This window comes from Paraburkholderia ferrariae NBRC 106233 (assembly GCF_000685035.1).
GTDB classification, from domain to species: domain Bacteria; phylum Pseudomonadota; class Gammaproteobacteria; order Burkholderiales; family Burkholderiaceae; genus Paraburkholderia; species Paraburkholderia ferrariae.
In genome coordinates this window covers 511,248-568,594 of sequence record NZ_BAYB01000002.1, presented here as the reverse complement: position 1 = coordinate 568,594, position 57,347 = coordinate 511,248, and the positions used below count along the sequence as shown (strand labels likewise).

At 64.3% G+C, this 57,347-nt stretch carries 51 protein-coding genes and 1 pseudogene (2 of these 52 cut by a window edge); 18 read left to right on the top strand and 34 right to left on the bottom strand.

Features of this window, described 5'->3' with window-relative positions; translation table 11 throughout:
• The 6 genes from ggt to BFE01S_RS02850 form a co-directional block, all read right to left on the bottom strand.
• On the bottom strand, positions 1-1,411 hold the 5' portion of the coding sequence (gene ggt / locus BFE01S_RS02875; RefSeq protein WP_028224304.1) for a gamma-glutamyltransferase. The gene continues 317 nt to the left of window position 1, outside the view; only the first 1,411 of its 1,728 coding nucleotides appear in the window; its start codon is at positions 1,409-1,411; the stop codon falls past the left edge of the window.
• 124 nt (positions 1,412-1,535) lie between these two features.
• The gene (locus BFE01S_RS02870; RefSeq protein WP_028224303.1) at positions 1,536-2,939 is read right to left on the bottom strand and encodes an MFS transporter; all 1,404 of its coding nucleotides are present in this window, start codon (positions 2,937-2,939) and stop codon (positions 1,536-1,538) included.
• Positions 2,940-3,061: 122 nt separating this feature from the next.
• Complete coding sequence (locus BFE01S_RS02865; RefSeq protein ID WP_028224302.1) at positions 3,062-3,841, bottom strand: phosphocholine cytidylyltransferase family protein; 780 nt, start codon at positions 3,839-3,841, stop codon at positions 3,062-3,064.
• A 65-nt stretch (positions 3,842-3,906) separates the two neighbouring features.
• On the bottom strand, positions 3,907-4,917 hold the full coding sequence (locus BFE01S_RS02860) for a flippase-like domain-containing protein (protein WP_028224301.1): 1,011 nt from the start codon (positions 4,915-4,917) through the stop codon (positions 3,907-3,909).
• Entirely contained in the window at positions 4,914-5,765 is an 852-nt protein-coding gene (locus BFE01S_RS02855) for a HalD/BesD family halogenase (protein ID WP_028224300.1), read from the bottom strand. The genes BFE01S_RS02860 and BFE01S_RS02855 overlap by 4 nt, the downstream gene beginning before the upstream one ends.
• The gene (locus BFE01S_RS02850) at positions 5,762-6,469 is read right to left on the bottom strand and encodes a CDP-alcohol phosphatidyltransferase family protein (protein ID WP_042337015.1); all 708 of its coding nucleotides are present in this window, start codon (positions 6,467-6,469) and stop codon (positions 5,762-5,764) included. The genes BFE01S_RS02855 and BFE01S_RS02850 overlap by 4 nt, the downstream gene beginning before the upstream one ends.
• 236 nt (positions 6,470-6,705) lie before the next feature.
• Here BFE01S_RS02850 and BFE01S_RS02845 point away from each other — a divergent pair, with 236 nt between their 5' ends.
• A complete protein-coding gene (locus tag BFE01S_RS02845) occupies positions 6,706-7,131 on the top strand; it encodes a hypothetical protein (protein ID WP_028224298.1) in 426 nt (141 codons plus the stop codon).
• A 24-nt stretch (positions 7,132-7,155) separates the two neighbouring features.
• On the opposite strand, the gene BFE01S_RS02840 is transcribed toward BFE01S_RS02845, so the two are convergent.
• Positions 7,156-7,665 carry a hypothetical protein gene (locus BFE01S_RS02840; protein ID WP_028224297.1) on the bottom strand — a complete coding sequence of 170 codons (510 nt, stop codon included), beginning with the start codon at positions 7,663-7,665 and terminating at the stop codon, positions 7,156-7,158.
• Between the two features lie 178 nt (positions 7,666-7,843).
• On the opposite strand from BFE01S_RS02840, the gene BFE01S_RS43875 reads away from it, so the two are divergent.
• The 4 genes from BFE01S_RS43875 to BFE01S_RS02825 all read left to right on the top strand — a co-directional run bounded on the left by BFE01S_RS43875 (position 7,844) and on the right by BFE01S_RS02825 (position 10,774).
• Entirely contained in the window at positions 7,844-8,071 is a 228-nt protein-coding gene (locus BFE01S_RS43875; protein ID WP_156966879.1) for a hypothetical protein, read from the top strand.
• Between the two features lie 313 nt (positions 8,072-8,384).
• Positions 8,385-9,548: a porin gene (locus BFE01S_RS02835; protein ID WP_028224296.1), complete on the top strand. Its 1,164-nt coding sequence runs from the start codon at positions 8,385-8,387 to the stop codon at positions 9,546-9,548.
• A gap of 338 nt (positions 9,549-9,886) precedes the next feature.
• Complete coding sequence (locus tag BFE01S_RS45530) at positions 9,887-10,141, top strand: sugar ABC transporter ATPase (protein WP_245621011.1); 255 nt, start codon at positions 9,887-9,889, stop codon at positions 10,139-10,141.
• Positions 10,142-10,264: 123 nt separating this feature from the next.
• On the top strand, positions 10,265-10,774 hold the full coding sequence (locus tag BFE01S_RS02825) for a metal-dependent hydrolase (RefSeq protein WP_028224295.1): 510 nt from the start codon (positions 10,265-10,267) through the stop codon (positions 10,772-10,774).
• Between the two features lie 64 nt (positions 10,775-10,838).
• On the opposite strand, the gene amaB is transcribed toward BFE01S_RS02825, so the two are convergent.
• Together amaB and BFE01S_RS02815 are read right to left on the bottom strand one after the other, a co-directional pair.
• The gene (gene amaB, locus BFE01S_RS02820) at positions 10,839-12,338 is read right to left on the bottom strand and encodes an L-piperidine-6-carboxylate dehydrogenase (RefSeq protein WP_028224294.1); all 1,500 of its coding nucleotides are present in this window, start codon (positions 12,336-12,338) and stop codon (positions 10,839-10,841) included.
• A 318-nt stretch (positions 12,339-12,656) separates the two neighbouring features.
• A complete protein-coding gene (locus tag BFE01S_RS02815) occupies positions 12,657-12,860 on the bottom strand; it encodes a DUF6900 domain-containing protein (protein ID WP_042337010.1) in 204 nt (67 codons plus the stop codon).
• Between the two features lie 349 nt (positions 12,861-13,209).
• Between BFE01S_RS02815 and BFE01S_RS37135 the strand changes: the two genes are divergently transcribed.
• Entirely contained in the window at positions 13,210-13,884 is a 675-nt protein-coding gene (locus tag BFE01S_RS37135; RefSeq protein ID WP_042337009.1) for a helix-turn-helix domain-containing protein, read from the top strand.
• A gap of 22 nt (positions 13,885-13,906) precedes the next feature.
• Here the strand turns inward: BFE01S_RS37135 and pcaQ are convergent, their stop codons facing one another.
• Positions 13,907-14,935, bottom strand: a complete 1,029-nt coding sequence (pcaQ, locus tag BFE01S_RS02805) for a pca operon transcription factor PcaQ (RefSeq protein WP_028224292.1) — start codon at positions 14,933-14,935, stop codon at positions 13,907-13,909.
• A gap of 126 nt (positions 14,936-15,061) precedes the next feature.
• On the opposite strand from pcaQ, the gene pcaH reads away from it, so the two are divergent.
• Both pcaH and pcaG read left to right on the top strand, forming a co-directional pair.
• On the top strand, positions 15,062-15,766 hold the full coding sequence (gene pcaH / locus BFE01S_RS02800; RefSeq protein WP_028224291.1) for a protocatechuate 3,4-dioxygenase subunit beta: 705 nt from the start codon (positions 15,062-15,064) through the stop codon (positions 15,764-15,766).
• Positions 15,767-16,357, top strand: a complete 591-nt coding sequence (pcaG, locus tag BFE01S_RS02795; RefSeq protein WP_028224290.1) for a protocatechuate 3,4-dioxygenase subunit alpha — start codon at positions 15,767-15,769, stop codon at positions 16,355-16,357.
• Positions 16,358-16,547: 190 nt separating this feature from the next.
• On the opposite strand, the gene BFE01S_RS02790 is transcribed toward pcaG, so the two are convergent.
• The 3 genes from BFE01S_RS02790 to uvrA form a co-directional block, all read right to left on the bottom strand.
• Positions 16,548-17,126, bottom strand: coding sequence for an NnrU family protein (locus BFE01S_RS02790; RefSeq protein ID WP_028224289.1), 579 nt, complete (start codon positions 17,124-17,126; stop codon positions 16,548-16,550).
• Positions 17,127-17,490: 364 nt separating this feature from the next.
• Positions 17,491-17,721: an H-NS histone family protein gene (locus BFE01S_RS02785; protein ID WP_028224288.1), complete on the bottom strand. Its 231-nt coding sequence runs from the start codon at positions 17,719-17,721 to the stop codon at positions 17,491-17,493.
• Between the two features lie 307 nt (positions 17,722-18,028).
• Entirely contained in the window at positions 18,029-23,947 is a 5,919-nt protein-coding gene (gene uvrA, locus BFE01S_RS37130; RefSeq protein WP_084169468.1) for an excinuclease ABC subunit UvrA, read from the bottom strand.
• Positions 23,948-24,302: 355 nt separating this feature from the next.
• Between uvrA and BFE01S_RS02775 the strand changes: the two genes are divergently transcribed.
• Together BFE01S_RS02775 and BFE01S_RS02770 are read left to right on the top strand one after the other, a co-directional pair.
• Positions 24,303-24,716: a hypothetical protein gene (locus tag BFE01S_RS02775; protein ID WP_028224287.1), complete on the top strand. Its 414-nt coding sequence runs from the start codon at positions 24,303-24,305 to the stop codon at positions 24,714-24,716.
• Positions 24,717-24,731: 15 nt separating this feature from the next.
• Positions 24,732-25,124, top strand: coding sequence for a hypothetical protein (locus tag BFE01S_RS02770; protein WP_028224286.1), 393 nt, complete (start codon positions 24,732-24,734; stop codon positions 25,122-25,124).
• Positions 25,125-25,579: 455 nt separating this feature from the next.
• Here BFE01S_RS02770 and BFE01S_RS02765 read toward each other — a convergent pair whose 3' ends face one another.
• A complete protein-coding gene (locus tag BFE01S_RS02765) occupies positions 25,580-26,698 on the bottom strand; it encodes a polyamine ABC transporter substrate-binding protein (protein ID WP_028224285.1) in 1,119 nt (372 codons plus the stop codon).
• A gap of 56 nt (positions 26,699-26,754) precedes the next feature.
• Positions 26,755-27,864, bottom strand: coding sequence for a DmpA family aminopeptidase (locus tag BFE01S_RS02760; protein ID WP_028224284.1), 1,110 nt, complete (start codon positions 27,862-27,864; stop codon positions 26,755-26,757).
• A 161-nt stretch (positions 27,865-28,025) separates the two neighbouring features.
• Here BFE01S_RS02760 and BFE01S_RS02755 point away from each other — a divergent pair, with 161 nt between their 5' ends.
• Complete coding sequence (locus BFE01S_RS02755) at positions 28,026-28,829, top strand: helix-turn-helix domain-containing protein (protein ID WP_028224283.1); 804 nt, start codon at positions 28,026-28,028, stop codon at positions 28,827-28,829.
• A gap of 74 nt (positions 28,830-28,903) precedes the next feature.
• Here BFE01S_RS02755 and BFE01S_RS02750 read toward each other — a convergent pair whose 3' ends face one another.
• Complete coding sequence (locus tag BFE01S_RS02750; RefSeq protein WP_245621010.1) at positions 28,904-31,300, bottom strand: tetratricopeptide repeat protein; 2,397 nt, start codon at positions 31,298-31,300, stop codon at positions 28,904-28,906.
• A gap of 309 nt (positions 31,301-31,609) precedes the next feature.
• Between BFE01S_RS02750 and adhP the strand changes: the two genes are divergently transcribed.
• Entirely contained in the window at positions 31,610-32,638 is a 1,029-nt protein-coding gene (gene adhP / locus BFE01S_RS02745; RefSeq protein WP_028224281.1) for an alcohol dehydrogenase AdhP, read from the top strand.
• 109 nt (positions 32,639-32,747) lie between these two features.
• Here the strand turns inward: adhP and BFE01S_RS02740 are convergent, their stop codons facing one another.
• From BFE01S_RS02740 to BFE01S_RS02725, 4 genes are all read right to left on the bottom strand, one after another.
• On the bottom strand, positions 32,748-33,053 hold the full coding sequence (locus tag BFE01S_RS02740) for a putative quinol monooxygenase (RefSeq protein ID WP_028224280.1): 306 nt from the start codon (positions 33,051-33,053) through the stop codon (positions 32,748-32,750).
• Positions 33,054-33,094: 41 nt separating this feature from the next.
• Positions 33,095-34,192, bottom strand: coding sequence for an NADH:flavin oxidoreductase/NADH oxidase (locus tag BFE01S_RS02735; protein ID WP_028224279.1), 1,098 nt, complete (start codon positions 34,190-34,192; stop codon positions 33,095-33,097).
• Positions 34,193-34,448: 256 nt separating this feature from the next.
• Positions 34,449-35,132, bottom strand: coding sequence for a type 1 glutamine amidotransferase domain-containing protein (locus BFE01S_RS02730; RefSeq protein ID WP_028224278.1), 684 nt, complete (start codon positions 35,130-35,132; stop codon positions 34,449-34,451).
• Between the two features lie 193 nt (positions 35,133-35,325).
• The gene (locus BFE01S_RS02725; RefSeq protein WP_028224277.1) at positions 35,326-35,928 is read right to left on the bottom strand and encodes a TetR/AcrR family transcriptional regulator; all 603 of its coding nucleotides are present in this window, start codon (positions 35,926-35,928) and stop codon (positions 35,326-35,328) included.
• A 138-nt stretch (positions 35,929-36,066) separates the two neighbouring features.
• On the opposite strand from BFE01S_RS02725, the gene BFE01S_RS02720 reads away from it, so the two are divergent.
• The 3 genes and pseudogenes from BFE01S_RS02720 to BFE01S_RS43865 all read left to right on the top strand — a co-directional run bounded on the left by BFE01S_RS02720 (position 36,067) and on the right by BFE01S_RS43865 (position 37,230).
• A complete protein-coding gene (locus BFE01S_RS02720) occupies positions 36,067-36,717 on the top strand; it encodes an SGNH/GDSL hydrolase family protein (protein WP_028224276.1) in 651 nt (216 codons plus the stop codon).
• 70 nt (positions 36,718-36,787) lie between these two features.
• Positions 36,788-36,916 (top strand): annotated as a pseudogene (locus BFE01S_RS43870) (IS3 family transposase); the annotation flags it as partial.
• Between the two features lie 110 nt (positions 36,917-37,026).
• On the top strand, positions 37,027-37,230 hold the full coding sequence (locus tag BFE01S_RS43865; RefSeq protein WP_156966878.1) for a hypothetical protein: 204 nt from the start codon (positions 37,027-37,029) through the stop codon (positions 37,228-37,230).
• Here the strand turns inward: BFE01S_RS43865 and BFE01S_RS02710 are convergent.
• The 9 genes from BFE01S_RS02710 to BFE01S_RS02670 form a co-directional block, all read right to left on the bottom strand.
• Positions 37,223-38,509 carry an MFS transporter gene (locus BFE01S_RS02710; RefSeq protein ID WP_042337005.1) on the bottom strand — a complete coding sequence of 429 codons (1,287 nt, stop codon included), beginning with the start codon at positions 38,507-38,509 and terminating at the stop codon, positions 37,223-37,225. The two genes, BFE01S_RS43865 and BFE01S_RS02710, sit on opposite strands and share 8 nt — an antisense overlap.
• A gap of 341 nt (positions 38,510-38,850) precedes the next feature.
• Complete coding sequence (locus BFE01S_RS02705) at positions 38,851-41,016, bottom strand: acetate--CoA ligase family protein (RefSeq protein WP_028224274.1); 2,166 nt, start codon at positions 41,014-41,016, stop codon at positions 38,851-38,853.
• 19 nt (positions 41,017-41,035) lie between these two features.
• Positions 41,036-41,872 (bottom strand): p-hydroxycinnamoyl CoA hydratase/lyase, encoded by an 837-nt coding sequence (locus BFE01S_RS02700; protein WP_028224273.1) that lies wholly within the window; start codon positions 41,870-41,872, stop codon positions 41,036-41,038.
• 244 nt (positions 41,873-42,116) lie between these two features.
• Positions 42,117-43,136: a branched-chain amino acid ABC transporter permease gene (locus tag BFE01S_RS37120; protein ID WP_052420771.1), complete on the bottom strand. Its 1,020-nt coding sequence runs from the start codon at positions 43,134-43,136 to the stop codon at positions 42,117-42,119.
• Positions 43,133-44,008, bottom strand: coding sequence for a branched-chain amino acid ABC transporter permease (locus tag BFE01S_RS02690; RefSeq protein ID WP_028224272.1), 876 nt, complete (start codon positions 44,006-44,008; stop codon positions 43,133-43,135). Before BFE01S_RS02690 ends, BFE01S_RS37120 begins: the two co-directional genes overlap by 4 nt.
• Entirely contained in the window at positions 44,005-44,712 is a 708-nt protein-coding gene (locus BFE01S_RS02685) for an ABC transporter ATP-binding protein (protein WP_028224271.1), read from the bottom strand. The genes BFE01S_RS02690 and BFE01S_RS02685 overlap by 4 nt, the downstream gene beginning before the upstream one ends.
• Entirely contained in the window at positions 44,699-45,430 is a 732-nt protein-coding gene (locus tag BFE01S_RS02680) for an ABC transporter ATP-binding protein (protein ID WP_042337003.1), read from the bottom strand. Before BFE01S_RS02680 ends, BFE01S_RS02685 begins: the two co-directional genes overlap by 14 nt.
• Positions 45,431-45,497: 67 nt before the next feature.
• Entirely contained in the window at positions 45,498-46,835 is a 1,338-nt protein-coding gene (locus BFE01S_RS02675; RefSeq protein ID WP_042337001.1) for an ABC transporter substrate-binding protein, read from the bottom strand.
• 208 nt (positions 46,836-47,043) lie between these two features.
• Complete coding sequence (locus BFE01S_RS02670) at positions 47,044-48,132, bottom strand: porin (RefSeq protein ID WP_042336998.1); 1,089 nt, start codon at positions 48,130-48,132, stop codon at positions 47,044-47,046.
• A gap of 332 nt (positions 48,133-48,464) precedes the next feature.
• On the opposite strand from BFE01S_RS02670, the gene BFE01S_RS02665 reads away from it, so the two are divergent.
• A complete protein-coding gene (locus BFE01S_RS02665; protein ID WP_042336996.1) occupies positions 48,465-49,886 on the top strand; it encodes an amidase in 1,422 nt (473 codons plus the stop codon).
• Complete coding sequence (locus tag BFE01S_RS02660) at positions 49,883-50,569, top strand: TetR/AcrR family transcriptional regulator (RefSeq protein ID WP_156966877.1); 687 nt, start codon at positions 49,883-49,885, stop codon at positions 50,567-50,569. The genes BFE01S_RS02665 and BFE01S_RS02660 overlap by 4 nt, the downstream gene beginning before the upstream one ends.
• 85 nt (positions 50,570-50,654) lie before the next feature.
• On the opposite strand, the gene BFE01S_RS02655 is transcribed toward BFE01S_RS02660, so the two are convergent.
• The gene (locus BFE01S_RS02655) at positions 50,655-51,827 is read right to left on the bottom strand and encodes an L-rhamnonate dehydratase (protein WP_028224265.1); all 1,173 of its coding nucleotides are present in this window, start codon (positions 51,825-51,827) and stop codon (positions 50,655-50,657) included.
• Between the two features lie 38 nt (positions 51,828-51,865).
• Complete coding sequence (locus BFE01S_RS02650) at positions 51,866-53,185, bottom strand: MFS transporter (RefSeq protein WP_042336994.1); 1,320 nt, start codon at positions 53,183-53,185, stop codon at positions 51,866-51,868.
• Positions 53,186-53,438: 253 nt separating this feature from the next.
• Between BFE01S_RS02650 and BFE01S_RS02645 the strand changes: the two genes are divergently transcribed.
• Positions 53,439-54,377 carry a LysR family transcriptional regulator gene (locus tag BFE01S_RS02645; RefSeq protein ID WP_028224263.1) on the top strand — a complete coding sequence of 313 codons (939 nt, stop codon included), beginning with the start codon at positions 53,439-53,441 and terminating at the stop codon, positions 54,375-54,377.
• A 180-nt stretch (positions 54,378-54,557) separates the two neighbouring features.
• On the opposite strand, the gene BFE01S_RS02640 is transcribed toward BFE01S_RS02645, so the two are convergent.
• From BFE01S_RS02640 to BFE01S_RS02630, 3 genes are all read right to left on the bottom strand, one after another.
• Entirely contained in the window at positions 54,558-56,030 is a 1,473-nt protein-coding gene (locus BFE01S_RS02640) for an NAD-dependent succinate-semialdehyde dehydrogenase (protein ID WP_028224262.1), read from the bottom strand.
• Positions 56,031-56,129: 99 nt separating this feature from the next.
• Positions 56,130-57,194: a cyclase family protein gene (locus BFE01S_RS02635; RefSeq protein WP_028224261.1), complete on the bottom strand. Its 1,065-nt coding sequence runs from the start codon at positions 57,192-57,194 to the stop codon at positions 56,130-56,132.
• Positions 57,195-57,241: 47 nt separating this feature from the next.
• Positions 57,242-57,347: the 3' end of an MFS transporter gene (locus tag BFE01S_RS02630; RefSeq protein WP_028224260.1), read on the bottom strand. 1,202 nt of this gene lie beyond the right edge of the window; the window shows 106 of its 1,308 coding nt (coding positions 1,203-1,308); its start codon lies off the right edge, out of view — the gene reads right to left on this strand; its stop codon occupies positions 57,242-57,244.

Below are 57,347 nucleotides of genomic sequence, written 5' to 3'. Positions count from 1 at the left end.
CCAGCGCCACCTTGCCGTCCTTCGTGAGGATGGTCGGCGTCATCGAGGAAAGCGGGCGCTTCTTCGGTGCGATTGCGTTCGCGTCGCTGCCCACCACGCCGAACATGTTCGGCACGCCCGGCTTCGAAGAGAAGTCGTCCATCTCGTCGTTGAGTACGATGCCCGCGCCCGGCACGACCTCGCCCGACCCGAAGTAGCCGTTGATCGTGTACGTGTTCGACACGGCGTTACCCCACTTGTCCACCACCGAGAAGTGCGTGGTCTCGGCCTTCTCGGGCATCGAGGTGCCGAGTCCCGGCTGCACGCTCTTCGTGTCCGAGGGCTTGTCGGGATCGACTTCGGCAACGCGCTTCGCAAGGTAGGCGTCGTCGGTCAGCTGCGCGACCGGGACCTTGTAGAAGTCGGGGTCGCCGAGATACTGCGCGCGATCCGCGAACACGCGCTTCTCGATTTCGGCGATCAGGTGAATGTACTGCGGCGAATTGAGCGGCACGTCCTTGAACTGCGGCGCGAGCATCGCTTTCATCTTGAGCAGTTGCACGAGGCCCACGCCGCCCGAGCTCGGGGGCGGTGCCGTGATGATCTCGTAGCCGTTCCAGCTCGCCTCCACGGGCTGGCGCCACACTGCCTTGTACTCCTGAAGATCGCGCTTCGTGATGAGGGCGCCGCCCTGCTTCATCGCGGCGGCAATCAGGTCGGCCGTCTTGCCGTCGTAGAAGTCCTTCGCGCCGTCGTTCGCAATGCGCGTGAGGACAGCCGCGAGGTCGGGCTGCCTGAACGTCGTGCCCGCCTTCATCTCGCTGAAGTACTGGTCGAAATTGGTTTTGCCGCCGAATTCCTTCGATGCCTCTTCGCCGCGCTTCGCCAGTTGTTCGTCGACGACGAAACCGTCGCGCGCATACTGGATGGCCGGCGCGAGCACCTGTTTCCACTTGAGCTTGCCGAAGCGGCGCTGCGCTTCCCACATGCCCTCCACGGTGCCCGGCACGCCCACGGCGTCCCAGCCGTACAGGCTCTTGCCCGGGATCACGTTGCCCTTGTCGTCCTGGTACATCGTGCGCGTGGCGGCGAGCGGCGCGCGCTCGCGATAGTCGAGGAAATACGGCTTGCCCTTCACGTACAGCGTCATGAAGCCGCCGCCGCCGATATTGCCCGCTTCCGGATAGGTGACGGCCAGCGAGAACGCGATCGCCACGGCCGCGTCCACGGCGTTGCCGCCTTCCTTGAAGATCTGCTCGGCCGCGTCGGCGGCGTACTTGTCCGCCACCGCCACCGCCGAAGCGGTCAGCACCGGCTGCTGGGCGTCCCTGGCAAAGGCGGGAGACGCTTCGAGAAAACCTGCCGAAAGCGTGCTCAGCGAGAGAAGCGCCACCGCGGCGGCGGAGTTTTTCGTTCTGTCGACCAACTTCATTGAGTGTCCTCCATGATGCGGTTCATCAACGTTCAGTCTGTCTTGACCTGCTCTGGCCTTATAACATGCTGACAAAACGATTGCGATCCGGCCATCCACCACCCGGCGCGCGGCGCACCGCCGCTCAGGCCCTGCCGCGGCGCCCGCGCGCGATTTCGTCGCCCGCATTGGCCGGCAGGCGCATGGTCACGGGAATCGACGCCACCGAGAACAGCCCCACCACGAGGAACGCGGGCCAGAAGTCGGACCAGACGATCGTGGGATGGCCTTGCAGCTTGTGCGAAATCTGCAGCACGATACCCGCGATCGTCACGCCGAGTCCGAGCGAAACCTGCTGGATGACACTCGCCACGCTCGTCGCGCGGCCGATGTCGCGCGTGGGAATATCCGCGTACGCGAGCGAGTTGAGGCCCGTGAACTGCAACGAAGGAAAGAGGCCGCCGAACAGCACGACGAGCCAGATGACCCAGTGCGGCATGCCGGGGAAAAAGAGCCCGCACACGGCAATCGAGGTACCCGCCAGCACCGCGTTGACGATCAGCGTTCGGCGAAAGCCGAAGCGGCCCAGCACGCGCGAGACGATGGTCTTCATGAAGATCGAGCCGAACGCCGAAGCGCAGGTGATCGACCCCGAGAGGAACGCGGTCATGCCGAGCCCCTCCTGCAGCGTGAGCGGCAAGAGAAACGGCACGGCCCCAAGCCCGATGCGAAAGAGCGAACCGCCTGCCACGCTCGCATTGAACGAGGGAATGCGCAGGAAGCGCAGATCGAGCACGGGCCGCTCGACACGCTGCGCATAGAACCAGTAAGCTGCCAGCAGCAGCGCGCCGATCGCGCACATCGCGAGCGCCGTTCCCGACGAAACGAGTTCGCTGCCCACGAGCGAAAGCCCGAGCATGAAGAGCGACGCACCGCCCGCCGAGAGGATGAAACCGAACCAGTCGAGCCGGCCCGGATCGTCTTCGTGCATGTTCGCGATGTGCCGGTTCGCGAGCCAGATGCCGAGCACGCCGATAGGAATATTGACGAAGAAAATCAGGCGCCAGTGCAAATAGGTCGTGATGAAGCCGCCGAGAGGCGGCCCCACCACGGGCCCGAGCAGCGCGGGCACGGTGAGGTAATTGACGGCGCGAATGAAATCGGACTTCGGCAGCGAACGGAAGATGATGATGCGCCCCACGGGCACCATCATCGCGCCGCCTATGCCCTGCACGAAGCGCGCGGCCACGAACATTCCGAGCGAGGTGGACGCGGCGCACAGCAGCGAGCCCGCCATGAAGATGCCGATGGCCGTGCGAAACACGTTGCGCGAGCCGAAGCGGTCGGCCACCCAGCCGCAGATCGGAATGAACACGCCGAGGCCGATCACGTAACTCGTGACGGCCAGCTTCAGTGTGATGGGGTCCTGGCCGAGATCGCGGGCCAGTGCGGGAAGCGAGGTGACGATGACCGTGCCGTCCACATTCTCCATGAACATCGCGCATGCGACGATGAGCGGGACAATGAAGGCACCGAGAGCAAGGGGCATGGGCAGAAACGACAGTCAGCGCGGCTGATGGCGACAAGCCCCCATTATGTCACCGTGTTGCGAAAAACGGTTGGGTTTGCAACAGATGAAGCGGCGCCCCCGAGGAGCGCCCCACCCCGAATTCAGACGGCGGCCTGCTTCATCCGGCTCACCACGGGACGCAATTGCGGCAGCACTTCTTCGGCCGCGCGCGTCACGTCGTTGGGGAAATCGATTTCGATCCAGGGCGCGCCCGTGACGTCGGCCGTTTCGAATTCGCTGCCGCGCTCCAGCAGCAGATCGCGCAGCGCTTCTTCGTGCGGCAGGTTTGCGCGGCCCGTATCCACGTAGCCTTCCACGATCTGCGCGAAGCGGCGCGCCGTGGCCTCGTTCAGGCGGAAGAAGCCCACCGATTCGCCGATGGTGTCGTACTGCAGGCCCACCGCCAGTTGCTTGCGCAACTCGACCGGCACGCCGTCGCGCAGACACAGCTTCACGGGCTCGTCGCCGGCCTCGAAATCGCGGTCGATCAGGAGACGGTTGGCGGGCGCCTCGCCGGCGACGAGCGGTGCGAACACGCGTTCGTCGTACAGCACGTCGGCATCCATCAGCAGCACGTCGCCGCCGCGCGCGAGCGCCTCGGCCGTGCGATGCACGGTCAGCACGCTGCCCAGATCGAAACGCGGGTTCAGCACGATCTCGATGTCGTGCGGCCAGCCGATGCGCTTCAGTTCGGCCTCGACCAGTTCGGGCTGAAAGCCCAGCGCGAGCACGACTTCGGTAATGCCCGCGCTTTCGAGCAGTTGCAGATGGCGCTCGAGCAGCGTCACGCCCTCGAACTGCAGCAGGCATTTCGGAAACTGTTCTCCAGCGCGTTGCTGAAGGCGCAGGCCGAGGCCTGCCGCGAGAATGATGGCGCGCATGCGCGACGTTCCTTGGGAGAAGAGAGTCAAACTGCGGAGTCTAATTGCGGAGTCAAACAGCGGGATCAGTCGGCGATTTCGACGGCGGGCACGCTCACGGCGCGCCGGCGTTGCCAGCTTCTCTCGCTGAAGTGCAGATACAGCAGGCCCGGCAGGCCGAGCAGGATTTCGCGCGCGCGCTTGGCGAGCGAGAGCGCGAGCGCGGCTTCGGGCGGCAGCCCGACGAGCGGTGCCAGCAGCAGATAGCCACCTTCCTGCACGCCGAGCGAGCCCGGAATCGCGAAGGCCGCACCGCGAATGGCCTGGCCGATGCTTTCGAGCAGCAGCGCGTCGATCCAGCCGACGGGATGCCCGAGAAAGCGCAACGCGAGCCACACTTCGACCGTGCCGACGAGCCAGCCGACGAGGCTGATCGCAAAGCTCGCCACCACCCGGCCGCGCTGGTTGTAGAGCGACTTGACGGCGGCATCGACCGCGTCCGCACGCGTGGCGAGCGACGACCAGTCGCGCTTGCCGAACACCTTCGAGGCGAGACGCAGAACGCGGCCGAACAGCCCGCGCCGCTGCGCGAGATAGAACAGGCCGATGAGACCCGCCAGCACGGCGGTCGCGATGAGCGCCGCCACGCCGAGATCGCCGGGCGCGCCATTCGCCGCATACGCGGAAAAGAGCACGATGCCGAACACGGCGAAGACGATCTGCGCGACCGCCTGCAGCGTGGTGCTGACCGTGATGGCCGCCGCGGCGTCGCGCATGGCCATGCCGCGCTGACTGAGCTGGCGCACCATCGCCACCGGACCGCCGATCTGGCCGGCCGGCAGCAGGCTGTTCACCGACTCGCCGCTCCAGCGCGTGAGCAGCGCGTCGCGCTGATCGACGCTTTCGCCCTTGCGGAACAGCACGGCAATCGCCGCGGCATCGAGTGCGAGCGGCACGACGTGGAACGCGGCCACCAGCACGAGCCCCCACCCAGCGGCCGCCAGCGCGCCCGTAACCGAACCGAGGCCCTGCCACGCGAGCAGCGCGATGAAGAGTGCCGTGCCGATCGACAGCAGCAGGATGGCGGCACGATTCACGCCGATTCTCCCGCTTTGCCGCCGGCGGCGCCCGCGCCCAGGAAGGCCTTGCGGAACACCTGGCGGAAACCGAAGTACGCAATCGCGTCCTTCATGTTCGAAATGAAGCGCCGCCACGGGCGCATGTTCGGGTTCGTCACGTATTCGAACGTGAGCGAGACGCGGAACTCGCCTTCGGCGCTCGGCGTGACGCGGTGGCGCAGCTTGTCGCCGTCGAACAGCACGAGCGAGCCCGGCGGGTATTGCACCGAGCCGGGCTGATCGGGTTTGCTCTCGTCGCGCGTGTGCAGTTCGTAGTCGAGGCGGCAGGACGAATCGTCGATCACGCCGAGCAGCATGGTGTAGCGGCGGCCGTCGTAATACGAGGTGTCGTAATGCCAGCCGATATGGTCGCCCGCGCGCATGTAGTAGTACAGCGCGTAAGCGTGCGGATCGTCTTCGGGCGAAAGCTGCAGGCGGTCGCCCGTGATCTTTTCGAGCCACGCGATCAGCTTCGGCGAACGGTAGAGCTCGGCGATGTACGGCGCGAGGCGGTCGATCGTGTGGCGGCTCACGCTGCCGCCGGCCTTGTGGCCCGGCAGGTAATTGCGGTTGACTTCGGGAATCAGCGCGTTGGCCGCGTCGATGAGCCGCTGCGTGGCGTCCGCAGGCAGAAACTCGGAGAGATAGAGGAAGGAGCCCTGCTGCACGTAGTCGTCGCGCAACCGGGCGTTGCTCAACGGACGCAAGGCGCGAGCGATCGCACCATCCGCATTGTCCGACGAGCCCGACACCGACGCCCCCCGGCCGTCCCCCGCGTCGCGCGCGGATGCCGCGACGGCCAGATCCTGTTCTGCCTGCTCACTCATCGACTGATCCCGAACTCACTTGTCTCTTTTGCGGGCCGGTTGCGGCGCGAAACGCGCCAGTAGTCGAGCACGACCCAAACCGCAAACAGCGGCGCACCGATGGAAGCCGCCAGCACGAACGGCGCGGTCACACCCGTGAGCGTGACGAGCGGCAACAGATAGAGAACATCCTCGGTCTCGAAGCCGCCGACGAACGCCTGCTGCGTGCCCGCCTTGCCGGCCATCTCCTCGATGCGCATGCGCAGGAAGAAAATCACGGCCACGGCGATGCCGGCGATGCCGCCCAGCACGGCCGGCGGCACGCGCCACCCGGCGCCCGCCCCTGCCGCCGCCGCTTCGACCCCGAGGCCCCAGCCCATGCCGAGAAACAACAGGACCGTGACGAGGGCGTCGGCCGCGAGATCGTAGAAATGGCCGATCCGGCTGGTTTTACCGCTGATTCGCGCTAGCTCGCCATCGGTATGATCAACAAAATTCGACAAAACAATCAGAAATGCGCCAAGATTGGCGTGCAGAAAGTCCCCGCGCGCCAGATAGAAGGCGCCGGCAAGGCCGATCACGAGGCGCAGCGTGGTGAGATGGTTCGGGGTGACGCGGGTGGGGACGAGCGGCGTCACGAGCCAGCGCGCAGCTCGCGCGTCCCAGGTGCGCGGCAACGGCACCGCCCGTGGGACCTTTTTTTCAGGTTGGTCTTTTCCAGTCATAACAGCGCAATATATACGTCTTCCAAAAAACTTGCAGCGATTCGGGCGGTCGAAAGCCGGCTTTGGCCGCAGGAATGCGCGTTTTTCGCAACAATCGGGCGGGACCGCAAGGGCAAGCCTTGACGCGGTGCCGCAAGCGGGATCGCGCGAACCCGCGTACAGTGCAACCCTTTGCCGCACCGCGCCCGGTGCGGCCGGCGCCGCCCTCGCCGCGCCGCCCATTCGCCAGAATTCCAATGAAACGGTTCCTGTCCTTCGCCCTTCTGCTTGCGGCCTTGCCGCTCACCAGCCACGCGGCCGCACTCGACGAATCGCTGACCTGCAACGAGTCGGCGCACGACTTCGTGTCGGGCCTGATCGACCAGAAGCTGATCCAGCCCACGCCTTCGCGGGTTGAAAGCAATTCGATCAACGCGTTCTGGCCGGCGCGCGGCCAGCACATGACGGCTTACGGGTTCACGGTGTTCGCGATCGTCGGCTACCAGCAGGACGATCCGCTCTTTCGTACCGGCGACGGCAAGCCGATCGCGCGTTCGGCTTACGGCGCTGTGGTGTTCGGCAGCCAGGCCAAGGTCCAGGCCGCGCTCACCGAGGCGGGCAACGCGGCCATCGTCCACCATGCGGGGCCGATGCTCACGGCCATCTTCTGCCAGCAGGACTGAGCCGGAGCGCGCGCATCCATATCGTCAATCGATTCGCCCGAAGCCGCCGCCGGCCCAGGCCTGCGCACGCTCGCGCGTGAGCTTGAAATTGGGGGCAACGCGCTGCTGACCCAGTTGCTCGCCGAATGCGTCGAGCGCGGTCAGCACGGCATACGGCTCGTACTCGTCGGGCATGATCGCAAGCGTCACCTCGACATCGCCCTCCTCCGCGCTGATGTTCACGCGCTTGTGCAGCATGGCGTGCAACTGCTGCTCGTGACGGCGCAGCACCTCCGAAGCGGTCTTGACCAGCGTGTTGAACGCGCCCGCATCGAGCGGCTTCGGATTCTTCTTGTCGCGGCCCATGGTCCAGGGCCCGACCAGCGCCGGCTCCGGCTCGCCGTCCTTGATCATCTGCACGGCCCAGCCTTCGTCGTCTTCGTTCTTGATCACGCGCGCAGTCCAGCCGTCCCGGCGCCACAGGCGCGGGTCCTCGCACGTTTCGGTGCCGTCGGGAAGAGCGTCGGAGTGGGCTGCTGCGGGGGAATCGGTCATGGCGGGTCCAGTCGGGTTCTTGCACGCTACCCCATAGGGGCAGGCGGAGGATTTTACCCGCAAGTTTTACCCACGGAGTTTCGCCATCCGGCGCGCGGCGCGGACGCCCGGCTCCACGCCGTACTCCATGGCGCCGGATTTCAAACGCAATTCACCGAGGCTATCAAGATAGTTTCAGGTGAACTGCGACAACCCGCCGCATTTCGATTTTCGCAATACTGAATTTCACGATTCGATTGAACTAAAAATGGTTCAATATCGACACGCAAAAAAAATGCGGCCCGAGGGCCGCATAAAACAGATGAAAAAAGACCACCCTTGGTCAAGGGGCAAACGGATTGTAACGCCGGAGCTGGCGGCCGTTGGCGCCATAATCTGGAAGAGTACCTTGCACGAAATGGGGTGAATCTCCGGGGAAAAACATGGCATTACCGCGTGAGGCTTTCTGGGTAAGGCTCTCCGGTTCGTGGCACTCGCGCAACAAAACAGCGGTTGACACAGGATTTTACCGATTATTTCGCCGCGAAAAATCCCTTTATATGCAGCGGTTTACGCGCATTAATGCGACTACTACAATATTAAGAAGATATTGTTGTGCCATTTGGCGCGAATGTTCGGGAATACCAGAATACACTCCACTCCGAATCGTCAGATCACGAACCGCAGCCGTTTTTATTTGCGGTCGTGAGATTCCCAAGTACTGTTCGGAGTTAGAAACCATGAAAAAAACCCTTATCCTCGCTGGCGTTCTCGGTGCATTCGCAATGAGCGCACATGCGCAAAGCAGCGTCACGCTGTACGGCTCGCTCGACGCAGGTATCCTGTACGCCAACAACGCCGGCGGCCACAGCACGTGGAATCAGAGCAGCAACGGCCTCTCGTACAACTACTTCGGCCTGAAGGGTGCTGAAGACCTGGGTGGCGGCCTGAAGGCGATCTTCAAGTTGGAGAGCGGCTTCAACCTGAACAACGGCGGCTTCAACAACAACCAGGGCATCTTCAACCGTCAGGCTTACGTCGGTCTGCAGAGCGACCAGTACGGCACGGTGACCCTCGGCCGTCAATACGACTCCGTGGTGGACTACCTCTCGCCGCTGTCGGCAGCAGGCGCAGGCTACGGCAACAACCTCGCCGGCCACCCGTTCGACAACGACAACCTCGCACAGTCGTTCTCGATCAACAACGCGGTCAAGTACCAGAGCGCGAACTACTCGGGCTTCCAGTTCGGCGGCCAGTACGGCTTCAGCAACCAGGCCGGCAACTTCTCGAACGGCCGCGCATGGAGCGTCGGCGCTTCGTACGGCAATGGCCCGCTGAACGTCGCGGCAGGCTACTCGCAGCTCAACAACTCGGGTGGCATCAACAACTCGACGGGCGCCGCCGCTGCGAACGACCAGAACATCGCAGCCGCCCTGCAGCGCACCTACGGCGTGGGCGCGAACTACACGTACGGCCCGGCACAGGTCGGCCTCGTGTGGACGCACTCGCAGATCGACGGCATCTCGAGCCTCTCGAGCGGCGGCACGGCACTCGGCGGCCTCGGCGGCATGAACCTGCACATGGACAACTACGAGATCAACGGCAAGTACAGCCTGACGCCGGCTCTCGCGCTCATGGGCTCGTACACGTTCACGAACGGCACGGTCACGGGCACGGGCGACAACAACTCGCCGAAGTGGCACACGTTCATGCTGGGCACGGACTACTCGCTCAGCAAGCGTACCGACGTGTACCTGGCCGGCGTGTACCAGCACGCTTCGGGTTCGCTCGGCTACAACAACAACGGCACGTCGGTCGCGAACGTCGCGTCGATCAACATGCTGTCGCCGTCGTCGACCAACAACCAGGTCGCCGCAACGGTCGGCCTGCGTCACCGCTTCTAATCGCCCCGGCGAACAGGACAGACGGCGCGAACCGCCGTCTGTCCTGGCTTCACGCAACGCACATGCGGCACAACCGCATGTGCGTTTTTTTTCGCGTGTTTCCTTTCCGATGCGCTGTTGCATCTTTTTACGGGTTCCGTCACGCAGCCTGCTTATACTGCTCTGCATACGCCGCCGCTTGCGCTCTCGACCCGCTGCCCATGAATACACTTCTTCGCCCGCTTTTTGGTCCGTTTTTTGGTCCGCTTCTTGGTCCCCTCGTCGCCGCTGTACCGCTCGCACTTCTCGCCGCCTGTGGATCGACGCCGCCGCGGGGCGCCACGGCGAACGGAGAGGCGATGATCTACCTCTCCTCCCCGCGGCCGCCTTCATCGATTGCCACGTGCCTGGAGGACAAGCTGCCGAACGCGCGCGAATCGACGAATGCCGGCGCGACCGAACTCGCCGTCGGTTCGGGATCGGACGCGTCGTACTTCGTGACGCTCACGCCTTCCGGCTACGGTTCGGTCGTGCGGGTGACGCATGGCGCTTCGTCCTCCAACGATCCGCCGGAACCCGAACTGCGCTTCGACGTGGCACGCTGCGCAACCTGATACCCAAACGCGGGCGCGCAGCGGCACGCGAACGCGCGTGATTGAGCACCGCATCGAATACCCCTGTCACGACACGGTCACATCTGCGAAGATTGCGCCCTTTCGACTTCGCGCATCCGCTTCATGGCATCAGGCACCGCACATCACGCGACCGGCTGGGCAGCCGGCGTCATCGCCGCGGCCATCATCACGCATCAGCACACGGACGGCCCGTGGCATCTCTACGCTGCGCTCGCGTTTATCGCGGGTGTTGCGGGGGGATCGGCACCCGACTGGCTGGAGGTCGCCTGGTGGCGCAAGAAGCGCAAGCTGTGGATCACGCATCGCACGCTCACGCATTGGGGCGTGGGGTGGATCGCGTTGCTCGTGTGGTCTTATCAGAAACTGGGGCACCTGCCGCTCGCTGCCCCTGCGTTCGGCTTTGCGTGCGGCGGCGTGATCCATCTGCTCGCGGACTGGCCGAATCCGCTCGGCGTGCCCTGGGTCATCCAGCGCCATTCGTTGAACTGGTGGAAGAGCGGCCGCTGCGACCTGATCGTCGTCGCAGCGTCGTGGGTCGCGGCGTGGTTCTTTGCCGTGCATGGCATGCCGCACGGCTGGCCGATGGCGCCGTTGCGCAGGCTGGTGTCGTGATGGGCCGCGGGCGCCGCGCAGGAACGCGGCGCCGTTTCCGATACGAAACTAGCGGTCAATCGAGTCAGTCGAGCTTGAAGTCGATGCCCTGCGCGAGCGGAAGCGCCGACGAATAGTTGACCGTGTTCGTCGCGCGCCGCATATAGCCCTTCCACGCATCCGAACCCGACTCGCGGCCGCCGCCGGTTTCCTTCTCGCCGCCGAATGCACCGCCAATCTCCGCGCCGCTCGGCCCGATATTGACGTTCGCGATCCCGCAATCGCTGCCGGACGCCGAAACGAAACGCTCCGCTTCCCGCAGGTCGGTCGTGAACACGCACGACGAAAGGCCGTGCGACGCACGATTGTTTGCCGCAATGGCTTCGTCGAAGTCGCGGTACTTCATCACATAGAGAATCGGCGCGAACGTTTCCTCGAGAACGATATCGGTCTGCGCGGGCATCTCGACGAGAGCGGGCTCGACGTAGTAGCCGTTCGCAAGACCCGCCGCGTCGACGCGGGCGCCGCCCGTTACCGTGCCGCCTTCGGCACGGGCACGCTGCAGCGCTTCCTGCATGCGGTCGAATGCCTGGCGGTCGATCAGCGGGCCCATGAGCGTGCGCGGTTCGAGCGGGTTTCCAATCGGAACCTTGGCGTAGAGCTGCTTAAGCCGGCTCACGGTGTCGTCGTACACGCTTTCGTGCACGAAGAGGCGCCGCAGCGAAGTGCAGCGTTGCCCGGCCGTACCCACGGCCGAAAACAGGATCGCGCGCAGGGCGAGTTCGCGGTCTGCACTCGGCGTCACGATGCCGGCGTTGTTGCCGCCCAGTTCGAGAATCGCACGGCCAAAACGCTGAGCGACACCGAGGCCCACCGCGCGCCCCATGCCCGTGCTGCCGGTCGCGCTCACGATTGCGGCGCGCGGATCGGCCACCAGCTGCGCACCCACTTCGCGCCCACCGATAACGAGAGCAACGAGACCTTCTGGAGCATCGCCGAACTCGCGCAGCGTGTCCTCCATCAGACGATGCACGGCAAGCGCCGTGAGCGGCGTCTTTTCGGACGGCTTCCAGATCACGGGATCGCCGCAGACGAGCGCCAGCGCAGCGTTCCACGACCACACGGCGACCGGGAAATTGAACGCGGAGATGACGGCGCACACGCCCATCGGATGCCAGCTTTCCGCCATGCGGTGACCGGGGCGTTCGGAGGCGATCGTCAGGCCGTAGAGTTGCCGCGAGAGACCGACCGCGAAATCGCAGATATCGATCATCTCCTGCACTTCGCCCAGGCCCTCCTGCAAAATCTTGCCGGCCTCCAGCGACACCAGGCTGCCGAGCGCCTGCTTGTGCGCCCGCAGACGTTCGCCGAGCAGCCGCACCAGTTCGCCGCGGCGCGGCGCCGGCACGTTGCGCCACGCGAGAAATGCACTCTGCGCGCGGGTCAGCGCCGCGTCGACGTCGGAGGCCGTGTGGCTCGCAACCCGGCCAATCACCTCTCCTGAAATCGGCGAGCGGACTTCGATGTCGCCCTTGCCAGCGTGTTCGAGAATGCCGAGATCGGCGAGAATTCGTGATGCGTCCATGGCGAGCCCTTAATTTCCGATAAGAAACATACTCAGGTTCGCCGACTATACACGCGGCCTGCCGGAGCGACAAGCTGGGGAACGCCCATCTGCGGGCAGCATGCGGATTGCGTGGATCGTGCCGGCATCGCGACAGACCGTTGCCGAAGGGCGATTGGCGGGGAAAAGTTTCCTTTCAGAAATTCCCGGAGGAAGAATGGGCGCCGTACCGGTGCGGCAGGGCCCGAACGAGTTTCGGCGTAAAGCCAGCCCATGGATAGCTGCCGAATGAATAGGCCATGCAGCCTGAATCGGCTGCCTCAGGCATGCGCCAGGAGATCAGGCATTTTCGACGCGCTCTGCGCGCCCCATCCGGTGCCCCACAAGCAGCCCGGCGTCGTAGGCCGACTCGAGCGCCGACCCGATATCCTCGGCGTTGACGATATGAAGATCCAGTGTGTGCTTGCCGGTCAATACGAAACTTTCAATGCCCAGCGTTTTACGCGAGATTGCCAGCAGTAATTCGAGGCGTTCGTCATACATGATTCGCTCCTCTGATGAGCCATATCCATTGATACAAATCATACGGAAAGCTTACACCCCTACCCCGTGACGCTCCGACGCATATTGAAGGTCTATTCAAAAATCGAAAATTAATGGAACTTGCAGGGAGACATTTAAAGGTCCAGAGCAATATTTAAATAGTGTTAATTCGATGGTTAATCATTGAAAAATTGCCCTGAAAATCGCATCGATATTGTCTGGTGAAACCGGCTGCCCGGAATTCTCAGCCGTTAGCCGAACGGACGAGGTTTCTGAAAGTCACTGGTTTGGTAAGATCGGAAACACTCGCGCCGCCAGGCGTTTCCGATGTGCTCCCGAAGTGCCCCTCATGGATACCACGATCAGCCAACCCGCCGGATCCACCGCTGCCGACCTTGGCCGCCGCGTGCGCGCCGCGCGCCTCGCTCACGACCTCACGCTCGATACCGCAAGCCGGCTGTGCGGCGTCTCGCGCTCTACACTGTCGAAGATCGAGAACGGCATCATGTCGCCCACCTTCGACGTGCTGCAGAAAATCGTCGTGGGTCTCAAGATCGATCTGGGCGAGCTCTTCGGCTCCGTGCCCAGGCTCAACGCCGGGGGGCGCCGGGCGCTCACGCGCCGGGGGGCCGGGCAGCGGCACGCCTATCGCGGCTACCAGATGGAACTGCTCGCCACGGATCTGGCCCACAAGACCATGCTGCCGTTTCGTATCCGCATCACGGCGCATTCGCTCGATGCGTTCGACGACTGGGGGCGCCACGAGGGCGAAGAGTTTCTCTATGTGATCAGCGGCAGCGTCTGCCTTTACTCGGAGCTGTACGCGCCCACGCATCTGGAAGCCGGGGACAGCCTCTACTTCGACAGCCGCACGGGCCACGCAGCCATCTCCACGAGCACGGAAGACGCCGAAGTGCTATGGATGGCCACCAGCGCCACCGCACCGGGCGCGGTGCCGGACCCGGCGCCGCCCGCCACGTCTGCGAAGCCGCCGCGCGGCAAGTCCAAACCCTCCGCCACCTGAGCGCGAACGCGAAGCCCGCCCGCTAGCGTTTGCGGGCGCGGCGCGACGTCTGCCCCTCGGCGGCCACCGCGGTAGCACTGCGCCTGCGGCGCGTGCGCGGCGCATCCTGCTCCCCTGCCATCCTCGCGGCACGCTCGCGCGCCGCGCCCTTCACGGCGTCGATCAACGCGCGGCCGACTGGAGAAGGTTGCGTGTCGGTGCGCAGAACAAGGCCCACCGGCTCCTCCCCGCCACCGGAAGGCAACGGCAGACGCACGAGCGTGCCTTGCCGCAGATCGTATTCGACGGCACCCGCCGGAACGAACCAGACCGCGTCGTTTTCGAGCGCGAGCGCACGCCCCATCGACACCGAAAGCATTTCCACGAACGCCGCCAGTGTGGGCGTTCCCCATGCGGCAAGCAGGCTGTCCGCCGCCTGCCGGATCAGCGTGCCGAAAGGCGGCAGCACGAGCGGGAAGCGGGCAAGCTCCGCAGGCAGCACGGCGCCGCGCGCGAGCGGGTGGCCCGCACGCACCACCACCGCGAGCGGCTCGTTGTAGAGCAGTTCGAAGCTCAACCCCACCATGCGCTCGGGGTCCGCAAGGCGGCCAATCGCGAAGCTGATCGCACCGGATTTCAGCCGGTCCAGCAATTCGGCATTGGCCGCCGTCATGAGCCGCACGCTCACGCGCGGCCACTGTTGCGCAAAGCGCCGCAGCGCGCCCGACAGCACGTCGGTGGCCACGGTCGGCAGCACGCCCACGTCGAGCGTCGCCGCCATGGCGCCCTCGTCGCGCGCGAGCAGTTCCACGCCGTGGCGCAACGCACTCACGCACGCACTCGCGTGCGGCATGAAAAGCTGCCCTTCGCGCGTGGGCACGGCGCCATGCCGGCCGCGCTCGAAGAGCCGCACGCCCAGCACCGATTCGAGCTCGGCGATCGTCTTGGACACGGCCGGCTGCGTGATCGAGAGGCTTTCGGCGGCCTGCTGCACGCTGCCGAACTGTGCAACCGCCAGAAAACACTGGAGATGCCGAAACTTGACGCGGGCGTCCGCAAGCCGGTTTTGCATAACGATCCGTTATACGAGATGCGAGAAAACATCATTTTGCATAACTTTCCCGATTGGATAAAGTCCTCACGACGGCACACCGCATCCGTATTGCCGCCTCCCTATAATCCTGCCAGGAGACACCCCATGGACGAGTCCATCCTGTCGCCGCGCGACTTCGACTCGCACCCCGCGTACATTCACCCGGCGTACCGCTCGTCGGTCAAGCGCGGACCCACGCGGCCACTCATTCCACTAAAGGAAAAATTGCGCGACCAGCGCGCGCCTGTCTACGGCGCCGAAGACCTCGGGCCCCTCGACTACGACCTCACGCGCAATGCAGCCCGCAACGGCGCCCCGCTCGGCGAGCGCATCATCGTCACGGGACGCGTTCTCGATGTGGGCGGCAAGCCGGTGCGCAACTCGCTCGTCGAAATCTGGCAGGCCAACGCCGCGGGCCGCTACGTCCACAAGCAGGATCAGCACGACGCGCCGCTCGACCCGAACTTCCTCGGCGCGGGCCGCTGCCTTACCGACAACGAAGGCCGTTACCGCTTTCTCACGATCAAGCCGGGCGCGTACCCCTGGGGCAATCACCCCAACGCGTGGCGGCCGAATCACATTCACTTCTCGCTTTTCGGTGACTATTTCGGCTCGCGCATCGTGACGCAGATGTACTTCCCCGGCGACCCGCTGCTCGCGCTCGACCCCATCTTCCAGGGCACGCCCGAACATGCGCGCGACCGGCTGATCTCGCGCTTCTCGATCGACACTACCGAAGAGGGCTATGCGCTCGGCTACGAATTCGACATCGTGCTGCGCGGCCCGGACCAGACCCCCACGGAGCGTTGAATCATGGCACTCAAGGAAACGCCCTCGCAAACCGTTGGCCCGTACTTCGCCTACGGTCTTTGCCCGCAGCAATACGATTTCGATCTCAAGAGCCTCTTCACGCCGGACCTCGCCGCTCCGGAAACGCCGGGCGAGCACATCACGCTGATCGGGCAGGTGTACGACGGTGACGGAAAGCCCGTGCACGACGCCATGCTGGAGTTTTCGCAGGTGGATGCGGACGGTCATTACCCGGCCTCGCGCGAAGAGATCGCGCGCAACGGCTTTCGCGGTTTCGCGCGCGTGGGCACGGGCACCGATGCGCAGCACCGCTTCGTCGTGCGGACCGTCAAGCCCGGGCGCGCGCACGCCGACGAGGCTCCGCACCTGAACATGATCGTCACGATGCGGGGCATCCTCACGCACACTTTCACGCGCATCTATTTCGACGACGAAGCCGCCGCAAACGCGCGCGATGCCGTGCTCGCGTCGGTACCCGAATCGCGACGCGCAACGCTGATAGCGAAACGCAGCGAGCAGGCCGGCAGCGTGATCTATCGCTTCGACATCCGCATGCAGGGCGCGGACGAAACGGTGTTCTTCGACCTCTGAGCGCGGCACGCCACGCGGCCAATCGCGCGGACTTTCACGGTCCTTTCACGAACGGGCCCTAAGATCCTGCCTGCGATCTGATCGCGGAACTCCGAGCTGTACTTCCGAAGCCTGCTGAGAAGCGGGCTTCTTTTTTTGCACGCTCTTTTGTTGTTGCCCGCGCGAGTCCGTTGCGCCCTTACCCCGCGATTCAGGCGAGCGGACGCACCCCGATCAGCAAGCCGTGCAACCAGAACGCGAACACGGCCCAGGCCACGAGTCCGATCGCCACGACCCCCGCATCGCGCGCCACGGTGCCTTGCGGATAGACCACGCCAGCCTCACGATCGCGCCGGCGCTCGCTGCACATGTCGAGCGACGCCCACACGAGGAAAGCACCGAACAGGAAGATGGCATTGAGCGTGCCATTCGTCAGCAGGTGCGCGAAAGCCCATAACGCCACGCCGCAAAGAAACGGATGGCCCAGAATCTGTTTGAAATGATTGCCGGGCACAAAGGCCGCGGCGATGAAGATAAAGGCGACGGCCGTGAGCAACGCCGTGACATGCGCCATCCAGAACGGCGGGGCCCAGACCAGCACCGGTTCGCGCCGCGCGAGGCCGTAACCGTACGCAATGAGTGCGATGCCCAACAGCGAAAGCACGGCAAATGCCGCGCGCCAGCCCGCTTTGCCGAAACGCGCAATCTGCGCGGCACGCCACGGCGCAGCGACAATCCGGACGGAATGCACGCCGATAAACAGAATCAGGCCCAGCACCAGAATCGCCATTACCGCCCCCTTGCCCGAAGCAGAACCGAAGTGGCGAAGATTGTCGCGCAACTCGTGCGCAGGGCCAAACGGTCTAATGCAAGGGCTAACCCAAGGTCCAACGCAAAAGCATGGCTATTACGCCATGCTTAAGCCGCGCAAGGATGATAATTGACCGATTGCGCAGGTTATCCGGATCGTAAAGACTGGATCATCAGGTCATATCGTAGAGAAATAATCAGCCTGATCGCCCGTAGCGATGCAATTAAAGAATGACTGAAAAAATACTTAAAAGATTGCCATGCGCGCGCAATAACGCTTTCAATGCCGGCGGCCGCCAGACGCCGCGCAGGCTTCGCGCAAGCGGCACCGCAGCCCCACGTAATTAACAGCGAAAATGCTCAATATCCTGGCCTGCGTGAATGTAACGCAAAAGCCAGGCAGGCGTCTCGCCTTCCCCATTCCACGTATTGCCATAGGCGTCGCGATACTTCGGCAGTTTTTCGCTTTCGGCAATCGACGTTTCTAGATCTTCGAGCGTAATGCCGTACTCTTCCATGCGGCGTCGAATCCACACGATGAGCCGTTCGCGCGCCTCTCCATCGAGGTCGAACATCGAATAATTCCTCTCGCTTCGTCAAAGGCGAGCCGTCGATTTGAAAATCGGTTCGTCTGCCCCGAAAAGACAAAGGCTTCGCGCCCATCTGCGAAGCCTTGCTGCCCTGATGAGGTGGCCCAGGTGTCGAACCCGTAGCCCGGTCGGAGGGGATCTGTTGGTCCGCTGCTCCGCTCGCCAGGCGTTGGCCGCCGCAGGTGAGCGGCCGTTTGCTGCAAGCGGAGCCCATCATACCGTGTGCGCGCCGCACAGATCAAGCGGTTTCATGGCGGCGCGCCCCGAATTAGCAGCACGCCGCCGCGCTTTTTCAATGCTGGATCGCAGTGCGCGCCGTGCGGCGATCCGCACCTGGCGTGTCGCCCCCCGGCCCGGCGCCGCCGCCCGCATCGTGCGGCTTGCGCGCAAGCACCGGAGCAAGCGCCGCGCCCGTGTGGCTCGCCGCCACGCGCACGAGCGCCTCCGGCTCCGCGGCGGCGACGATCGTGCCGCCGCCCACGCCGCCCTCGGGCCCGAGGTCGATGATCCAGTCGGCTTCGGCAATCACGTCGAGATCGTGTTCGATCACGACCACGCTATGCCCCGCGTCGGCAAGACGGTGCAGCACGCGAATGAGCCGCGCGACGTCGGCCATGTGCAGGCCCACGGTGGGCTCGTCGAGAACGTAGAGCGTGTGCGGCGCTTTCTGTCCGCGGCGCGTGATGTCGTCGCGCACCTTGCTCAGTTCGGTCACGAGCTTGATGCGTTGCGCCTCGCCGCCGGAAAGCGTGGGCGAAGGCTGGCCCAGCGTGAGATAGCCGAGGCCCACGTCTTTCATCAACTGCAGCGGGTGCGAAATGCTCGTGATCGAGGCAAAAAATTCCACGGCCTCGTCGATCTCCATCGTGAGCACTTCGCCGATGTTCCGCCCGCGCCAGGTCACCGCCAGCGTTTCCGGATTGAAGCGCTGCCCGTGGCAGACATCGCAGGGCACCTTCACGTCCGGCAGGAAACTCATGCCGATCGTGCGCACGCCCTGGCCCTCGCACGCGGGACAACGCCCATCGCCCGTATTGAACGAGAAGCGCGACGCGCTATAGCCGCGCGCACGCGCTTCGAGCGTATCCGCAAAGAGCCGGCGAATCGCGTCCCACACGCCGATATAGGTGGCCGGACACGAGCGCGGCGTCTTGCCGATCGGCGTCTGATCGACTTCGAGCACGCGGTCGATGCTGCCCCAGCCCGTGATCGAATCGCAGCCCTGCCACGTGTGAGCCACTTCGAGTTTCGGCTTCGCCGCCGTGCGCGCAAGCACGCTCGAACGCTTCGCCGCGGCCGAAGGCGCGTCGCCCCGCACAGCCTTGCGCGCGCGGCGCTCCGCCGGCGAGGACAGCACCGAGCGCCCCACGGCATCGAGCAGGTTGGAGAGCAGCACGTCGCGCGCGAGCGTGGACTTGCCCGAGCCGCTCACGCCGGTGATCGCCACGAGACGGCCGAGCGGAATCTGCGCCGTCACGTTGCGCAAATTGTGCAGCTTGCCGCCATGCACGGTGAGCCATTGCGCGGGCACTGCCTCGCGCCCCGCGCGCGCCGGCTTCACCTCGCGGCGCGGCTGCAGCGGATGCACGATCGGCTGGGCCAGGTAGCGCCCGGTCAGCGAATCGGGCTGCGCAGCCAGATCGGCCACGCTGCCCTGCGCGACCACGCGGCCACCGCGTTTGCCCGCACTCGGGCCGATATCGATGATGTGGTCCGCGCGCCGAATCGTATCCTCGTCGTGCTCGACCACGACGAGCGTATTGCCCTTCTCGCCGAGACTGCGCAGCGCATTCAGCAGAATCTGGTTGTCGCGCGGATGCAGGCCGATGGTCGGTTCGTCGAGCACGTAGCACACGCCCTGCAGATTGCTGCCGAGCTGCGCAGCAAGACGGATGCGCTGCGCCTCGCCGCCCGAAAGACTCGGCGCGGCGCGGTCGAGGCTCAGGTAGCCGAGCCCCACTTCTTCGAGAAACAGCAACCGGCTGCGGATTTCGCTCACCACATCGCGCGCGATCTGCGCCTCGCGGCCATCGAGCTCCAGCGCGTCGATCCAGCGCCGCGTATCGGCAACGGTCCATTGCGCGACATCGACGATAGCCTGCTCGTCGAACGTCACCGCACGCGCCACCGGATTGAGACGCGTGCCGCCGCAGTCGGGGCACGGCGTTTCGCCCACGCCCTCCGGCTCCTGCTCATCCGAGGGCAGCGTCTGCTCGCGGCCGCGGCCGTCTTCGGCCACCACGGTGTCGTCGTAGGCCGCACGCTGTTCGCGCGTGAGCGCAAGCCCGGTGCCCACGCACGTGGTGCACCAGCCGTGCTTGCTGTTGTACGAGAACATGCGCGGATCGAGTTCGGGATAGCTCGTACCGCAGACCGGACATGCACGCCGCGTCGAAAGCACCTTGACCTTGCCGACGCGCGCCGTCGAACTGCCGTTGCCGAGCGCCTTGTCGAGTCCATCGAGCGGCGCGAGCAGATGAACGACACCCTTGCCCGCTTCGAGCGTCGCGTCCAGCAACTGGCGCAACCGGGCCTCGTTCTCCGGTTCGACGACGATATCGCCCACCGGCAGTTCGATCGTGTGCTCGCGGAAACGGTCGAGCTTCGGCCACGGCGCCACCGGCACGAACTCGCCGTCCACGCGCAGATGCGTATTGCCGCGCGCCTTGGCCCATTTCGCGAGATCGGTATACACGCCCTTGCGGTTCACGACGAGCGGTGCGAGAAGACCCACGTGCTGCCCGCGATGCTCGCGCAGCAGTTGCGCGACGATGGCATCGACGCTTTGCGACGTGACCGGCGTGCCGTCGTGGACGCAATGCTGCACGCCGAGCTTCACATAGAGCAGGCGCAGGAAGTGCCACACTTCCGAGGTGGTGGCCACGGTACTCTTGCGGCCGCCGCGCGAAAGACGCTGCTCGATGGCGACGGTCGGCGGAATGCCATAGACGGCATCCACCTCGGGGCGCCCCGCGGGCTGGACGATGGAACGCGCATACGCGTTCAGCGATTCCAGGTAGCGGCGCTGCCCTTCGTGGAAAAGAATGTCGAACGCGAGCGTCGATTTGCCCGAACCCGACACCCCCGTAATGACGTTGAAGCGCCCGTGCGGAATATCCACGTCGAGCGCCTTGAGGTTGTGCTCGCGCGCATTCACGATACGCACCACATCTTCGCCCTGCACGTCGCGGCGTGCCTGCGACGCACGCAACGCCGTCTGCAGCGCCACGCCTTCTTCCTCCGCAACGAGCGGCCCCATTGCGCTGCCGAGTGCTGCCTCGTAGCGTTCGAGCGCCGCGCCCGTGTGCGAACGCGGGCAGGCTATCACGTCGTCGGGCGTGCCGACGCACACCACTTCGCCGCCCGCATCGCCGCCTTCCGGACCGAGGTCGATCAGCCAGTCGGCCGCGCGGATCACATCGAGATTGTGTTCGATGACGAGCAGCGAATGGCCGCCCGCCAGCAGCTTGCCGAACGCGCGCATGAGCTTCGCGATGTCGTCGAAGTGCAGGCCCGTGGTCGGCTCGTCGAACATGAAGAGGCGCCTGCCCGCCGGGGCATTCTTGCCGCGCGTCTGCGCGGTTTCGGCCAGATAGCCCGCGAGCTTGAGGCGCTGCGCCTCGCCGCCCGAAAGCGTGGGCACCGGCTGCCCGAGCTTGACGTATTCGAGGCCCACATCGACGATAGGCTGGAGCACGCGCAATACTTCGGCGTCCTCACTGAAGCACTGCACCGCTTCGCTCACGGTGAGGTCGAGCACGTCGGCCACCGAAAGCAGACGGCCTGCGCGCTCGATCTTCACTTCCAGCACTTCGGGACGATAGCGGCGCCCGTCGCAGTCGGGGCAGCGCAGGTACACGTCGCTCAGGAACTGCATTTCGATGTGCTCGAAGCCCGAGCCGCCGCATGTCGGGCAACGGCCCTCGCCCGAGTTGAAGCTGAACATGCCGGCCGAGTAGCCGCGCTCCCTGGCGAGCGGCGCCTTCGCGAACAGCTTGCGGATCTCGTCGAATGCGCCCACATAGCTGGCCGGATTCGAACGCGCGGTCTTGCCGATCGGCGACTGGTCCACGAACACGGCGTCGCTGATCTGCTCCGCGCCCGACAGCTTGCGATAAACACCGGGCGCCTCGGTCGCCTTGCCGAGGTGCCGCGCGAGCGCGGGATACAGCACGTCCTGCACGAGCGTGGATTTGCCCGAGCCCGAAACGCCCGTCACCACCACGAGCCGCTGCAGCGGAATCTGCACCGTCACGTCGCGCAGATTGTGCTCGCTCGCGCCTTCGAGCACCAGGTTCGGAGTGGAGGCATCGACCGGGCGCCGCGCCCAGTTCGATGCGTCCGCAACGGCGCGGTGGCCGCCCAGATACTCCCCGGTCAGCGTGCCGGACGCGCGGATAGCATCGGGCGTGCCGTCATAGACGATCGTGCCGCCACGCTCGCCGGGCCCCGGACCCATGTCGATGAGACGGTCGGCCGCGAGCATCACCGAGGGATCGTGTTCGACGACAACGAGCGTATTGCCCGCGTCGCGCAGCCGCTGCATCGCTTCGACGATGCGGTTCAGGTCGCGCGGATGCAGTCCGATGCTCGGCTCGTCGAGCACGAACAGCGTTTTCGTGAGCGAAGTGCCGAGCGCCGTGGTGAGGTTGATCCGCTGCACCTCGCCGCCCGAAAGCGTGCGGCTCTGGCGGTCCAGCGTGAGGTAGCCGAGGCCCACGTCGCACAGATACTTGAGGCGCGTGCGCACTTCGGCGAGCAGCAGCTTCAGCGCGTCGTCGAGCAGCGCCGACGAGAGCGAGAGATTGTCGAAGAAGCGGCGGATGCGCTCGATCGGCAACAGCATCACGTCGTGCAGCGTGAGGCCGGGCAGCGCTTCGAGCTGCGCGCGCGTCCAGTCCACGCCATGCGGCAGGAAACGCGCGGCTGGCGCGAGAACTTCGTCGGCGTTCTGCTGCGTGCCGAGACGCCACTGCAGGGCCTCGGTTTTCAGGCGCGCGCCGCCGCAGGTCTCGCACGGCGTGTAGCTGCGGTACTTCGAAAGCAGCACGCGAATGTGCATCTTGTACGCTTTGGACTCCAGATACTGGAAGAAGCGCTTCACGCCGTACCACTGCGCCTGCCAGTTGCCGCGCCAGTCCGGCGCGCCGTTCAGCACCCAGTCGCGCTGCGCCTGGGTGAGTTCCGACCACGGCGTATCGCGCGGAATGTCCGCCTTCGCGGCATAGCGCATCAGATCGTCCTGGCACTCCTTCCAGGCGGGCGTCTGCAGCGGTTTGATCGCGCCGCCGCGCAGCGTCTTGCGTTCGTCGGGAATCACGAGGCCCCAGTCCACGCCGATCACCCGGCCAAAGCCGCGGCATGCGTCGCACGCGCCATAGGCCGAGTTGAAGGAGAACAGCGCGGGTTGCGGGTCGGCGTAGCGCAGGTCGCTGTCCGGGCAATGGAGGCCCGTCGAAAAGCGCCAGATCTGCGGCTCCGCTTGCGTGTCCCCATCGGCATCGGCCACCACGTAGACGTTCACGCGCCCGGCACCGCGCCTGAGCGATGCCTCGATCGCCTCGACCACGCGGCTCTTCTCGGCATTCTGCAAGCGGAAGCGGTCGGCCACCACGTCGAGCACCTTGCGCGTGCCCTCGGCCGTCTTCACTTCGCGCTGCGCCTGCACGCGCGTGTAGCCGCTGGCCGACAGCCACTGCGTGACCTCTTCGTCGGTCGTCGTGTCCGGCAGTTCGACGGGGAACGTCACGACAAGGCGCGGATCGCCGGCCGCCGTGCGGGCCTTGAGTTCCGCGTAGATCGTCTCGGGCGTGTCGTGACGCACGGGCTGCGCCGTCACGCGGTCGAACAGGTTCGCCGCGCGCGCGTAGAGCAGCTTCAGGTGATCGTTCAGCTCGGTCATCGTGCCGACCGTCGAACGCGAACTGCGCACCGGGTTGGTCTGGTCGATCGCGATGGCGGGCGGCACGCCGTCCACCCGATCGACCTGCGGACGGTCCATGCGGTCGAGAAACTGGCGCGCATAGGCGCTGAACGTTTCGACGTAGCGACGCTGGCCCTCCGCATAGAGCGTGTCGAAGACGAGGCTGGATTTGCCCGAACCCGAAGGCCCGGTCACCACCGTCATTTCGCCGGTGCGCAGATCGAGGTCGAGATTCTTCAGGTTGTGCTGGCGGGCACCACGAATGCGGATTAGCTTGTTTTCAGGCAATTTATCGAATTGAATCAGTGCGTTAGAGCCGCTTTTCGGTAATGCCGCACGGCCCTGATTTGCACATCCTGGCACCAAAGGAATCACACACTTGGGGAGCCGTTCTGGATCGTGCGCCGGGACCCGACAGGTCGTGAGCGATAGTAGCACACTGTATATATGTACAGGATATCCGGGCACGGCTGGCGCCAATCTTTGCTCGCTCGCCGATACGGTTAATACGATTGATGACTGCCCTGCTTTCTTCCCATGAATCATCGCGGGCCGATCGGTTGCGGAATCAACGGAGCGCGCATGAACTCACCCATTCATTCATAATCGCTTCGCTTGTTCATATAAAACGGAGCGCAATACCATGACCGCCCCACAGAAAACGAACTGGGACCTGATCCGCGATGTAATTAACACAGCAATCGATAGTTGCGAAGCGCTGGAAAATGTCGGTTATAGCGAGGCGGACCGCGGCAAGGTCGTCGACATGAATGGCCGCTCGATCAGCGTTCAGGACTTTCTGGTAAGCGGCTGGACGATTGCCGAGCAGGTCCGCTATCAGGTCATTCGCGAACGGCATGAAAAGGACGAAGATCTGCGCTATGTGCCGGAAACGTCGAGAATTCTTGTCGCCGTTACGAAAGCATGCGCGGAACTCATCGCAGGCGGCGAGAATCCGGCCGGCGGAGAAGCCGCACGGAGAATGGCTGGCTGGTTCCGCGAGCATTTCGATCCTTACGTCAAGCAAGCCATTCAGACCGGTGGTCGAGGCGAGTGATCTTCCGGAACCAGCATGAATACAAAAAATCCAAAACGGCCAATTCTTGTCTGGGCGGTATTTCTTTACTATCTGATAACGATTGTGCTTGCCGCCGTTGGGCTGCTTATGGTTTGGCACAGGGCGTCTTATTCTGCGCAGGCACGCACGGTGCTCGATTCAATGACGGCGCTGGGCTGGACACTCCTCTGGATGACGATGGCATTGAAACTGGGCGGAGCGATCGCATTGTTCGGACTGCGGCGTATTGCGTTTCTCCTGTTCGCCGGAGGCCTCTGCCTGACCGTCCTTCAACTGACAATGCACCATGAGAGCCTGCTTTCAGGAGCCGATAGCTTCAGGCTGGCGATTCAACTCCTTGTCTGTGCGTATGCCTGGCGTCTACGGGCACGTTCCGTCCTCACCTGAATCGCAAGCGCGCGCGGGAACAGCGGGAACAAACGGCTTCACCTCCATCGACTTTCAAAGCAGTCGATTCTCGGCTTCTTCATTTGCAACACCTCCACTGCCTGCGCAGACTCTATCTAGTGTGTTGCATCGACCGATTGAATCCGTAGATGGACTATGTCTCGAGAAAATGAGAACCCGGCGCACAAAGCGTGATCGCGCCCGACTACTGCGCGCCGGCCCGTATCCCTCCCGATATGAACCGCATGAGCATCGTAATCTTTTTGATGATGCTCCTGTTGGCCTACTTGCCGTTTGAGATCCGGCTCATGCGGCCGTCAAAGTCACTCATGACAAGCGTGCCTATAAGCCCGGCAATTTCTGCTCCCTCCCGCTGTTGCCCGTCCCTGCAATTGCAAATCCCCTCTAGCGCGCAACACAAGCCGATTGCGCCCTGCCCCACCGGAACCCCGCCCTCATCGTCCGGCCTTGAGTTGCGCCCACAAACGGTTCTCGAGCCGCATGATCTCGGCAGGCAGCGGCGCCTGCAACGTGAGCGACTTCAACCGGTCCGGAGCCGGATAAATGGCGGCATTCTCCAGAATAGCCGGCTTGATCAACGGACGCGCCACCGCATTGGCGTTCGGATAAAACACCTGATTCGTGATATCTGCACTCACTTTCGGCTGAAGAATGTAGTTGATCCACTGCATCGCGGCTTCGCTATGCGGCGCATCCTTGGGTACGGCCATCAGGTCGAACCAGAGAATACCGGGACCGCTCGGGATCGAATAACGGATCTCGTAGCTGCGATGCGCTTCTTCGGCCCGCTCCTTCGCGATAGCCACGTCGCCCGACCACGCGAGCGCCAGGCAAACATCGTTGTTCGCGAGATCGTTGATATAGCCCGACGAGTTGAACTGCGTGATGTACGGGCGAATCGTGCGATAGAGCTGGTAGACGGCCTGATAGTCCGCGGGATTCGTGCTGTTCGGGTCCTTGTGCAAATAAACGAGACCGACGGCGAACGTATCTTCGGGAGAGTCAAGCACCGACACGCCGCAGCCTTTAAGCTTCGATACGTACTGCGGATTGAACAACAACTCCCAGCTGTCGAGCGGCGCGTCCTTGCCCAGCACCTCCGCAACCTTCGTGGCGTTCATGCCCAGGCCGTCCGTCCCCCAAGACCATGGCACGGTGTACTGGTTGCCCGGATCGGCGCTCGCCAGCATCTTCATGAGTACCGGATCGAGGTTCGAAAGATTTGGAATCCTGCTCTTGTCCAGCTTCTGGTAAACGCCTGCCTGGATCTGCTTTGCCGCATAGCCGGAGGACGGCACGACAACGTCGTAACCCGAAGATCCGGCCAGCAGCTTCGCCTGCAGCGTCTCGTCGCCGTCGTAGACGTCGTAGCGTGTATGGATGCCGGTCTGCTTCTCGAATCCGGGCACGGTGTCGTCGGCGATATTGTCCGACCAGTTGTAGACGTTCAACTCTTCTGCGAAGGCGCGGCAAGGGTTCGCACCGAAGAGGCATACGGTCGCAGCGAAGACTGCGGTCAGGGTGGCGCTGCGGACAGGGTTGGTGTGGGGCATGATGGGCCTCGGTACTTGATGGGCTGATTCGATGGAAAAAAACGCAAACCATATAATCAGGTAAGCGAAATATCTGGATGCCAACCCGCCAGTTCGAGCGCACGGATCAGACGCTCGGCACCGAGCGCAGGCGCAAACGACCCGGCATGACCGTGCGTGTCCACGGCTGCCACCAGTGCGTTGAGAATGGCCTCTTCCACCGCGTCAGCCACGGCCACGAACAGTGCGGTCATGTAGTCCGGATTCACGCTGTGCAGCGTCGTGACAGGCGCGCTGGTGCGTCCGTAATCGGCGACTGTCAAACCGTGGTTGCCCACCGAGAACGCGACGAAGATGTCGCCGCTCGCGTACTCCGTCCCCCCGCCTGCCCGGGCAAGGCCGACGCCCGCGCGACGCGCGATTTGCGTGCACTGGTGAGGCAACAGAGGCGCATCCGTTGCAATCGCAACGACGATCGACCCCATGCCCGGCACACCCGCTTCGCGCCGCGCGAACGGCGACGGCACCTCGGTCAGCCATTCGCCAACCGGATAGCCGCCCACGCGCAACGCTTCACGGCGACCGTAGTTGGCCTGGACGATGGCACCGACGGTCCATGCGCCTTCTTCGGCGGACAACCGACGCGACGCTGTGCCGATGCCGCCTTTGAACTCATGGCAGATCATGCCGGTACCGCCACCCACGCATCCTTCCGCAACGGCGCCGCCGCGCGCGGCGGCGAGCGCTTCATGCACGTGGGCAGCCGTGACGTGTTGCCCCCAGATGTCGTTGAGCAGCCCGTCGAAGGTTTCCAGCACGACCGGCATGCACCAGTACTGGCCAGTGGCCGAAGTTCGTTCGGCTTCGATCAGTGCATCGCGCACCACGCCCACACTGTGCGTATTGGTGAAAGCGATAGGCGTAGTGAGCAGGCCTGCCTCGCGGATCCATTCGAGCCCGCTGGTGTCGCCATTGCCGTTCAGCACGTCGCAGCCCGCGAAGCACGGGTCGAGGCGAGCCAGGCCGGGCCGTGGCTCGATCACAGTCACGCCAGTCCGAATCGAAATGCCTTCGCGCTTTTCGGCCAAGGTATGATGGCCGACGCGAACGCCCGGCACGTCGGTGATACTGTTCAACGGTCCCGGCGTGCCGCGCCCGATCCGTATGCCCAGGTCTCTGATGCGCATACCTGTTCTCCTTTGGCGCCGTGCGAGGCGCCCTGTCATTGTTGTTTGCGTTGAGGTAGCGAGATGTTAAGCAGCAGCGCGCGGCACGAACATCGGTCCGGTGGACTAGATGCGCCGGCACGAACTAAACCTTTTGGGTTAGCAGGCAAGAAGGAGCACGCATGAAGCTCGACGTTGCGGACGTGGCATTTCACCAGCGGCTGGGACGCCTGATCGAACGCATCGACGACGGGCAGTTCTGGAACGCACTGGTCGACGTGCTGCGCGGCATCGTGCAGTTCGACAACTGGGTGGCAATGATCTTCAGCCCCGCAGACAAACCGCGCGTGGTGGCGGAAAGTCCGCTGCAGGCGGGGCACGACGCGTTGTTTCAGGGCTATCTGAACGGGGTCTATCTGCTCGATCCGTTCTATCAGTTCAGCCTGGGGACGATTAGTGCGGGACTGTACCGCCTCGACGAGGTCGCGCCCGATCACTTTCGCGAAACCGAATATTTTCGGCGTTATTTCGCGGTGAACGTGCTGGAGGACGAAGTGCAGTTTCTTGCGCCGCTGACCGGTGGGGAAACGGTATCGCTTTCGATGGGGAGCAGGAGGCGGTTTAGTTCGCGGGAGATCGGGACCCTATGTCTGTGCGGCGCGTGGATTTTGCCGTTGATGCGGCGGGCGGTGCCTGGGGCTGTTGCAGGAGAGGCGGTTCGTACCGATCGCGCGAACGTGCAAAGCGGGCGTCAGGAACAGTTCGAACAGGCGTTGCATCGGCGTGCAACTGCCGGGCTGACCGCGCGTGAGATCGAGGTGGCGCTGATGATCCTTGCGGGGCACTCAAGCAAAAATATCGCGCGCTTGCTGGGTATTTCGCCGGCGACTGCGAAGGTGCATCGCAGCAATCTGTATCGAAAGCTCGAGATTTCCTCGCAGGCCATGCTGTTCCGGCTGGTTATCGGCGAAGAGGCGCAGGGGTAATGTGTGCTGCGAGCGGCAGGCCCAATGCATCGACAGCAATGGATCTTGCTGCCTCGGGTGAAAACCAGGCGACACTAGCGGACGCGCCGCTCCCACATGCCGTCGTAAGCCGCCTCGATACCGCGTGCGAAGCGCTCGCCATCCATCAGCGCAGAGCGTTCCATGCGGGCGCGCAGGCCGGCACGCAGATCCGCGAGACGGTCGAGATCGTTCGCCAGATCAACGGCGGCGGCAACAAAGGCCGCGTCGGATTCGGCCGCCAGCGCTTCGAGTCCGAGATTCGCCAACTGGCTCAAGCCGGCGCGCCCCGCCACCGTCGGTCCGATCCGCGTGACCACCGGCACCCCCATCCAGAGAGCATCGAGCGAGGTGGTATGGCCGTTGTACGGCAGCGAATCGAGCCCGATGTCGATCTCGTGGTAGCCACGCAAATAGGCGTCGCGCGCCCGGAATGGCACAAAGCGCACACGCGCGGGATCGATGCCGGCCTGGGCGAGCCGTCCGGCGATGCGGCGCCGCGCGTCGCCCTCGGGCGCCATGAGCACGAGTCGCGCGGACGGTAGACGCGCGAAAACCGGCGCCCAGAGTTCCAGCGTCGCGGCAGTGAGCTTGCAGGGATTGTTCAGGCTGCCGAACGTAATGTGACCCGCGCTTGCCGCTGGCAGCGGACTGACTTCGGGGCCCGCTCCCAGACCCGCCTCGGCCACTGTCCCATGCGGGTCGTAGCACCAGAACGTATCCGGCAGGCGCCAGGACCGTTCGCTGTAGCGGCTGCCCCGACCGTCTTGCCCGCACGGGTCGAGATACGGATCGGTCAGCCGCCAGTCGATTGCTTCGAGCCCAGTCGTTCCGGGGTAAGCGAGCCACGCCACCTGCACAGGTGCGGGCTTGCGTGCGAAGAGTAACGGGCGGCCATCGGCCATATGCATCGCAAGATCGACGAGGATGTCGATGCCGGCTGCACGAATCCGCTCCGCCAGCGTAGCGTCGTCGAGCGCGCGCACGTCGTGCCAGACATCCACGCAGGCGGCAAGCCGCGCGGTGGTGACATCGGGTCTCGACACGCTGGACCAGGCGTGAATCTCGAAGCGTGTCCGGTCGTGGTGTGCAAGCAGAGGCGTCATGAACAATGCCTGGCAATGCTCACGAAAATCCGCCGATACGTAACCTATGCGCAGACGTCGCGCCTCGCGCCTCGCAACAGTCGCAAACGCAGGCAACGGCTGAATGGCTTTTTCATGCTGCGCGGACCACGCGCGAGCCGCTTCGAGTATCGCGTCGGCGTCGAACGACTGGAACGAGAGCGCATACACAAAATTGCTGTGCGCGATCACGTTATGCGGATCGCTCGCCAGCGCCCGGCGGAAACACTCGACACCCTCGTCCAGATCGCCACTGTCCTTGAGCACGTTGCCAAGATTGTTGAGCGTGGCCGAATGAGCCGGATCGAGGTCGAGTGCCTTGCGCAGCAGCGCATGCGCGTCGTCCAGGCGCCCTGCCGTACGCATCAGTGTGGCCGCGTTGTTATAGGCGTCGATGAAATCCGGACGCGCCTGGATCGCCGCTGCGAATGCACGCTGCGCCGCCCGGTATTCACCGAGTTCGCGATAGACGTTGCCGAGGTTGTTCGCGGCCGCCGCATGGGTCGGGTCGAGCGAGAGCGCGCGAAGATACTGAGCCTCGGCTTCGCGAAGGCGGCCGAGCGCATGCAGCGCGTTCCCGTAGTTATAGGCTGCGAGTGCGGAATCGGGATCACAGGCAACCGCCCGCTTCAAGAGATCCACCGCTTCCTCAGGACTCTTTAACAAGGTCAGCAGCACACCCAGATTGGCCATTGCCGCGGAAGCATCGGGCGCCGCCGCCAGTGCCGCGCGCAGCAAGGCAAGCGCTTCGTCGTAGCGCCCCTGCTCCTGCAGCAGCGTGCCGAGATTCGTGAGGGCATTGGGGTCGTTGGGCCGCACCGCCAAGGCCTGGCGATACGCCGTCTGCGCCTCGCCGGCAACACCGAGCAACCGAAGGGTGTTGCCCAGATTGTTCCAGGCATCGGCCGATTGCGGATCGCGCTGCACAGCGGCCCGCCAGGCGTCGGCTGCTTCGCGCATCTGCCCCTGCGCCTGCAACGCCGTACCCAGTGCGAACCACAGTTCGGCCGATGTTGCGTCGTCGGCGAGCAAGCCGAGAAAAACTTCGGCCGCCTCGGCGTGCCGCCCGTCCATCGCGTACGCCTGGCCCAGCGCCTCGCGATAGCGGCGATGTTCGGGACGCAATGCAAGCGCCCTCTGCAACCAGGCAATCGCGTCCGATGGATTGCCTTCCTGCAGGGCCAGCACAGCCAGCCTGAAGATAGCATCTGCATGCGATGCGTCCTGCTCCAGCAACGCGAGGTACAAACGCCGCGCAGCAGGCAGCTCGCCCGCGAGATGCCTCTCGTTGGCGCGCTCGAATAGAGGGTCGTTGTGCATCGGATTCATGCAATGAGTGCCACATGCGATGGAGTGCGCAGTCGGCTTCGTAACTGGCTGTGTGGCTGGCTTCGTTGCGCATCGGGCGCCGTAGGAGCATAGCGTTCGCCGCGTTTCCTGCGTTTACCGTCCTTTACCGTTGCTTACGGAAGCGTTATCGCGAGATTCGAAATCGCCGCCAGATGCGTATCCAATGCACACCTTCATCGCACCGGGTTGCGCTTTCCTTCACACTTGAAAGGTAGTAATGGTCGCGCTGCGAATCCGCGATGCGTGTTGCATCTGGCCGCGCGCCGCCAGTCGATAAGGAGCCCTACGATGAGCAAGTCGATGCAAGCCGCGGTAGTTCGTGCCTTTGGCCAACCCCTCGTTCTCGAAGAAGTCGCCATCCCCACCCCGGGCCCGGGAGAGCTACTCGTGAAAATCGAGGCCTGCGGTGTCTGCCATACAGACCTGCACGCCGCGCATGGCGACTGGCCCGTGAAACCGCAACCGCCCTTCATTCCGGGGCACGAAGGCGTGGGTTATGTCGTGGGTGTCGGCAGCGGCGTCACGCACGTGAAGGAAGGCGACCGCGTGGGCATCCCCTGGCTCTATTCGGCCTGCGGCCATTGCGAGCATTGTCTCGGCGGCTGGGAAACGCTATGCGAGCAGCAGCAGAACACGGGCTATTCGGTCAACGGCGGTTTTGCGCAGTATGCGAAAGCCGATGCGAACTACGTGGGCCTTTTGCCCAAGGGCATGGATTTCATCGAAGTGGCGCCGGTGCTCTGCGCGGGCGTCACCGTGTACAAGGGACTGAAAGTCACCGATACGCGCCCCGGCAACTGGGTGGTGATATCCGGGGTGGGCGGCCTCGGCCACATGGCCGTTCAATACGCGCGCGCCATGGGGCTGAACGTCGCAGCGGTGGACATTGACGATACGAAACTCGAACTGGCGAAGCGCCTGGGCGCCACCGTGACCGTCAATGCCAGGACGACGGATCCCGCGGCGTATCTGAAGAAGGAAATCGGCGGCGCACATGGCGTGCTCGTCACCGCGGTGTCTCCGATCGCTTTCTCGCAGGCGCTTGGCATGGTGCGCCGTGGCGGCACCGTGTCCCTCAATGGCCTGCCTCCCGGCGACTTCCCGCTGTCGATCTTCGACATGGTGCTGAGCGGCATCACGGTGCGCGGGTCGATCGTCGGCACACGGCTCGATCTCGAAGAGTCGCTGATGTTCGCCGAGGAAGGCAAGGTCAAGGCGACGGTCAGCACGGACAAGCTGGAGAACATCAACGAGGTGTTCGCGCGCATGGAGCGCGGCGCCATAGAGGGCCGGGTCGTGCTCGACATGGCCAACTGACGGCAAACGGCAATTCTTGCCGATCGGAAACCACAAGGGCTCGCCGCGGCGAGCCCTTGTGCTGTTGGACAGCCCGCCAACATACGGGCCGAATGAGGCTGTCGGCTCGTCAGGCGGCCACGTCGACGCCCTTCAGCACCTTTACGTCGGGCGCCCCGGCAAGCCAGTCGCCGGCCTTCGCCTTCGCGCCGAAAGCGGCATAGTGCGCGCTCTGGCGATGCGCCTCGACGGCAGCGTCGTCCGCATAGATCTCATACACGTAGAAGCCGGGCTGGCCGTCGGCACGGTGCAGCAGGTCATAGCGCAGATTGCCCGGTTCGCTGCGCGAAGCCGCGACCAGTTCGCGTAGCGCGGCTTCGAGCTCCGCAACATGCTCCGGCCTCGGCGTGAGGCTCGCAATCAGGTACACATTCATCGTTCACTCCTTGTGGTCAACGTATTTTCCGATCGGCAAACTCAAGCCACCTTGTAGCGTTCCAGCCAGTGCGCATAGGGCGCCGGCAAGGTCCACGCGGCACGCTCCACACCCAGCTCGCGGGCCGCGTAATACGGCCAGTGCGGATTCGCCAGATGCGCGCGGCCCACCATCACCAGATCCAGTTGCTCCGAGGCCACCGAGCGCTCGGCCAGCGCCGGCGTATCGATACCCCATGCCGAAGCCACGGGCAGCCCGGTCGCGCGGCGCACCTTCTGCGCGATCGGCGCGAGAAACGCGGGCGCCCACGGAATCTGCGCGGTGGGCGTCGTGAAAGCGACGCTCACGCTCAGCATGTCGAGCCCTTCCCGCTTGAAGCCCTTCGCGAGTTCGATCGATTCGGCCAACGTCTCTTCATCACGGCCATCGTATTCGATCACGCCGAAGCGCGCGGTCAGCGGCAAATGCTCCGGCCAGACCTTGCGCACGGCCGCCAGCGTTTCCAGCAGGAAACGGCTGCGGTTTTCGAGGCTGCCGCCGTAAGCATCGTCGCGCCGGTTCGCGTGCGGCGAGAAGAAACTCTGCGCGAGGTAGCCGTGTGCGAAGTGGAGTTCGAGCCACTCGAAGCCGGCGTCGAGTGCCCGCTTCGCTGCAGCGACGAAGTCCTCGCGTACGCGGGAGATGTCGTCCTGCGTCATTGCCTTCGGCACTTTCGGCAAATGGGCGCCGAACGGGATCGCCGAAGGGGCGATGGTCTGCCAGCCGCGCGGATCGCCCTCGGGAATATGGTCGTCGCCTTCCCACGGACGATTCGCGCTCGCTTTGCGGCCCGCGTGCCCGATCTGGATGCCGGGCACGGCGCCGGCGGCCTTGATTGCCGCCACGGTCGGGGCGAAAGCCTGCGCCTGTGCGTCGTTCCACAAGCCCGTGCAGCCCGGCGTGATGCGGCCTTCGGGCGACACGGCGGTGGCTTCGACGATCACGAGCCCCGCACCGCCGCGCGCGATCTGCGCGAGATGCACGTGGTGCCAGTCGTTGATCACGCCATCGACGGCCACGTACTGGCACATCGGCGGCACGGCGATGCGATTGCGCAGGGATACATCCTTCAGTTTGAACGGTTCGAACAATGCAGACATCAACTGCTCTCCGGGTTGGCACGGGCCGCAGCCTTCGCGGCATCGGTGCCCGGTTAAGAAACGGGATTCCGGATCGGCAACGCAATACGGTTGCGCCGCGCCACGGCAGGCGCGGCGTGTTGCCAAAGCGAATCGGAGATAAGGGCGCGGCAACGCGTCTCGCCCAAGAGGACTCAGGTTGAACTGCTGCGCGCGCCGAAAGCTGCAAGTCGCGGGCCTTCGGCACACGCAATCAACCTGGACGTCAACCCGGACATCAGGCGTGACCCAGCGCCTTGAGCAGCGCCTCGGCCACCGGCTCCGACGAGGCCGGATTCTGCCCCGTGATCAGCAGGCCATCGACAGCCACATGCGGCTGCCAGTCGGCGGCCTTGCTATAGTTGCCGCCGCTCGCCTTCAGCATGTCCTCGACGAGGAACGGCACGACTTCAGTGAGGCCCACCGCCGCCTCTTCCGCATTGGAAAAGCCGGTCACCGACTTGCCGGCCACCATCGGCTTGCCGTCCGCGCCCTTCACGTGGCGCAGCACGCCGGGCGCATGGCATACGGTCGCAACCGGCTTGCCGGCCGCGATCGTCTTCTCGATCAGGGCGATCGAAGCAGGATCTTCGGCGAGATCCCATAGCGGCCCGTGGCCGCCCGGATAGAACACGGCGTCGAAGTCGCTGGCGTCCACGTCCGCGAGACGTTTCGTATCGGCAAGCTCGGCACGCGCGGCCGCATCCGCGGCGAAGCGGCGCGTTGCATCGGTCTGCGCGGACGGATCATCGCTCTTCGGGTCGAGCGGCGGCTGGCCGCCCTTGGGCGAGGCAAGCGTCAACTGCACCCCGGCATCGCGCAGCGCGTAATACGGCGCCGCGAACTCCTCGAGCCAGAAACCCGTCTTCTTGCCCGTGTTGCCGAGGTCCTCATGCGAGGTCAAAACGATCAGTACCTTCATCGGAATTCCTTTCTCGATGGCATCCCGGCGCTTGCGCGCCGTCGTGGGAACCGGTCTGCCACAGGTCGATCCGCAACCTATTAGACCGGTCGTCTAGTTTATCGATACATGCTGGCCGGTGCTGCGACGGTGTGCCGTGAGGGCCATGCGTCCCGCGGCAGCGCCCTACGCTCGCGCGCTAATTCATCCGCGCTTACCGCGTCGGCGGCAGGCCCAGCAGGTGGCGCGTCGTGACCATGGCCGCTTCGAGCGGCTGGCCGTCGCGCCGGATCTTTTCCAGCAACGTGGCGCCCAGCCACAACTCGTAGAGCGTCGCCGCCATGCCCGGTGCGTCGCTCACGCCGGCGAGCGAGCCATCCTCGCGGCCCGCCTCGATGCACGCAGCAAGCCGCGCCACGATCTGCCCGGTGCCGTGCTGCAAAACCACGCGCATCGGCTCGGACAAATCGCACACCTCGGCGCCCAGCTTCACGGCCAGGCACTTGCCGGCCGGATCGTCGGCGCACTGTGTCGAGCGCCAGTCGTCCCAGTAGCGCATGAGCCGCTCGGCTGCCGTGCCCGGCTGCCGCACCAGCAGGTCGTCCAGCCGCTCGACGTAGTCCGTGAAGTAAGACGTGAGCAGCGCCTCGCCGAACGCCTCCTTCGAGCCGAAATAGTGATAGAACGAGCCCTTGGGAACGCCGGCCGCCGCAAGGATTTCGTTGAGGCCGACCGCCGAGAAGCCTTTGCCCAGCAAAATGGGCATGGCCGTGTCGAGGATGTGTTGCCGCACTTCGACGGCAGGCGTTGCATTCATGGTTCGCCATGTTACAGAGCGATTAGACCAGTCGTCTAGTAATCTCCCATGGTCGGTAGTGGCATTGCAGTGCCCGACGTTGGCAGCGAGCGCCGTCGGGGTTTCGCATCGGCAACTCATCCGCTCAAGAGGACACACATGGCGACCCGCACCCTGCTCTGTTATGGCGACTCCAACACGCACGGCACCAAGCCGCTGAACCTGCCCGGCGTGCTCGAGCGCTTCGGCCCTGACGACCGCTGGCCAAGCGTCTTGCGCACGGCCCTCGGCGCAGGCTGGACCGTGGTGGAGGAAGGCTTGCCCGCACGCACCACGGTCCACGACGACCCCATCGAAGGCCATCACAAGAACGGGCTCGCGTACCTGCGCCCCTGCCTCGAAAGCCAGTTGCCCGTCGATGTGGTCGTCCTCATGCTCGGCACCAACGACCTCAAGGCGCGCTTTTCCGTCACACCCGCCGACATCGCCAACTCGGTCGATGTGCTGCTCGAAACGCTCGTCGCCTGCCACGCGGGCCCCGGCGGCGCGACGCCGCATGTGCTGTTGATGGCGCCCGTGCCGATCGACGAAGTGGGCTTTCTGGGCGAAATCTTCACGGGCGGCGCCGCCAGGTCGAGGCTGCTCGCCCCGCTCTATGAGCGCGTCGCGGTGAAGCACGGTTCCGCGTTCCTCGATGCCGGCGACATCGTCAAGGTCAGCCCCACCGACGGCGTGCATTACGAGGCCGACCAGCATCACCGCCTCGGCAAGGCCGTTGCCGAAGTAGTCCGCCAGCGCTTCGGCGCCTGAAGCGCCTGAAGCGCCTGAAGCGCGATACAAAAGTTTTCCCGTTTTCCAAAGCGAAACCACGGTGCCAATCAAAACGCGCGCGCAAGCCTGCCTGGACATCGTCGACTGGATCGAGGGCTATTCCAATCGACAACGCCTGCATACCTCGATCGACTTTCTTGCCCCTGTCGAGTACGAGGCCGCGTTGATTGCCGCATGACTTGCTGTACGCGGAAACGAGACACGGTCGCTTACCGCAGGAGCGAAACTAACGAACAGTGCCCCAGAGCGATTCATCGAACTCCGGGTTCGAAAGCAGTAGCCCAGGAAATGAAAGCGCAGCACTGGATAGCTGCCGCGTCGTTTATCGTCCTTGCAGTAAACGATCCTCGTCTTCTCCGGATGAAGCTGCAGTTTGCAAGCCGCAAGCCGGGCGTCGAACTCTGCTCGTCATTGTTCGGCGTGCGCCTCGCTCTTGCAACGGTAAATGACCGCGAATCAACATGGCACGATACCATTAGGTTAACTAAATAACATCCCCCGAAACCTGATCGCTCGCGGTCGGTTCGAGGACTCTGCGCCGGCGCGGCGACGTCTCAACGAGGAACAGCGACACCACGCCACCCGCAACGAGACCGCCCAGCGCGAAAGTCAACGTAGACGGCAAGCCGAAGTGCTGGGCGATAAACCCGGCGATCGCGGGGGCGAGCCCTCCGCCGAAGATTTCGCCCCCTCCGGAAACCAGGCCCACGGACGACGCCACCAGTCCCACCGGCGCCGCTTCAGTCGCGATCGGCCCGGTCAGCAGGCCGAGCAGACCCAGCGCGAACACCGACACGCCGAACAGCAGGAGGAAAAGTGTCAGCGGATCAGGCCCGGCATGGGCAAACAGATACAGCAACACCGCAGCGCAGGCGAACGCGATGACCGCGGCGTTGCGCCTGCCGATAAAATCCGAGGCGCCGGAAACGCCAAATGAACCGACGAAGCCGCCAAAGCCGATTGCCGACGCGACAAAGCCCATCTTCTGTGTGTCGAGATGGCGCACCTCGACCAGATAGGTCGGCACCATCGCACTCACCACGAAGATGCCCGCCATCGCGCACAGGATTGCAAGCGCGGCAAGCCAGACATTGCGGCTCCCGAACAGATCCGTCCAGCGCGGCCGGCCCGTACCGGCCTCTGCGGTCAACGGTTCCCTGCGCGGCAGATCCTTCAGCGTACGCGCAATGAGGATCGCGACGATCAGTCCAGGTACCGCCGAAATCATGAAAACCCAGTGCCAGGACGGAACCACACGCAGCAACTGCGTCGCAAGGATCGGCGCAAAACCCAGGCCGAGCAGCGAGAACATGCTCAACTGCAGTCCCAGATTGAATCCGCGCCGCCCGGGCAACGAGGCTTCGCCGGTTGCCGCGACGCTGGCCGGCATGAACGCCCCTTCGGCAACCCCCATCACGGCACGAATGAGCATCAGGCTCGCAAATCCGCCTGCAAGACCCGACAGGCATGAGAGAAGCGAGAACACGACCATCGTCGAGACCAGGATGCGTTTGCGGCCGATACGGTCGGATACGGGCCCCATGACGATCGCCCACACGCCCCAGGCGACGCTCAGAATGCCAATGAGGCTGCCCAGTTGCTGGAAGTTCAGGTTCAACTCGCGCATCATGTGTGGAAACAGCGGCGCGACAATCCATCGGTCCAGTCCGACCAGCCCGAAACCGAGCCCTAGCAGGACCAGCGTTTTTATTTCGTAGACCGAATCATGAGGCCGATCATGTTCCGCGTGTGGAGGTAAAAAAGAATGCACGATGTGTCTCCTGAGAAGGTTCGTGAAATGCGATGAATTTATCTATTTCTTGTATGCAATAATTTTTATGCCGGACGACATAAGATTGCCGGGCCGTTGCGCATGCCTGTCCGCGCGGGCCGCAGGCCATGCTCCCCGGAGTCTCTCAATCCCTGCTCACTGCGCAGGGCAGGAAACTTCACACACAGGCAATCAACGCCGCCCGCAGGGCTGACCACGCTGCTGCGCACCGGCTCTCTCCCCATGAGCAGTCCCAGCCAAAACTGCTGCTGTCGATGATTTTCCTGCGCTAACGCAGGACGGAGCAGACACTGCGCTGCGTCCCTGCCGGCTCGACCCGCTCAGTGCACTGCCGGACGCGTTCCCGTTACCATCAGGGCATCGAGCGCCAGCACGCCCTGCCCGCGTGGATACACGACCACCGGATTCAGGTCGATCTCGCGAATACCCGGTTGCGACTGCAGCAACGCCCCCAGATGCATGACGACCTCCGCGAGCGCTTCGACATCCAGCGCAGGCGCTCCGCGATAGCCTGACAGCAAGGGTGCGCCCTTGAGCCTGCCGATCTCGCGCACCACCGCATCTCTCGTCAGATCGTGCGGCAACAGGCGCACGTCCCGCATGACCTCGGCGGCAACCCCGCCGAAGCCTACCAGCATCACCGGGCCCCACTGCGGATCGTGGCGCGCACCAACGATCATCTCGAGACCACGCCCGCCCATCCGCTCGATCAGCACACCATCGAGCACCGCGTCGGGCGCGTGCCGCTGCACATTGTCGTGGAGTTGCGCCCACGCTTCCCGCAGCGCTTCTTCCCCGTTCGTCCCAAGAATCACGCCGCCCACATCGCTTTTATGGCTCAGCGCAGCCGACTGCACCTTGAGCGCAACCGGGTAGCCGATGCCTTGCGCGATCGCCAGTGCCTCGTCGAGATTCGTCGCGAGTGCGCCACGCGAGAACGGCACACCGAACGGAGCAAGAAACCGCTTGGCCAGGTATTCGGGCACGACGCCATCAGGGAGCCTCTCCTCAGGCGCAGCCAGCACGAGAGCGGCCTGCCCGAAATCGCGTGCTCCGAGTTCCGACAAACGCGCGACCGCGCGCAGCGCGCGTTCCGTGCCGGGGAAATACGGAATGCCCAGGTCGCGCATCTGGGCAATGTAGCCGGCGGGCACACTCGCACCTTCGTCCAGCCCTGCACAAACCACCATCTTGTGCGGCCGCAGTTCCCGTACCGCACGCAGGATCTGAGGCATCTTGATGGCGCACGTCACGGAGTCGGTCTGGATCAGACCGATCACGATCGCCTGGACACGGTCGTCCTCGAACAGCGCCGCCAGCGTACGGTAGTACAGCTCCGGGTCGACGAGCCCCTGCGCGGTCAGATCGAGCGGATTGGATACCGCAACGAACGGCGGCATCGCGGCACGCAGTGCGGGCGCGCCTGCATCGTCGAGCAGCGGCAACTCAAGGCCCAGTTCCTCGCAGAGATCCAGACACAACGCCTTGAACGCGCCCGATTCACCCATGATCGCCGCACCGCGTGCGGGCAGATGGGCACAGCGCAAAGCGATTTCCGCGATATCGCCAAGCTCCTCCAGCGTGTGGGCGATCACGATGCCCGCGCGTTCGACCTTCGTGCGCATCACGGCATGGTCTCCGGCCATGGCACCCGTGTGGGTCGCCGCCGATTCGCGCGCGGCCGCGCTTCGGCCCGGATGCAGCAGCACCAGCAGCTTGCCGCTTTCGCGTGCGCGGCGCGCCGCTGCGAGCAACCGTGCCGGATCACGAAACTGCTCGGCGATCATCGCGATGACGCGGGTATGCGCATCCGCAAGCAGAAACTCCAGATAGTCTTCGAGATGACTGGCCGCCTCGTTGCCGGTCGACACGGCGTACGACAGCGGCAACGCGCGGCTTGCCAGAGTCGTGTTGAGCACGGCCATCATCGCCCCGCTCTGCGACAGGATGCCGATCGCCGGTCGTGCGCGATTGTGCCGGGCCTGCGCCTCGCTCACTGCCGTTTCAATGAACGTGAGCGGCACGCGATCGAGATAATTGATACAGCCAAGGCAGTTGGGCCCTTCGACGAGCATACCGGCCGCCGCCGCGATGTCCGCGATCTCGCGCTGCTGGGTGATGCCGTGCTGCCCGGCTTCCGCGAAACCCGCGGAAAAGATCACCACCGCACCGGTACCCCGCGCCGCGAGTTCACGCACCGCCTCGAGCACCGCGGGCTGCGGAATCGCCAGCACGGCGACGTCGATACCTTCCGGCAACTGTCCGATCGACTGCGCACATGGCCGGCCGCCGATCTCGTCACGCTTCGGATTGACGAGGTAAATACGGCCCCGGTAGTTGTTCCGTTCGAGGTTCTCCAGCACGGAAGCCCCGAGTGCGCCCGGCGTCGGCGACGCGCCGACGATGGCGATCGAGGCGGGCCGCAGCAGACGTCCCACGGCCTGCATACCCAGGGCGGCGCCCACGTCGGATTGGTTCGCGTTCATATCGGCAGGCTCCCCTGGCTCAGCTGCGCTCGCGCGTGAGGTCGTACGCGCCCAGACCCGGCTTGTAGGTCTTGTCGTCGAGGAACTGCCGCAGCCCTTCCCTGCGCCCATTGTCATCAAAGCTGTTCGCCGCCTCCTGGGCCCGCACCAGAAAGTCCTCGGCGTTATCGTAGGTCATCTCGCGCACGCGCCGGATCGCGTCCTTGGTGGCCTTCAGCGCCACCGGATTCTTCTTCAGCAGTGCCTGCGCCACGTCGACGACGCGCGCGCGCAACTGGTCGGCCGGCAGCGCCTCGTTGACGAGCCCCCATTCCGCCGCCTTGCGCCCGTCGATGTTTTCGCCGAGCATCGCGTGATACATCGCGCGGCGGAACGACAGCAGTTCGGCCGCCACCTTCGATGCGCCGCCGCCCGGCAGGATGCCCCAGTTGATCTCCGAGAGGCCGAAGTGCGCGTCCTCGGCGCAGAAGGTGAGATCGCACGCAAACAGCGGACCGTAACCACCGCCGAAACACCAGCCGTTGATCATCGCGACGGTGGGCTTCTGGTACCAGCGCAGGCGGCGCCACCAGCCGTAGCTCTCCCGCTGGGCCCCGCGCGTTCCGGCGAGCCCCAGCGCCTCCGTATCGCGGAAGTATTCCTGCAGATCCATGCCCGCCGTCCATGCCGTGCCTTCTCCCGTTAGCACCAGCACACCCGCGTCCGGATGGTATTCCAGCTCGTCGAGCACCTGCATCATGCGGCGATTCAACGCCGGACTCATCGCGTTGCGCTTCTCGGGGCGGTTGAACCTCACCCACGCGATACCGTTCTCGATATTGAAGACGACCGTCTGCTCCTCTGCCTGGCTGCTCATTTGACAAATCCCTGTTCAAGGTAAATCGATGCACTGCGCGGCGGGCGCCCGAGCCCGACACGCGCCCCGGTTGCTGTCTGGAACGGATACTGCGGCACCGCGTCCTTCACGGTGCGACGTCCTCCTGCGTGGCCCACGTCGCATCAATAGCTTCGTTGACAACGCCGATCGAGCGCCCCGCAGCGGAAACGGATAACAAGCAACGATTCGATCCGGCTTCCTGCCGGTGTACGGGCCGTCACGCTCAGAGCGCTGCATCGCCGCGCGATTTTGGCGACTCATGCCGCCTGATTCCGGCCATCTGCGCGAGACCTGACGATCGCCGCGCCGCCCACGTGATCGGGAACACCCGCCAGCCGAAACGCCGCTGCAGACTCCCCCACAGCCCCCCCGGTGCGAGCAGCATGACCGCCATTGCGATGCCCCCCTCGCAGATGGCAAACCATTCTCCATGTCCCTGAAACATCGCCCGCAGCGCAAAGTAGATGGCAGTCCCGACGAACGGACCTTCCAGCGTGCCCACCCCGCCGACGACGACAATAAAAATGATGCGGATCTGCCAGTCGATATCGAACGCGCCGGCCGGATCGATGTAGAGCACGGAAAGGTAATAGATGCCACCCGCCAGCCCGCACACGGTGGCCGACAGCACGAACGCCAGCAGCCGGCAGCGCCGCGTCGCGATGCCCACGCCCGCTGCGCCCTGCTCGTTGTCACGGATGGCCGACAAGGCCAGCCCGAGTCTGGAGCGCAGCATCCAGAACAAACCCGCAAACGTCACGAAAGCGAGGGCTGCCGCGGCCCACAAGACCGATACGGCAAGCGTCGCGGGATCGAGCCGCGTGGCATCGAGCACCAGGCCCCGGGCGCCGCCGGCCAGGTCCCATTGACCGAAGACCAGCCGCATGCAATCGGCCAGCACCCAGATCGCAATCGAGAAATAGGCGTCGCGAAAACGCTGCAGCAACACCGCCATTGCAGCCGCGGTCAGTACGGATGCAACCACGCTGGCACCCAGCCCCGCAAACGGGGAGATCCCGAGCAGGTTCGTGGCCATGAACAGCGCATACGCGCCAATCCCCACGAACGCGTGATGCCCAAGGGAAAGCAGTCCTGTGTATCCGCACAGGAGATTCCAGCCCTGCGCCATGGCAAATACCAGCAGGATTTCCGTAATCTGCCTGGGGTCCCCGGAGCCGGACGCCAGCAGGGCGACAACCAGGCCGAGCAGCACGGCTCCCGGCAGCATGTTCCGGATATTCATTGACTCCTCCAGCGCAACACGGTCGCAAACGGAATCTGCCGCCAGAGGAGCACGACGAAGAACGCGACATGCTGAAACAAGGGCCCCGCGTCCGAATCGAGCGAAAGCCCGACGACCTGGACAATACCGAGCGTCACCCCGCCCAGAAAAGCGCCCCGAAGCGAACCGAGACCGCCGATGATCACCACCTCGAACGACAGCAGCAGCCGCTCGACGCCCGCGTACGGCGAAAAGGAACTCTGCATCGCGAGCAGCAGACCCGCGAGCGCGGCCAGCGCGACTGCCAGCCCCATGGCCGCGCTGTAGATGCGGCGGCGATCAAAACCCAGCGTTTCGATCATTTCGGCGTCGTCGGCCGCGGCACGAAACGCCCGGCCAATCGAGGTTCTCGTCAACATCAGATGCAGCGCAACGAACGCCAGGATAGCCACCCCGAAGACAAGCACGGGAAGCACGCCCACCGAAACCCCGCAGCAGAGCGTCATTCCGCGATCCTGGATGCCGCCAAGATCGATCGACCTGATGCCGGCCCCGAAGACCGTGACCAGCGCGCTGCGGATGATGATCGACAGTCCCATCGTCACGATCATGCCGGGCACCGGATTCGCGCCGACGATGCGGTTAAGGAGCGCGGACTGCAGCAACCAGCCGGCCGCAAACGCACACAGGACGACGAGCGGCACCACCTCGACCACGGAGAGTCCCGTATTCGCGAGCAGGACCGCGCCGAGATAGGCGGACAGGACAACGAATTCCCCGTGCGCGATATTGACGACGCGCATGATGCCGAATGAAAGCGCCAGGCCCAGTCCGAAAAGACCGTAAAGACTGCCCAGCATGAGACCATTGAAAAGAGGCGCCAGCATGCTCATGAACCGCTGTCTCCAAAGTAGGCGTGCCGGATGGCGTGAAGGTCGATTGCGTCCGCTGCGCCTTCCAGCGTCACCTTCCCTTTCAGGAGGCAATACAGGCGGCGGGAAGCGGACCTGGCGCGGACGATGTCCTGCTCCACCAGAAGTATGGCGACGCGCGACTCCCGGATACGCGCGAAGCTCGCATAGATGTCGTTGATCACACTGGGTGCCAACCCGAGCGATATCTCGTCGCAGAGCAGCAGCCGGGGGTTGGTCAGCAGCGCCCGGCCGATCGCGACCATCTGTTGCTGGCCGCCCGAAATCTCCGCCGCGCGCCGGTGACGGAATGTCCTGATTGCAGGGAAGAGATCGAAAACGGCCTCCAGTGTCCAGGGACCGGGGCGGGCATGCGCCGCACCGAGCAGCAGGTTCTCCTCTACGCTCAGGGACGCAAACAGCCGCCGCCCTTCCGGCACCAGCGCGATTCCTCGCCTGGCCACGACATTGCACCGCAAACGCGTAATGTCCTCGCCGCCGAACACGACGCGCCCGTTGCGCGCCGGACTCAGCCCCATGATCGCGCGCAGCAGCGTGGACTTCCCCGCCCCGTTGGCGCCGATGATCGCCACGGTCTCACCCTCGTCTGCGCACAGCGATAATCCGTACACCGCCTGAAGATCGCCGTGGAACACGTCAACGCCCTCAAGCTCAAGTAACGCCATCTACTGGACTCCCAAGATAGATTTCCTGCACCAGTGCTGAATTCATGACGCTCACCGGCTCGCCGTCGGCAATCTTTTTGCCGAAATGGAGGACCATGATCCGGTCGGCCACCGCCATGAGCGCATGGGCGATGTGCTCGATCCAGATCACGCCGCGATCGCGCTTGAGCGCCCTGACGATCTCCACCACGACGAAAACCTCCTGCTCAGTCAGGCCGCCCGCAATCTCGTCGAGCAGCAGGACTTCCGAGCCGACACTGACGGCCCTGGCCAGTTCGAGCCGCTTGCGGTCGAGCAGGGGCAGTGAGCCGGCCAGCCGGTCGTGCCTGTCGGCCAGACCGACCATCTCGAGGATTTCAGCTGCACGCCTGCGCGCGGAGGCGCCCTGCAGCCTCGCGCCATGCATCACACCGGCCAGGACATTGTCCGCAACCGAGATTCCCACAAACGGACGCGGAATCTGGAACGCGCGGCCCAGACCGAGCCGCGCGCGCTGGTATTGCATCGTGGACGTGACGTCGCGCCCGCCCAGCATGACGGTGCCCCGATCCGGCACGACCGAGCCGTCGAGGAGATTGAACAGCGTGCTTTTCCCCGCCCCGTTCGGCCCGACCACACCGACGCACTCCCCTCTGGCAAGCCTGAAATCGACGCCATCGACCACCGTGATCGCGCCGTATTTTTTGCCAAGGCCGCGCACCTCTAGCGCTGTCCCCAAGATTTCCTCCCATGTCTGTGACCGATGGACGTGCTGACCATGGCCCCGGTCAGCGGCAACTTTTCCTTCACGCAAGCTGGGACAGCAGTTTGAGTTCGTCTTCGACCTTGAACGAAGACGACGGGGGGGCGTACGTCACCGCCAGGTCGTACCTGTACTTCCCCGTTCTGGCGCGCCGCCACTGTCCGCCAACGAGCACGGTCTTCGCGATGCCGGGCTGCCCGCTGCCGGCGAAGTCCACCCGCCCGACCACGGTGTCGATGCGCGTATGCGCCAGGGCGCTGCGTACCGATTCCCGGTCCCTGGGGTCTCCCGACGCCCGCAGCGCGTGTACGGCAACCTCCCATGCCGCATGCGTGTAGCCGAGCGCCGGCGTCCACTGCGCGCCCTGGCTCTGCTCCCAGGCGCTGGCAAGCGCCTGCGCCGATTGTCCGGTCAGACTCGATGCAAAGGGCAGCTTCGGCGTCCACCAGATCTCGGTCGACATGCCATCGCCGCGATCCCCCAGGGCGTCCACACCGCCCGGAAACAGGAACGCGCCCGCGACGGTCACGACCTGGGGCTTGTAGCCGCTTTGTGCAGCCTTGCGCCAGAAAGCCGCGAAATGATTGGGGAACATGAACCCGGTCACCGTCTGCGCCTGGGCGGCCTGGAATTTGGCCACCTGACTGGAAAAGTCATCCGTTTCCACCTTGAACAGGCCACCCTCCACCGTTTTGTATCCGGCTTTGGCCAGATAAGCAGGAAAGCCATGCTGGGGATCGGCAAAGCCACGCGCCGCGGGCTGATCGACATAGAAGGTGCCCACCTGGTCGTTCAGTTTCGCGCGCAACGGTTTCCACATGCCAAGATACGTGTCGCAGATATCGCCCGTGTCGAACATGAAATTAAATGTCCAGGCCGTATTGTTGCGGGCATAGGCGTTTGCCCCGCCGCGCAACGCAACCAGCGCATCCGAGGGGAACAGGGTCGAGATCATGGGGACGCGATTCATGACCGCCATCTCTCCACCGCCGATCGCCGCCAGCGCATCCGTCGCGACGATCATGTCGACCCGGTCGCGTGTCATCAACTCGATGGCAACACGCGAGGCCACGTTGATCGAACTCTGGCTGTCGCGCACGATCACCTCCACGGAATACGGCTTCCCGCCGACCGTGAGCCCCCCTCTGAAAACCTTGTCCAGCTGATCCTTGACGAAATTCACAGCCGCACCGAACTGCGACCCCGGGCCCGAAAGCGCCGCCACCCAGCCAACGCGTATCGTCGTATCCGCTGCGGCCAGCGCCGACGGGTAACGCAGCGTCAGTGCGGCTGCGCCGATCGCTGCAGCGCCTCGTCTGAGTACCGCTCTTCGCGACGGCATGTCTGCCGCCGGTCGACCTACCTCTGGAATCTTCTTCATGGCATCTCTTTCTGGTGGTGCTTCATTGATGAGCAGCGAAGCAATGGACCGCCCGGCTGCGGGAAAATCCCGTTCCGGTGGCGAACGGAAAGAAGTCCGGATACCTCGCCGCACCGCTCATTACGTAGCAGTCCTTTCAATATGGAATGGTGCAAGGCTGTCCCGGTTCAGTCACGCTTCCGTGTACGTGATCCGGTAAAAACCCGGTTCAGAACGCGTGCCGCATGCCGATTTCCGCGCCGACGGTCTTGCCTGGCGGAGCCAGCAGCGACGTCGGCACGTCGCCGACCGACAGCCCAAGGTTTTCTGCGCCGTGATTGTCGACCACGCCCACCTGGGCGTAGAGCGTCGTTCTATGGGACAGGAAATACGATGCACCGAGCGCACCCAGCACGGAATGATCCGTACTGTCATTGCGATTGTTCACGTACCAGACACCGCCATTGAGATCGACATCAGGCATCACGAAATAATCGAGTCCGCCACCGTAGACGTTGTTGTTCATCCCGCTGCCGGCAATCTTGTAGTTCGTGAACGACGCTTTGGCGGTCAGCTTGTCGTATTTCCAGGAGACGCCGATCATGCGCCCATCGAAGCCGAGATTCGTCGGCGTCGTTGTGACGACCGAGCCGCCGGGGTTGCCGTCGTACAGGGCACCGCTCACCGTGAATCCATTCCACTGCCAGGAAAGGCTCGCGGAATACTGGCGCCCCGACGGGAAATTGCCCGCCACGCCACCGGGCGCGAACATCACGCTCCCCTGAAAGCCCTCGATCAGCGGGCTTTCATACGACAGGGCGTTGGCATTGAAAATACCCGTTGCGGCGACATTGTTGACATAGATGCCGAGGCTGCTGCCGAACTGGGAGAGGCCGCGGGGATCGAGCGCGAACAGCGTATTGAAAAATGGGGAGAACTGAAGACCGGCCTTGACTTCACCAAACGCGCCTTTCAGACCGAGATAGGCCTCGCGCCCGAAAAAGTTGCCATTCGAATCGTTGTAACCGCCATTGCCGATATCGATGCCGCTTTCCAGCCGGAATTCGGCGGCAAGTCCCCCACCCAGTTCTTCGGTGCCCGTCAGTCCGAACTGCGACGGAACCTGGCCGCTGTCGGTGAAGCCGATGAACCGTCCGCCGTTGCCTCCCGAAGCATTCTGGGTCTTGCTGAGAAACAGCAACCCGCCGTCCACCAGCCCGTATAGCGTCACGCTGCTCTGCGCATGCGCGCCCGATGCGAGGGCCAATAACCCCGCAAAAACGATCGATGCCCGGCCAAGCCGCTTCCTGGTACACATGGTTTGTCTCCTGGTTTTTTGGGATGTAAAGATCCACTTTTTTGCGACGCGCCGACGGGAAAAACGTCCTCTGCCACCACGGCTTCGCATTCCGTGCAAACCCTAATTACTTCGGAATGCTTACGAATTTGCAAGATGCAGATTTCGGGGTAAACCAGCACCAACCCGGAAACCGCCCGCACTGCCGTACTTTCCCGTCAACGCTGACAGGCAAGATAGTCGCCCCGCTCCCCCTTGTCAATCACTTGATTAAATCCCTCGATTGACAAATAATGCCCGACACGTGACTGGGACGATTTCAGGCTCAACGACTAACAAGGGGACTCACAACCATGCTCAAGGGCGATCTCTGGCAATGGGATGCACAAGCGACGGCTACCGCAATCAGGGCGGGGAAGATTTCGTGCAGGGAGGCAGTCGAGGCGGCCCTGAACCGTCTCCATCAGGTCAATCCCGCTATTAACGCGGTCGTCGACGTCATGGAGGCCGACGCCCTGGCGGCGGCGGACCGCGCGGACGCGCAACTGGCGGCCGGCGACGCAGTCGGGCCGCTGCACGGCGTCCCGGTTACCTGCAAGATCAACGTCGACGTCGCCGGAAGGGCCCCGACGAACGGACTTGTCGCCATGAAAGACGCGCGGGCAGTCGCCGACAGCGCACCCGCGGCGAACCTTCGTCGGGCCGGGGCAATCGTCATTGGCCTGACCAACGTGCCCGCGTTCTGTTACCGCTGGTTTACGGACAACGACCTTCATGGACTGACGCGCAACCCGTGGAACCGCACGTTGTCTCCCGGCGGCTCCAGCGGGGGCGCAGCGGCCGCGCTGGCCGCGGGCATCGGCGCCCTTGCGCACGGCAACGACGTAGCGGGCTCCATCCGTCTTCCGGCCAGCGCCTGCGGCGTCTACGGGCTCAAGCCGACCGTCGGACGGGTGCCGACCCACAATCCTTCCGCTCCGGGAGAACGCCCCCTGTGCATCCAGATCGGCGCAACCGAGGGCGTTCTCGCGCGCTCCGTACGGGATCTGCGACTGGGCCTGTCTGCGCTCGAGTACCCGGATCCGCGCGACCCGTGTCAGGTACCCGCGCCCGCGCACGATGCGAGCCAGTCCCGGCCGTGCAGGGTCGCACTCTTCACCGGCGAAACAGAAGGATGGACCCACCCGGAGGTCGCGGCAACCGCCAGCCGGGCCGCGGCCTGGCTGGCCGACGCAGGCTATGTCGTGGAGGAACTCGCTCCGCCGCGGTTCGCAGAGATGGCCGACCTGTGGATGACGATGCTGTACGCAGAGAGCTCGGGGCCAGTCCGGGAGTTCCTGCTCAGCCTGGGCGGGCAAGACTATGGCCGCGCAACGCTCAATACGGCCGCGAGCCTCCCCGCGATGAGCCATGCAGAGCTGCATCAGGCCTGGGAGAAGCGGCTCGGCATCCTGCGCGAATGGGCGATGTTTCTCGAACGTTATCCGCTCGTGATGATCCCGACGACGTTCCAGCCGGCCTTTCCGCTCAATCACGACCTCATCGGCCCCGACGTAACGAAAGAAATCATGCAGGCCTACCGCCCCCTGACCTCGGTGGCAGGCCTGGCACTCCCGGGCCTGTCCGTGCCTGCCGGATTTGCAGCGGGCGCACCTGCGGGCGTACAACTGATTGCAGGACGCTTTCAGGAGGAACGATGTCTGAGCGCTGCTGCTATCATGGAACAGCGCATCGGACCCACCCTGCCGGTTGACCCGTTCGAGGACGAAGCGTGACCCATACCATAACGACGCGCAGTACCCTGGATGGCTTGATGACAATCGGGAATATCAAGGAGCGGCCCAACAGCGATGGCCGCCGCGAACAGATCATTAGCGCCGCTCTTTCCGTGATGGTGGCAGAAGGACTCCATCAGACCACCACACGAAAGATCGCCGCCGCCGCGAACGTCAATGTCGCGACCCTGCACTATCACTTTCAAGACAAGGAGGAAATTCTCCTGCGCGTTCTGGAAAAGCTCGTTTCGGACTACCGAACGACTATGGAAAACCAGATCCCCAGGACACAATCCCTGCATGACCGCCTCAGGGACGTGCTCTATTTCGTTTGGGGGGAGATCAAGAAGGCGCCCGCAGAACAGCTCCTGCTGCAGGAGATGACCATTTACGTCCTGCGGGATCCTCGAACGGAATCCCTTGCACGCGAAAAGGATCGTGTGTTCCTGTCACTTTACGTCGATGCCCTGATGGGGGCTTCCGACACAGGCCCCGAAGAGCGTCCTTTTATCGTCGCCCTCGCGAATTTCATTTACACGAGCATTATCGGCATCTTTAATCAATGGCTGGCAACGAAGGACGAACCGTGCCTGATGCTCACCCTCGCCAATCTCGTCTCGGCAGCACAACTGGCGGCCCGTGAGCGAGCATGGCCGCCGCTTGCATACGCCGGCGGCGTCTGAGCGCATCGTCGAATCGTATCTGCGCGGGAAGCCCGATTCGCGAGCAGGCGGGCTCGCGATCCCGCCAGCTTGACATACGCGTTCCTTATTCGACGATCTCGAACTGGTCGAGGAATTCGGTCTTGAGCGTGAGGCCGAGACCGGGCACGTCGTCGCGCAGTTGCAGGAAGCCGTTGTCGGCCACGGGTTCGCCGTCGAAGATGTAATAGAACAGCTCGTTGCCCACTTCCACGTCGAACATCGGAAAGTATTCGCTCATCGGCGAGGCGAGCGAACTCATCGTCAGGTGATAGTTGTGCATCTGGCCCGCGTGCGGCACGACCGGCACCGAACAGGCTTCGCACAGCGCGTTGATTTTGTGCGCGGCCGTGATGCCGCCCACGCGATTGGTGTCGTACTGCACGACGCTCACGGCGCGGCGCTCCAGCAACTGCTTGAAGCCGTACAGCGAGAATTCGTGCTCGCCGCCCGAAATGGCAATGCTCGACGCCGCGTTCAGTTCGGCATAGCCGTCGATATCGTCGGCGATCACGGGTTCCTCGAGCCAGCGCGGCTCGAATTTTTCGAGCCTGGGCAACATGCGCTTCGCGTACTCCACGTTCCAGCCCATATAGCATTCGAGCATCAGATCGTTGTCGTAGCCGATCACTTCGCGAATCGCCTCGACCGCGTTGAGGTTTTCGCGCACGCCATGCTGAAGATGCGCGGGGCCGTAGCCGAAGCGCATCTTGAACGCCGTGAAGCCGAGATCGAGGAACTTCTGCGCCTCGTTTTGCATCGCTTTCAGGTCCGTGCGATAGAGCTTGCTGTAGTAGCAGGGAATCTTTTCCTTGGTGCGCCCGCCCAGCAGCTTGAAGACGGGCTTGCCCGCCGCCTTGCCGAGAATGTCCCAGATGGCGATATCGACCGCCGAAATCGCAGCCATGCCGATGCCTTTGCGGCCCCACGCGTGCGTGCTGCGATACATGCGCTGCCACAAATATTCGTAGTCCCATGGATCCTGGCCGACAACGAGCGGCGCGAGGTATTGATCGATGATCGCCTTGGCGATGGCGGGCGCGAGCGCCACGTTGCCGAGGCCGACGATGCCGTCGTCGGTCTCGACTTCCACCACGGTCCACGAATGGAAGCGGAACGTGCTCATGGTTTCCTGCGGCGCATACAGCAGGTCCATGGCGTTCGAGCAGAAGTTGCCTTGCGGCGGCACGGTCTTGCCCTTCCACTGGAAGACGCGGGCACGGACGGACTGGATCTTCATAAGCGTTCTCGGGAGTGCTTGGGTTGAGAAAGAGTGAGTTACAGCGCGGCCGGGCGGGTTTGCGGCTGCGCGTGCGTGGAACGGCGCATCAGCGCGAGCATGACGGCGCCGAGCAAGGCCGCGCAGGCGAGGCTCAACATGCCGGCGCGCGGGTCGGCGAACGCCTGCTCGGCCCAGGTCTTGAGGTTGGGCGCGACGAAACCGCCCACGTTGCCCAGCGAATTGATGATCGCGATACCGCCCGCCGCCGCCGCGCCGCCGAGGTAATTGGTCGGCAAGGTCCAGTAGAGCGGCTGCACGGCCACGAAGCCGCTCGCCGCGAAGCAGAACGCGACGATCGCCGGCACGAGGCTCGCGCTCAGCGCCGAAGCCGCGATGCCTCCGCCCGCGCACACCAGCATCAGCGCCGCCAGCCCGCGATGCGCGCCGGTGCGGTCGGCGAGACGCGTGATCCACCATGTCACAGCGAGCGCGCAGAGCCACGGAATCGCGGTGATAAGGCCCACGGTCAGATCGACCTTGCCGCCGGTGAGTTCGGCGATGCGCGTGGGCAGATAGAACACCACGCCGTACACGCTCATCTGCACGGTGAAGTAGACAAGGCAGAACGCGGCGAGGCGCGGGCTGCGCAACAGGTCGCGCAAGGTCGCGGGACTATGGCCGAGTCTCGCGGCGTCTTCCTGGGCGAGCGCATCGACGAGCGCGCGGCGTTCGTCGTCGGCGAGCCACGCGGCTTTTTGCGGGCCGTCGCTCAGGTAAAAGAACGTCACCACGCCGATGATCGACGCCAGCAAACCTTCGACCGCGAACATCATTTGCCACGGCTTGAACCCGAACGGCGCCTGCATTTGCAGCAGATAACCCGAGAGCGGACCGCCCAGCACGAGCGCGAGCGGCAGGCCGAAATAGAACACGCCCATCGCCTGCGAGCGTACGCGCTTCGGGAACCAGTACGTGAGATAGAGGATCACGCCGGGAAAGAAACCCGCTTCGGCCGCGCCCAGCAGCACGCGCAGCGTGTAGAACGTGGTGGCGTCGTGCGCGAACGCCATCGCCGCCGAAACGAGGCCCCACGTCACCATGATGCGCGACATCCACAATCTCGCGCCGAAGCGGTGCATCGCGAGATTGCTCGGCACTTCGAACACGGCGTAGCTGATAAAGAAGATGCCCGCGCCGAACGCGAACGCGGCGTTCGACAAGCCGGTATCGGCCTGCAAGGTGGCTTTGGCGAAGCCCACGTTGGCGCGGTCGATAAAGGCGATCACGTACATCAGCACGAGAAACGGCAGCAAGCGCAGCAGGCACTTGCGGATGGCGGCGTCGCACGCGGCGGTGGCGCCCAGGCGGGATGGCATGTGGCAAGTCTCCGTATCGCGTCGCGGCACGAGTAAAAAGCGGCCCGTTGGCGACGTCCATGTTGTGCGGAAAGCGAGCGTGCGGCCCGCTGCGGAAAAATATATGAGCGGCCCCCGATAAAATCCATTGACGTTTTTCTATGTCTTGATAATATTTATTCATACCCCCTTGCTGTTTCCATCCGCCGCAAGCACCCCGGTCGCGTTATTCGTCCGCGATTCGCGGCGTCGTTTGTGTCTCCGCGCTTGATTCATGATTCCGCCGTTCACCAGTCTCCAGAGCCGCCTGAAAATGCAGCACCTGCGGCTCCTGCTAGCGATCGAGGAGCGCGGCTCGCTGCGTCAGGCGGCCGAAGCGCTCTCGCTCACGCAGCCGGCCGTCACGAAAATGCTGCAGGACATGGAGGCGCTGCTCGGCGTCACGCTGTTCGAGCGGCATTTGCGCGGACTGCGGCCCACGCGCTTCGGCACGGCGGCCACGCGCTACGCCACGCTCGTGTTCTCGGACATGGCGAATCTGCGCGACGAACTCGCATCGCTCGAAACGGGCAAGATGGGCAAGGTGCGCGTGGGTGCGGTGATGGCGCCCACGCCGGTGCTGATGGCCGAAGTGATCCGGCGTTTGAAGCGCGATCACCCGCGCCTGAACATCGCCGTGCAGGTGGATACGAGCGACGTGCTGGTGCCGCTGCTGGATCGCGACCAACTCGACCTCGTGCTCGGACGCGTGCCCGAAGGCTGGGACGCCTCGCATCTGGAATTCGAGCAGCTGGGCGACGAGCGGCTCGCCATCGTGGTGGGCTGCGATCATCCGCTGGTCGATCAAGCCGCGCCCAGTTTCGGCGAGCTCGCCACCTTTCCGTGGATATTGCAGCCGCGCCCCAGCCCGATGCGCGCGCTGATCGACCGTTCGTTCGAAGACGCGGGCGTGACGCCGCCGCAAAGCACCATCGAAACGGCGGCTATTCTGATGACCACTTCGCTGTTGCCCGGCAGCGACCTGATCGCCGTGGTGCCGATGGCCGTCGCGGATTTTCATGCGCGCATGGGGCTGCTGTCTATTCTCCCCGTGCCGTTGCCGCGGAAACTCGGACCGTACGGCATCGTCACGCGCCTCGCACGTCCGCCGACCGCGTCTACTTCGCTGCTGATCGACGTACTGCGCGAGGTGGCCGCGAAATACCGCGATTAACGCATGAACCTGCGGCGCGTCGGCAAGGTTCGCAGGCAAGTCGATCCTGCCCGGCGACTTCGCGAACCGACCCGTGACGTCCCGCCCATTCGAGACACGTAAACTTCGTGATGCCGCGACTCGCGACGCGGCTCCGTCGCAATGCACAGTGCCATCTGCCGTCACCACGCAACGAGACTATCAGTCCAGTCCGCCCTGGCACAGGTACTTGATGCTCAGATAGTCGTCGAGACCGTACTTCGAGCCTTCGCGGCCGTAACCCGACTCCTTCACGCCGCCGAACGGCGCGGCTTCGCTCGCCACCGCGCCTTCGTTGATGCCCACGATGCCCGTTTCGAGCTTGCGCGCCACGCGGTCGATGCGGCGTACGTCGTTGGTGTAGAAGTACGCGGCGAGACCGAACGGCGTGTCGTTGGCGATGCCGATGACTTCGTCCTCGTCGCTGAAGCGGAACAGCGGCGCGACCGGGCCGAAGGTTTCCTCGCAGCACAGCACCATGGCGTCGGTGGCGTCGGCGAGCACGGTGGGCGCATAGTAGTTCGGGCCGAGTTCCGCGAGACGCCTGCCGCCCGCCAGCACGCGCGCGCCGTTCGCCACGGCGTCGTCCACGTGCCTGGCGATCTTGTCGATGGCGCGCTCGTTGATCATCGGGCCGATCTGCGCGTTCGCATCCGTGGCCGGGGCCACGTGCAGCGCGCTCACGCGCTTCGCGAGCAGTTCGCCGAATTGTTCGTAGACCGAATCATGCACGTAGATGCGATTCGGGCACACGCAGGTCTGGCCGCCGTTGCGAAACTTGGCCAGCAGGAGACCCTGCACGGCGGCTTCGAGATCGGCGTCGCCGAACACGATGAACGGCGCGTTGCCGCCCAGTTCGAGCGAGAGCTTCTTGAGCGTGCCCGCCGACTCGCGTGCGAGATGCTTGCCCACGGCCGTCGAGCCCGTGAAGGTGATCTTGCGCACGCGGTCGTCGGCGAGCCAGTCGGCCACGGCGGCAATGCCTTCGTCGCGCGAGGCCGAGATCATGTTGAGCACGCCGTCGGGCAAGCCCGCCTCCTGCGCCAGCGCGGCGAGCGCGAGCGCGGTGAGCGGCGTGTCTTCGGCGGGCTTCGCCACCACCGTGCAACCGGCCGCGAGCGCCGGGGCGAGCTTGCGCGCGATCATCGCGAGCGGAAAATTCCACGGCGTGATCGCCGCCACCACGCCGATCGGCTCCTTGACGGCCATCATGCGCTTGCCGCGCTGCGTCTGCGGAATGACGTCGCCGTAAATCTTCGTGGCCTCCCCGGCGAACCACGCCACATACGACGCGCCATACGCGACTTCGCCGCGCGCTTCCGCGAGCGGCTTGCCCTGTTCCAGCGACATCAGGCGCGCGAGGTCCTCGGTGTTTTCGAGGATGAGCGCGTGCCAGCGGTTCAGCACGGCCGCGCGTTCGCAGGGCAGCTTGTCGCGCCAGCCGGGCAGCGCGCGCGCAGCGGCGTCCGTTGCCGCGCGCGCGTCGGCAGCAGCGCTGTTCGCGACCTGCGCGAGCGTGGCTTGCGTAGCCGGATTCGTCACGGCATAGCGGTGGTTACCGGCGGCGGCAAGCCACTTGCCGTCGATGAAATTCTCGTGTCGAAGCAGTTCGCCTCGCGTCAACTCCAAACTCACTGAGTTCTCCTTTCTACCTTTCTATCAGGGACATCGGTCGCCGAACGTTTTAGCGCGTGTTGCCGGCAAACGGCTGGATTCGCGGCCCCGTTGCCCGGCTCAAACCGTTGCGACCGGCGTAACCGGCGAACCGACCGCGCGCGGCAACCGCAGCGGCGGCGCGGTCAGCAGGAAGCGATTGCGGCCATGCGCGTGCAGCCAGGCGGCCAGCTCGCTCAAATGCCACAGTTCGCCAAGATGCACGCCAAGGCGGAACAAGCAGAGATCGTGCAGCGGATGCGAAGGATAATGCGCGTCGTCGCAAGGCGCGGCGGGCAAAAACTCCACGGCCACGTTATCCGAAATCAGCGCGGCCACGTTCGAATCGACAATCCAGCGGCGCAGCGCTTCGTCGCGGCCGTCGAGACCGGCAAAACCGCTTTCGAGCGCCTTGCCGTTCTGCGTGCGATACACGTCGAGCAGGGCCTCGTCGAAACCCGTGCGCAGGCACAGCATGTCGCCGGGTTCGACCACCACGTTCTGCGCGTCCATCGCTTCCATCAGTTCGTGGTAGCCCACGCGCAGCGGCACCGCGCCGAACTGGCGCTCGAGGTCGACCATCACAGCGCGGCCTTGCACGCAGGTGGCCGCCATGTTCTCGATGCCGAGCCGGTACGCGCCCGGTGCGCGATCGGTGGCGGGCAGCGGCTGACCCGGTTCTTCGTTGCGGTAATCGAGCGGCCCGATCACGTCGTCGCCCGCGCGAAAGCCGTTGTAGAAGCACATTTCCGGCTTGCCGTCGCCGTCGGCGTCGAACCATTGGCCCATGTGTGCGAGGCTGTCCCACTGCGTCGAGTATTGCAACGCGAGCGTGACCGTGTCGTCGCAGATCACGTCGGTGAGGCTCGCGTTGTCGCGCGACAGCGGATACGTCATGTTCGGCATCTCGCCACGCAGCGTGGGTTGCACTTGCGGCGGCGCGCGGCGCGGATTCAGCACGCGATTGCCGGGACAGTCGAGCGGCAGGCTCAAACAGAACGTGCGCCCTTCGTGCGCCTCGCGCAGACCTTCCAGCACCTTCGCGGGTGTGATCAGATTCAGGCGGCCGAGCTGGTCGTCGGCGCCCCAGTCGCCCCACGTGGAATCGACGGGGCGTTGGGTCCAGCGGCGTGCGGTGAGGTTCATCGACTTGTCCCGGTTGTTCGCACAACAAGTTCGTCAAACAGTTTCGTTCAGCGCGTGGCGCTGCCGGCCGCCAGCATCGGCGCTTCGGCCCCGCTATGCGCGGGACCGGTTTCGACGTGGCCTTCGGCTTGCTCGCCGCGCGGCATCCAGCGC

Coding starts and splice junctions, on each gene's coding strand:
- BFE01S_RS02870 (WP_028224303.1), bottom strand. CDS start 2,939: ATGCCCCTTGCTCTCGGTGCCTTCATTGTCCCGCTCATCGTCGCATGC.
- BFE01S_RS02865 (WP_028224302.1), bottom strand. CDS start 3,841: ATGCGCGCCATCATTCTCGCGGCAGGCCTCGGCCTGCGCCTTCAGCAA.
- BFE01S_RS02855 (WP_028224300.1), bottom strand. CDS start 5,765: ATGAGTGAGCAGGCAGAACAGGATCTGGCCGTCGCGGCATCCGCGCGC.
- BFE01S_RS02850 (WP_042337015.1), bottom strand. CDS start 6,469: ATGACTGGAAAAGACCAACCTGAAAAAAAGGTCCCACGGGCGGTGCCG.
- BFE01S_RS02845 (WP_028224298.1), top strand. CDS start 6,706: ATGAAACGGTTCCTGTCCTTCGCCCTTCTGCTTGCGGCCTTGCCGCTC.
- BFE01S_RS02840 (WP_028224297.1), bottom strand. CDS start 7,665: ATGACCGATTCCCCCGCAGCAGCCCACTCCGACGCTCTTCCCGACGGC.
- BFE01S_RS02835 (WP_028224296.1), top strand. CDS start 8,385: ATGAAAAAAACCCTTATCCTCGCTGGCGTTCTCGGTGCATTCGCAATG.
- BFE01S_RS45530 (WP_245621011.1), top strand. CDS start 9,887: ATGATCTACCTCTCCTCCCCGCGGCCGCCTTCATCGATTGCCACGTGC.
- BFE01S_RS02825 (WP_028224295.1), top strand. CDS start 10,265: ATGGCATCAGGCACCGCACATCACGCGACCGGCTGGGCAGCCGGCGTC.
- amaB (WP_028224294.1), bottom strand. CDS start 12,338: ATGGACGCATCACGAATTCTCGCCGATCTCGGCATTCTCGAACACGCT.
- BFE01S_RS02815 (WP_042337010.1), bottom strand. CDS start 12,860: ATGTATGACGAACGCCTCGAATTACTGCTGGCAATCTCGCGTAAAACG.
- BFE01S_RS37135 (WP_042337009.1), top strand. CDS start 13,210: ATGGATACCACGATCAGCCAACCCGCCGGATCCACCGCTGCCGACCTT.
- pcaQ (WP_028224292.1), bottom strand. CDS start 14,935: ATGCAAAACCGGCTTGCGGACGCCCGCGTCAAGTTTCGGCATCTCCAG.
- pcaH (WP_028224291.1), top strand. CDS start 15,062: ATGGACGAGTCCATCCTGTCGCCGCGCGACTTCGACTCGCACCCCGCG.
- BFE01S_RS02790 (WP_028224289.1), bottom strand. CDS start 17,126: ATGGCGATTCTGGTGCTGGGCCTGATTCTGTTTATCGGCGTGCATTCC.
- BFE01S_RS02785 (WP_028224288.1), bottom strand. CDS start 17,721: ATGTTCGACCTCGATGGAGAGGCGCGCGAACGGCTCATCGTGTGGATT.
- BFE01S_RS02775 (WP_028224287.1), top strand. CDS start 24,303: ATGACCGCCCCACAGAAAACGAACTGGGACCTGATCCGCGATGTAATT.
- BFE01S_RS02770 (WP_028224286.1), top strand. CDS start 24,732: ATGAATACAAAAAATCCAAAACGGCCAATTCTTGTCTGGGCGGTATTT.
- BFE01S_RS02765 (WP_028224285.1), bottom strand. CDS start 26,698: ATGCCCCACACCAACCCTGTCCGCAGCGCCACCCTGACCGCAGTCTTC.
- BFE01S_RS02760 (WP_028224284.1), bottom strand. CDS start 27,864: ATGCGCATCAGAGACCTGGGCATACGGATCGGGCGCGGCACGCCGGGA.
- BFE01S_RS02755 (WP_028224283.1), top strand. CDS start 28,026: ATGAAGCTCGACGTTGCGGACGTGGCATTTCACCAGCGGCTGGGACGC.
- BFE01S_RS02750 (WP_245621010.1), bottom strand. CDS start 31,300: ATGAATCCGATGCACAACGACCCTCTATTCGAGCGCGCCAACGAGAGG.
- adhP (WP_028224281.1), top strand. CDS start 31,610: ATGAGCAAGTCGATGCAAGCCGCGGTAGTTCGTGCCTTTGGCCAACCC.
- BFE01S_RS02740 (WP_028224280.1), bottom strand. CDS start 33,053: ATGAATGTGTACCTGATTGCGAGCCTCACGCCGAGGCCGGAGCATGTT.
- BFE01S_RS02735 (WP_028224279.1), bottom strand. CDS start 34,192: ATGTCTGCATTGTTCGAACCGTTCAAACTGAAGGATGTATCCCTGCGC.
- BFE01S_RS02730 (WP_028224278.1), bottom strand. CDS start 35,132: ATGAAGGTACTGATCGTTTTGACCTCGCATGAGGACCTCGGCAACACG.
- BFE01S_RS02725 (WP_028224277.1), bottom strand. CDS start 35,928: ATGAATGCAACGCCTGCCGTCGAAGTGCGGCAACACATCCTCGACACG.
- BFE01S_RS02720 (WP_028224276.1), top strand. CDS start 36,067: ATGGCGACCCGCACCCTGCTCTGTTATGGCGACTCCAACACGCACGGC.
- BFE01S_RS43865 (WP_156966878.1), top strand. CDS start 37,027: ATGAAAGCGCAGCACTGGATAGCTGCCGCGTCGTTTATCGTCCTTGCA.
- BFE01S_RS02705 (WP_028224274.1), bottom strand. CDS start 41,016: ATGAACGCGAACCAATCCGACGTGGGCGCCGCCCTGGGTATGCAGGCC.
- BFE01S_RS02700 (WP_028224273.1), bottom strand. CDS start 41,872: ATGAGCAGCCAGGCAGAGGAGCAGACGGTCGTCTTCAATATCGAGAAC.
- BFE01S_RS37120 (WP_052420771.1), bottom strand. CDS start 43,136: ATGAATATCCGGAACATGCTGCCGGGAGCCGTGCTGCTCGGCCTGGTT.
- BFE01S_RS02690 (WP_028224272.1), bottom strand. CDS start 44,008: ATGAGCATGCTGGCGCCTCTTTTCAATGGTCTCATGCTGGGCAGTCTT.
- BFE01S_RS02685 (WP_028224271.1), bottom strand. CDS start 44,712: ATGGCGTTACTTGAGCTTGAGGGCGTTGACGTGTTCCACGGCGATCTT.
- BFE01S_RS02675 (WP_042337001.1), bottom strand. CDS start 46,835: ATGAAGAAGATTCCAGAGGTAGGTCGACCGGCGGCAGACATGCCGTCG.
- BFE01S_RS02670 (WP_042336998.1), bottom strand. CDS start 48,132: ATGTGTACCAGGAAGCGGCTTGGCCGGGCATCGATCGTTTTTGCGGGG.
- BFE01S_RS02665 (WP_042336996.1), top strand. CDS start 48,465: ATGCTCAAGGGCGATCTCTGGCAATGGGATGCACAAGCGACGGCTACC.
- BFE01S_RS02655 (WP_028224265.1), bottom strand. CDS start 51,827: ATGAAGATCCAGTCCGTCCGTGCCCGCGTCTTCCAGTGGAAGGGCAAG.
- BFE01S_RS02650 (WP_042336994.1), bottom strand. CDS start 53,185: ATGCCATCCCGCCTGGGCGCCACCGCCGCGTGCGACGCCGCCATCCGC.
- BFE01S_RS02645 (WP_028224263.1), top strand. CDS start 53,439: ATGATTCCGCCGTTCACCAGTCTCCAGAGCCGCCTGAAAATGCAGCAC.
- BFE01S_RS02635 (WP_028224261.1), bottom strand. CDS start 57,194: ATGAACCTCACCGCACGCCGCTGGACCCAACGCCCCGTCGATTCCACG.